The sequence below is a fragment of the Comamonas sp. A7-5 genome (assembly GCF_039581385.1).
In the GTDB taxonomy this organism is placed as follows: Bacteria; Pseudomonadota; Gammaproteobacteria; order Burkholderiales; family Burkholderiaceae_C; genus Comamonas; species Comamonas thiooxydans.
Genome location: NZ_JBCPWO010000014.1, coordinates 1 through 56467, shown reverse-complemented (window position 1 = coordinate 56467; position 56467 = coordinate 1). Strand labels below are relative to the sequence as shown.

Genomic DNA, 56467 nt, shown 5'->3' with positions numbered 1-56467 from the left:
GAGAGTGATGATGCGTCATTCCCGTGCAAGCTGCATCGATTGCAGGCAGCGAGTTACTGCTTGTTGCTTCAGGCTTTTTTCTCGCGCGGCACCCGGCCCATCAGATAGAACTCGGGATTGGGCTGCATGCCCGCGAAGCTGGCCATTCGGTTGGACAGTCCGAAGAAGGCGGTAATAGCCGCAATGTCCCAGATATCCTCGTCGCCAAAACCGTGAGGGTACAAGGCTTCGTAGTCGGCATCGTCGATTTCGGCGCTGTGCAGACAGACCTTCATGGCAAAGTCCAGTATGGCACGCTCGCGCGGGCTGATGTCGGCCTTGCGGTAGTTGACCGCCACCTGGTCGGCAATCAGCGGCTTTTTCTCATAGATGCGCAAGATGGCGCCATGAGCCACCACGCAATACAGGCACTGATTGGCAGCGCTGGTGGCGGTGACGATCATTTCGCGCTCGCCCTTGCTGAGACTGCCGTCCTCCTTGAGCATCAGCGCATCGTGGTAGGCAAAGAAGGCGCGCCACTCGGCCGGCCGGCGAGCAAAGGCCAGAAAAACATTGGGAATAAAGCCCGACTTTTGCTGTACCTCGGCGATGCGCTGCCTGATGTCTTCAGGCAGGCTGTTCAGATCGGGAAAGGGGTAGCGGCTTTTCATGGTGCCTGTCTCCTTTGGTGTTTTGCTGATATGTGCCAACCATGACAAGCATGGCACGGGTGGGCGCTCCAAAGCTGTCGTTTGCGTTGCAGATGCTGCTATTGCGGCCATTGGGCCTGTCAGGCTTTTCACATCAGATGCTGGCATCCATCAGATTCGAAGTGGCCGGTGTGCCGGTGGCGATCAGCAGCAGGCCCAGGACAAGCAGCACGCAGCCCAGACTGCGATCTACCCAGGGACGTATGGCTTGAACCTTGGGCTGGAGCACCGGAGCCGAGAAGAAACAGGCGACCAGCGCAAACCACAGCACGTGGGCCATGGCGACGAAAAGTCCATAGGCCAACTGGGTGGGCATGGGCACGGCAGGGCCGACGACTTGCATGAACAGGCTGAGGATAAAGAGCGCTGTCTTGGGATTGAGTGCATTGGTCAGAAAGCCCAGGACAAAAAGCGAGCGGCCTGGCACATGGCCTTTGCGTGCAGTGCGCTGGCCTGGTTCGGCGCTGGATCGGGAATCTGGCCGATCGTCATTTGCACGGCTGGCGCCGCGCCAGAGACAAATTCCGAGCCATACCAGATAGGCCGCGCCTGCATATTTGAGCAGATTGAAAAGCCAGGGCAGGCCTTGCAGGACCATGCCCAGTCCCAGCAGGGTGTAGGCCACATGGATCAGAACGCCACAGCCAATGCCCAGCGCCACCCAGAGACCCGCACGGCGCGATTCCATCAGGCTGGTGCGGGTGACCAGGGCGAAGTCGGCGCCGGGGCTGATGACGGCAAGAGAGGTGACAAGAAACACGGTAGGCCAGGCGTTCATGCTATGCGTTTTGTTGAGTTTAAATTGCTGTTTGTTCGATGGCTCTGCTGCAGGAGAATGGCAGGTATCGCTCTACAAGCCTGAACTCTAGGGCGGTCATAGCTTTTTGAATAACGATGATTTCTCAAGAAAATAGTGAATCTAGATCACAGATAGCCATGGCCGGTCCACAGCGCATGCCGTCGCTGGTGGCCTTGCGCTGCTTTGAAGCCGCAGCGCGGCTGGAGAGCTTCAGCCGCGCTGCCGATGAGCTGCATCTGACCCATGGCGCCATCAGCCGTGCGGTGCGCGCGGTGGAGCAGGAGCTGGGGGCGCCGCTGTTTGAGCGTCGCAATCGCCGCGTGTTTCTCAATGCCTCAGGCCGCTTGTTGTTCGATGGCGTGCATGCCGGGCTGGCGCAGATGGCGCGCGCGGCAGAAGCGGTGCGGCAGCAGGTGGCCGACAGGCCTTTGCTGCTGTCCTGCGAGCCCACGCTGCTCATGCGCTGGCTGATTCCGCGCTGGGGCGACTTCCAGGCGCGCCACCCGCAGCACACCGTGCATCTGGTTGCGGGCGGTGGCACCGTGGAATGGGGGCGCGGCATTGACCTGGCCATTCGGCGCAACGACTTTGACTGGGGTCGCAATGTCCAAATGCAGCCCCTATGCGCAGAGCGCATGGGGCCGGTCTGCCATCCGGACAGTCTGGCGCAGTTCTTTGCGTTGCAGTCCGATGGCGGTCTGGCGCTTCGTGGCGATGCAACGCGCTTGCACAGCAAGACGCGTCCCAAGGCCTGGGAGGATTGGTGGAAAACCCGGCCAGATCAGCCTCCCACCCGGATCCGGCAGGCGCAAGCAGCAGGTGATCTGGTGCTTGAGCATTTCTACCTGAGCTTGCAGGCGGCAGCAGCGGGCCTGGGTGTAGCCATGGGCCCGCAACTGCTGGTGAAGGACGATATCGCGGCCGGCCGGCTGGTGGCGCCGCTGGGCTTTGTACCCGATGGCTCGCAATACTGTCTGCTGGCCGTACAGAGTTGGGGGGCGGGCTCGGTGCAGCAGCTTCTGGTCGACTGGATTCAGCAGCAGATGAAGAGCTGAGCGCAGGCCGACGGGGACATAGGATTCCGGTTCCGGGCATGCCCGCTTCTTGCCTGACAATGCGGTCTGTTGAAAAGCAATGGATACGCGATGAGCAACGACGCACAAACCACCGACTGGGCCGCCTGGAGCCGTGAGGCCGTTGAAATGATGCAGGCCCGCAATGCAGAATGGCCGCTGGAATTTGGCTTGCAGGGCAGCCCCAGCTACCGCTGGGATCTGGATCGCGCCCTGCTGGCGCTGGAAGCTCCGCTACATGAAGTGATCGCTACGGTCTGCCTTGTGGGCACCAGCAGCGAGCAGGACGGCAGCTTTGTTTGGAGCTGGGCTAACGAAGCCATTCCCAAGCAGCATGGCGAAGCGCTGGAAGTCGTGCATGAGTTCGGCCGACAGAACCAGCTGGCATTGCTGACCACGGCCCGGATTCTCGGCGGCCGTCCCGAGGCCATGGAGTGCATGTGCATTGCCGCTCGCCTGCAGCGCGCCGTAGGTACCTTTATCGACCAGCAGGGCGATGTAACCCTGTATTTCACCTTGCTGCATCTGCAGGTGGCGGTCGAGCAGCAGCAGCCTGCCAATTGAAAGCCGCTACAGGATTGTTGACAGAATGCGGGCGGGGTCGCCTATAGACTGATACCCTCAAAAATCTGAAAAGATCACCCCATGAAAACGATGTTTGCTTTGGCCGCAGCCATGTTTGTGCTGAGCGGTTGTGCTGTCTATGACAGCCGTGGCGGATACTACGACGATGGCTACAAAAAGCCTCACCCCCACGGCTGCCCACCGGGCCAGGCCAAGAAAGGCAATTGCTGAAAATTGCCCGCTCAAAAACCCGCCAAAGGCGGGTTTTTCTTTGCGGTCTACAGCTCGTCCGGCTTGAGCCAGCCAATGCGGCCCTGACCGTTTTCATTGAGTGCGCTGACAAATTCGGCAGCGTCGGGTTCAGGCATCTGCAGCTTGAAGCTCACCAGACTGCTGTGATTGACCTCCAGCAGTTCGGCACCCGCTGCATCGGCCATGCGCCGCACCAGGCCCTCCAGCGGATAGGGGGCCGTGCATTGCAGGATCTGCATGCGCTGAATGGCGACTTTCTCGGCCTGCAGCAAGGCTTGGGCCACGGCATCGGTATAGGCGCGCACCAGTCCGCCGGCACCGAGCTTGACGCCGCCAAAATAGCGCACCACGGTGGCCAGCACGCCTTCCAGATCCTGGTGGCGCAGCACATCCAGCATGGGGCGACCGGCCGTGCCGCTGGGCTCGCCATCATCCACCGCCGCCGATTGTCCGCCCGCCAGCAAGGCCCAGCAGACATGGGCGGCGCCCGGGTGCTCGCGCCAGAGTGCATCCACCACGGCCTGCGCGCTGGAGCGGTCCGTCATCGGCTGAACGCAGCCGATGAAGCGGCTTTTCTTGATGATCAGTTCACTGGAGACGGGAGCACGAAGAGTCTGAGGCATAGCGGCGGCAGCATAACCGCAAAGTCGGGGCCGAGCAGCGTTGCGGTACATGGGCCGGGTAGCGGCAGTTGTGACCTATCCATGACATGACGACGCGGCTTGTGGGGGTTGCTCGACAGTGTCCTTAAGTCAATTCCTACAATTTCGGCAAGCCTCGAGCCTTAAGCTTTGAGCAAAGGAGGCCGTCATGAACAATCCGCATCCACAGTCCCTGAGCGAACATACTTTTGGCCGCGAGCATTTCACGCCGCCTCCGCTGGCGCAGGAGCTGGCAGAGCCCCAGGCTCTGCAGGCTGCGGCACCCGAAGATGAATGGGAGTTGCTGCAGCGCATACGCAATGTGGGCGAATGGTAGGCCCGGGCGCATTTTCTGTCTCAAGCCAGACCGGCCGCTCCTGAAAGGGAGAGCCGGTTTTTCCTGTCCGCGGCCACGATACAGCGGTGAGAATCGCAGCCATGACTGCTAGCTCTGCGCCGTTTCCCGATTCCTCGCACTGGATGCTGCTGCCGGCTGCCGCGCAGGCAGCGCAACTGCCCGTGGCCCTGGTCGATGTGACGGCCATGATGGAAAGAGTGGGGCGCAGCAGCAGCGATGCCGTGGCCGAGCAGATCCTGCAGCTGCTGGGGCGCCATGTGCCGCTGGCCCAGTGCACGATATTCTCCTTCCAGGGCATGGCCAGGCCGCGCGTGGTGGGCATGGGCGACAGGGCGCGCACGGGGGCGCTGCCCATGATCTCCCAGGATTACAGCGAGCGCTTTTATCCGCTCGATGGTTCGCAGCGCGTGATGCAGGCCGAGCTGGCGCGCCTTGCCAAGGACCCGCATGCCAGGCCGCGCGTCTGGCTGCATCGCCAGGGGCCGCACGATGTTCAGCACCCCGAGTACCGCCATGTCTGTTATGAGCTGCCGCGCATTGCCGAGCGGCTGTCGCTGCTGATGCTGCAGGAAAACGCGCGCTGGCTTTCTGTGAACCTGTATCGGGGCGAGGAGCATGGCTGCTTCGACGCCGCAGCCATTGCCCGGATCGAGGCCTTTGCGCCTCTGGTCATGCAGGCCATGCGTCTGCATTACGCGGGGCAGACGCTGCAGGACGACCTGGTCGGGCTGGTGCTGGCGCGTCTGGCGCGGCGCTTCGAGCAACTGACGCCGCGCGACCTCGACGTGGTGCGGGCACTGGCCCAGGGCCTGGATGCAGATGCGCTGGCGCAGCGCCTGGGCATTACCGTCAGCAGCGCGCGCACCTATGTCAAACGCGTCTGCGCCAAGCTGGGCGTGCAGGGGCAGCGCGAGCTGTTTGCGCTGCTGATGGAGCCCGCTGAAGCTGTCGATGGTCAACTTTGATAGCTGCTTGCGGTTGATCTGTAAAGGCTGGAGGCTGATTCGACTTGAATATCTGTTGCCGGTTGGTATTGTCTCCATCTGGTGACATCGGCCATGAGCTGCTTTTCTACACTGCATCTCAAGCCAGACCGCAAGGGGATGAAAGCGCACCGGTTTGACCACGACAGCGCCCCCAGGAGACAAGAACATGCATCAGCCATTTGCCGAGCCACGCCGCTCCATCTACTACCAGTACCAGGTTCATCAGCCCTGGCTTGCCTCCCGGAATCCGGGCGAGCAAAGCCACCCCATCGTCATCGTGGGCACCGGCCCCGTGGGCCTGACCACGGCGCTGGAGATTGCCCGTCACGGCCAGCGTTGCGTGGTGCTCGAATCCGAATTGCAGGTGTCCGAAGGCAGCCGTGCCATTGTGTTCACGCGGCGCTCCATGGAAATCCTGCAGCAGGTGGGCGTGGCCCAGCGCGTGACGGAGACCGGACTGCCCTGGTGCTACGGCAACAGCATCTACCGCGGTCAGCGCGTGTTTCGCATGGAAAACGCGCGGGCCGAAGACGACCGCTTCTTTCCCATGATCAATCTGCAGCAGCAGTACCTGGAGGAATATCTGGTCGATGCTGTGCAGGCCAACCCGCTGATCGAGCTGCGCTGGGGCAACCGCGTGAACAAGGTCGAGCAAAAGGGCGAGCAGGCTTTGGTGGAGGTGGATACCCCGGAAGGCAGCTACGAGCTGCAGGCCGACTGGCTGGTGGCCTGCGACGGCGCGCGTTCGGGGATTCGCACGGCCATGAATCTATTGATGGAGGGCGCTTCCTACGAGGGCCGCTTCGTAATTGCCGACATCCGCATCGACCTGCCTCTGCCCACCGAACGTCTCGCATTCTTCGATCCCACATGGAACCCGGGCAACACCATCCTCATGCACCGCGAGCCACACGGTATCTGGCGTGTGGACTACCAACTGCCTGCCGGGGAAGATCCCGAGGATGCGCTCAGGCCCGAGTCGCTGAAGGCGCGCATCGATGCGCAGCTGGAGATGATCGGCTTTGGCGGCACGCCTTGGGAGATGGACTGGAGCTCCGTGTACTCGGCCCGCGCGCTGACCCTGCCCAACTACGTGCATGGCCGTGTGATCTTTGCGGGCGATGCAGCCCATATGCTGCCCATCTTCGGCGTGCGCGGCGCCAACACCGGCTTTCAGGATGCTCAGGGCCTGGGCTGGCGTCTGGCACTCGTCGCCAAGGGCGCGGCCAGCGCAGCGCTGCTGCAAAGCTATAGCAGCGAGCGCGTGGGCGCGGCCCGCGAGATTGTGGAAGAGGCCGGCAAGAGCACACGCTTCATGGCGCCGCCAAGCAGGGGTTTCAGGCTGCTGCGCGACGCCGTGCTGTCTCTGTCGCTGAGCCAACCCTTTGTCGGCCCGCTCTATCACTGGCGCACCTCGCGCCCGCATGAGTACGGCAGCTCGCCGCTCAACAGCATGGGGGACGACAACCTGCTGTTCAAGGCCGGTCCCGGCCATGGCGCGCCGCCTCTCAACGTGCGCTTTGCGCCGGACAGCTATTTGCTCGACCATCTGGGCGGCGGCTTCGATCTGCTGTATTTCACGAGCGGCAAGGCGATTCCCGCCGAACTGCAGGCGGTCGCGGCCGGGGTCAGAGCTCGCGGTGTTGCCGTGCGCCTGATCGCCGTGAGCAGCCACGCTTCAGGCATTGTCGAAGGTTCCGATCTGGTACTTGATGACACCGAAGGCCGCTGCCGCGCCCGCTACGGCGTGATGGCCGACGGCGCCGCCTATCTGTTGCGCCCCGATCAGCATGTCTGTGCGCGCTGGATGGCGCTGGACGCCAATCGTCTGCAAGCCGCATTCAAAGCTGCCTTGCCAGCCTGAGGAGAGATTCAAATGACCCAAACCACTCTTGATATCGCCGGTCTGGAGACCGTGTACGACCAGCTGGCTGTCGCCATTGATGCCGTGGGCGCGGAAAAGTCAGAGCTGCTGCTGGTCAAGCTGGCGCTGCTGGCCGCCAATCAGCTCGGTGATGCCCGCCAGTTTGGCGAAATGATTGCGGCGGCCCAGCAAGATCTGTAAGCAAAAGGCTTGTCTGTGGCGGTCAGCCCGACCCGCCCAGGCTCGTTCCTGGCGGGTTTTCAGCGTGCTGACCCTCGGATTTCATAGCGGATAATTATTGCCTATCAATAGTTTGAGATGAATTTTCTACAAGTCGATATGGCTTGATCTCCGACAAGGCCGTGCCATGGAATCGAGGCAGACTGGAGCCATTGCCACTGTAGGAGGATTGGTCCATGAGATTGCGTCCCAGTACCTTGCTGCTATCTGCAGCCCTGAGCCTGAGTGGATTGAGTGCGACTCCGGCCCTGGCCAAGTCGGCTGCCGAATGGCTTGCCTTGACAGGTGCCGTGCAGATCGGCTTGAGTCAGGCTGTCGAAAAAGCCCAGGCCGTTGCTCCCGGAAAAGCGATCGATGTCGAGCTGGAAGAGGGTAAGAAAGGCGCTGCGCCTTATTACTCGGTCACCCTGATCTCGCCCGTGAATGAGGAAATCAAGCTGCGCGTGAATGCCAGCACGGGCGATGCCGCAGTGGAGGAAAACAAGGGCCGGGCCGAGGGCAAGCATGCCAAGCGCCTGGCCGATGCCCGGATCACGCTGGTACAGGCCGTCGATGCAGCTATTGCCGCCTTGCCCGGCAAGCCGCTGGAGGCCCAGCTGGATTCGGACTGGGGCAAGACCAGCTACAAGGTCAAGATGCTGCGCGCCGATCAGACGGTCATGAAGCTCAGGCTTGATCCTGCCACCGGCGCTGTGACGAGGCAGGAAAAGGACTGAGTCGGCGCGCTATCTGGATTCTGGTGCTATGAAGAAGTGAGTGTCTAGCGTTTGCATTTCAATGATTTAAGGTGTGTTATGCACTGAATTTCAATGAAGGCAAGCGCTGGATGCTATGAAGTTCAGAGTTCAACCCTGTTTCTGCAAGACCTTGCTCGTGCAAGGCTGAGGGCGGAAAAGTACACTGACGGGTTGTTTCTCCGAATAGGCCATGAGGCCATATAAAGCCCATCCACATGAACGCCCCGGTTGATGTTTCCTTTTTCCACCGCGATGCCAAGCCGCTGACCAGCTACAAGCCGTACTGGGCCAAGCGCTTCGGCCCGGCGCCGTTCCTGCCCATGAGCCGTGCGGAGATGGATCAGCTCGGCTGGGACAGCTGCGACATCATTCTGGTCACGGGCGATGCCTATGTGGATCACCCCAGCTTCGGCATGGCGGTCATCGGCCGCGTGCTGGAGGCGCAAGGCTTTCGCGTGGGCATCATCGCCCAACCCGACTGGACCAGCGCCGAGGCCTTCAAGGCCCTGGGCAAGCCCAATCTGTTCTGGGGCGTGACGGCCGGCAACATGGACTCGATGATCAACCGTTACACGGCTGATCGCAAGATTCGCAGCGACGATGCCTATACCCCCGGCGATGTGGCCGGCAAGCGCCCCGATCGCGCGGCCATCGTCTACTGCCAGCGCTGCCGCGAGGCCTACAAGGACGTGCCCATCGTGCTGGGCGGCATCGAGGGCTCGCTGCGTCGCATTGCCCACTACGACTACTGGAGCGACAAGGTGCGCCGCTCCATCGTGGTGGACAGCAAGTGCGACATCCTGCTCTACGGCAATGCAGAACGCGCCCTGGTCGAAGTGGCACACCGCATCGCGGCGCGCGAGCCGGTGGAGCAGATCACCGATGTGCGCGGCACTTCGTTCTTCCGCCGCGCTTCGGAGGAGGGCTGGTTCGAGGTCGATTCCACCACGGTGGACGAGCCCGGCGAGGTCGAGCCCCATATCAACCCCTATATGACGACCAGCGAGCAGGCCGAGGCCCAGGGCCAGAGCTGCTCCAAGGAAGATGCCGCGAAATCGGAAGCGGACGGCCCCAATGACGGCGCATCGGTAGCCAGGGTCCAGCCCATCCAGTTCGTGCCCAACCTCTCGCTGCGCAGCAAGTCCAAGTTGCCTCCGCGCGAGCGCACGGTGCTGCGCCTGCCCAGCTACGAAGAGGTCAAGAGCGATCAGATTCTCTATGCCCACGCCAATCGCGTGCTGCACCTGGAAACCAACCCCGGTAACGCCCGTGCGCTGGTACAGGCTCACGGCGAGGGGACCACGGCCCGCGATGTGTGGATGAATCCGCCGCCCATTCCTCTCACAACGGCCGAAATGGACTGGGTCTTCGGCCTGCCGTACGCGCGCAGCCCGCATCCCGCCTATGCCGACGAAAGTGGCAGCCATGAGGGCTCCACCAAGATTCCGGCCTGGGAGATGATTCGCACCTCGGTGAACATCATGCGCGGCTGTTTCGGCGGCTGCACCTTCTGCTCCATCACCGAGCACGAGGGCCGCATCATCCAGAGCCGTTCCGAAGACTCCATCATCCAGGAGCTCGAGGAGATCCGCGACAAGGTCAAGGGCTTTACCGGCACCATCTCCGACCTGGGCGGGCCCACGGCCAATATGTACCGCCTGGGCTGCAAGAGCCCGCAGATCGAGGCGGCCTGCCGCAAGCCCAGCTGTGTCTTCCCCGGCATCTGCCAGAACCTGCACACCGACCACGGCCCGCTGATCAAGATCTATCGCCGCGCGCGCAAGCTGCCCGGCATCAAGAAGATTCTGATCGGCTCCGGCCTGCGCTACGACCTGGCGGTGAAGTCGCCCGAGTACGTCAAGGAGCTGGTTCAGCACCATGTGGGCGGCTATCTCAAGATCGCCCCCGAGCACACCGAGCAAGGTCCGCTGACCAAGATGATGAAGCCGGGCATCGGCAGCTATGACAAGTTCAAGCAGCTGTTCGAGAAGTTCAGCGAAGAGGCCGGCAAGAAGCAGTTTCTGATTCCCTATTTCATCGCCGCCCACCCGGGCACCAGCGATGAGGACATGATGAATCTGGCCATCTGGCTCAAGAAGAACGGCTTCCGTGCCGATCAGGTGCAGACCTTCTACCCGAGCCCCATGGCCACGGCCACCGCCATGTACCACAGCGGTCGCAACACGCTGACCAAGGTGCGCCGCCAGATGCGCGACGAGGCCGAGGAACGCGTGGACATCGTGCGCGGTGAAAAGCGCCGCCGTCTGCACAAGGCTTTCCTGCGCTATCACGACCCGAACAACTGGCCGCTGCTGCGCGAGGCGCTCAAGACCATGGGGCGCGCCGATCTGATCGGCAACGGCAAGCAGCACCTGATCCCGACCTTCCAGCCCCTGGTCGACGGCAGCTATCAGAGTGCACGAAAGAAGAACAGCACCTCGTCCAAGGCGGGTGGCGGAATTGGTTACACCACCAACAAGGACGGCAAGGCCGTGGCCGTGCGACGCCGCAGCGAAGAGACGAGCCTGGAGCCCAAGGGCGATGTGCGCTTCCGCAGCAGCCAGCCTCAACCGGGCAAGCTGCTGACCCAGCATACCGGCCTGCCGCCGCGCGCGGGTGTGACTGGCAAGGCCAAGCCCGGTTTCAAAACTGCGGCAAGGCCCGCCAAGCCAGCGGGCCAGGGTTCGCGCAAGCCGCGCTGATGGCAGCAGCCTGACTGCCGCCGACAAGAAAACGACGCTTGAGGCGTCGTTTTCTTGTAGTGGCGTGCGCTGCTGTCAGCCCATGGCCAGAGCCCCGCACCACTGGGGCAGCTGGTTTTCCTGCGTGGGGGCAAAGTATTCGCTGGTCATGGGTTTGGGGCGGGCGATGGCGTAGCCCTGCACATAATCCACGCCCATGGTCATAAGTTCCTCGGCAATCTCGCGGCTCTCGACAAACTCGGCAATGGTCTTTTTGCCCAGTGTCTGGCCGATGCGATTGATCATCTCCACCATGGCGTGGTCTCCCTTGTCCTTGAGCATGTCACGCACAAAGCCGCCGTCGATCTTGAGATAGTCGACGGGCAACTGCTTCAGATAGGTCAGCGACGACATGCCGACGCCGAAGTCGTCCAGGGCAAAACGGCAACCCAGGGCGCGCAGCGACTGAATCAGCCGTGTGGCATTGCTGAGGTTGCCAATGGCGCTGGTTTCGGTGATTTCGAAACATAGCTTTTGGGGTGCAATTGCGTGTTGCTGCAACTGCTCCTTCACAAATTCCAGCAGGCCGTCGTCATCCAGGCTGGGACCGGAGAGGTTGATGGCGCAGGTTTCCACCAGCTTGGCGTGTCCGGGCTGCTGCGCCAGTGTCTGCAGGGCCCTGGTGATCACCCAGCGGTCAAGCGATGGCATCAGGCCGTAGCGCTCGGCGGCGGGTATGAAATGTCCGGGGGCCAGGATCTGGCCGTTTTCATCGCGCAGGCGCAGCAGGACTTCGAAGTGCATGCCGCTGTGGCGGCGGTGCTTGCGGGCCTGCAGCGGTGCAATGCTCTGGGCATAGAGGCAGAAGCGGTCTTCGTCCAGTGCGGTACGAATGCGTGTGGCCCATTCCATCTCGCTGACATAGCGGCTGTAGATTCCGTCCTCGGCTTTGTAGAAAAAGACCTTGTTGCGCCCGCGCTCCTTGGCCTGATAGCAGGCCATATCGACCATGCGCAGCAGATCGGAGGCATTGACCGCATCACCGGGAACATGCACGGCACCGATCGAAAAGCCGGTGCGCAATATCTTCTCTCCCCAGGTGGTTTGCAATTGCTGGGCTGCCAGGCGCAGCTTCTCGGCAATGCTCGCGACGTTGGAAGGAGGGCAGTTCTCCAGCAGCACGGCAAACTCGTCGCCGCCCATGCGCGCTAGGCAATCGGTTTCGCGCAGATTGGCCTGCAACATGCGAGAGACTTCACACAGCACCTCATCACCGGCGGCATGGCCGCTGGTTTCGTTGATGAGCTTGAACTGGTCCAGGTCGATGTAGAGAAGAGCGTAGGGCTTGACCTGGTGCAGACCCTGGGTCAGCATTTTTTGCAGCCGCCGCTCGAATTCCCCGCGATTTTCCAGCCCCGTCAGCGTGTCATGGCGTGCATTCCAGGAAATTTGGTCCATGTACTGCTGCTCGCGTGACACATCGCGCAGCACGAAGACTGCCCCCGATGCCTGAGCATCGCGCTGCATGGCGGAGCCCAGCACCTTGACCGGCACGATGCTGTGGTCGGTGCGGCGAACCCAGTGCGTTTGCTCGTCGCGCACGACGGTGGTCTCCTTGGTGTCATTGACAAGCTGTGCGAGCAGGCCTTCGCTGGTGATGGAGGCGTCCATGGTGTAGAACTGCAACACCTGCTTGATGGGCCTGTCCAGATAGCTTTGCTTTTGCAGACCCAGCAGGCCTATGGCAGCGGGGTTGACATAGTTGACCATGCCCTTGGCATTGGTGGTGATGACCGCATCGCTGAGCGCTGCCAGCGTGGTCTCCGCGCGCTCTTTTTCGCTGTTGAGGCCGTCTTGAACCTGCTCTCGCAGCAGGATCAGGCGCCAGGTATTCCAGACCCACAGGCTCACCAGGCCAATGGCCAGGGCGCCGTTGAGGGCGAGCAGCAGCCAGACGATATTGCGCGAGCTTTGGCCCAGAGAGTCGCTGAAGACCCTGGTCAGGGCTGTCACGCCCTGGTTGATCAGGTCGATCTCGCGCTTCCAGGTGGCAATGTTTTCGCGGCTGATGTTGCCGACTTCGTATCCATGTCGGATTTCCTGGGCCAGTGTATCGAGCTGATTCAGGTACTCGTCACCCATCTTCCAGTACGCGACGGGCTCCTGCACCCAGCTGAAATAGCGGAATGTGCGCAGCAGCCAGATGAGGGAGCTGACATCATCGGGGTGGTTCTGGCCTTGCTCTATGCCTTTGCGCGCCAAGTCCAGGCGCAGAGGCTTGTCGTAGAGGGCAATACGTGCCTCGGCATCGCCACGCGGCACCTGCAAGGCCCGCTGATAATGGGCGAAGTCGATCGGGTTGCCTTCATCCGCGTAGCGGGAAAGCGAGTAAATCGCATCTTTCTGGGCCTTGGACCAGAGACTTTCTCCGTTGACAAAAGCTCGCACGGCGGAGAGCAGGTAAAGGCTGCAGCTGGCGCTGAGCATCAGGATCAGTGCCAGGAGCGCAAAAGCCCAGACGCGCTGCAGCAATTGTTGAGACTTCAGTGTGGGGCTCAAAGATGCCTTCATGACGCCTCATCCAGTAAATTGACTGTAAATGCATGAGTCAGGGCATCGACAAGGCAGACTGGTATGAAACAGCCAGAAGGCAATGTGCCTGCTGACGATCAGAACGCCGTCACGATGCCCGCTCTCATGGCTTGACCTTTCACGGTATTGCGTAGGAGGTATGTCAGATCACACGCAATTTGTATTCATTGGTAATTTTTGGCCTGTAGAAGTGAGCCTGGCGTCGGACAACTTCCTCTGTACCCCCAAGACAGAGCGGTGTTTTCTGTGAGAAAGTGGGTAACCAATCTGGCCGATTCAGAGCAGGTCTATGCAGTGCACCTGCGGCTGCTCCAGCACGCCGGCCCTGCGGTCGGCAAAGAAGCGTTCCAGGGTGAGCTTGACGGTGCGAAACGCGATTTCTTCCCAGGGGATGTCTGCCTCGGCGAACAACTGGGCCTCCATGGTCTCGGGCCCGGGGTAGAACTGCGTACTTCTGAGGCGGGCCAGATAGAAGAGATGGACCTGTCCTACCTGGGGCACGTTGATGAGACTGAACAGCCTGCCCAGCTCGATGTCGGCTCCGGCTTCCTCGTCGGTTTCGCGCTGGGCTCCGCGGCTGGTGGTTTCGGCCAGCTCCATGAAGCCTGCAGGCAGCGTCCATTTGCCGCGGCGCGGCTCGATGTTGCGCTTGCACAGCAGCACGCGCCCGTCGTCCATCACGGGCAGGGTGCCAACCACATTGAGCGGGTTTTCATAGTGAATGGTGTGGCAGGCCGGGCAAACGGCACGCTCGCGCGTATCCCCATCGTCAGGAACGCGGTAGGTGACTGCGGTGCCGCAATTGCGGCAGAACTTGATGGGGCTGCGAAAAATCATTCCGCAACTATAAGCAAATCAGGCCGCTAGCGCAGGTACAACATGTGCAAACAGCTATGAAAAAGGGAGTCACACCTTGCGGTGCGACTCCCGGAGTACCTGGTCGGCGCAAACTGCCTGTGCGCCAGGGATTCTTAAGCGATCTGGATCTTGATGGATTCAAGTCCGGTGACTGCGCCTTCCAGCACATCGCCCTTGACCACGGCGGCCACGCCCTCGGGGGTGCCGGTCATGATCAGGTCGCCGGGCTGCAGCTCCCAGGCGCTGGAGAGATGCTCAATGGTTTCGGCGATATTCCAGATCAGCTTGTGGATGTGGCTGCGCTGGCGATAGTCACCATTGACCTGCAGCGAAATCTCGGCGTTGACGATGTCTCCCGCCCGATCGGCTGGCGTGATGGGGCCTATGGGCGCGGATTGCTCGAAAGCCTTGCCGATACACCAGGGGCGGCCTTGCTTCTTCATGTCGTTTTGTAGGTCGCGACGTGTCATGTCCAGACCCACGGCATAGCCGTAGATGTACTGCAGTGCATCGGCTGCCTTGATGTGCTTGCCGGCCTTGCCGATGGCAACGACCAGTTCGATCTCATGGTGCAGATTCTGGGTCAGCGTGGGATAGGCCACGGTGGTCGTGCCGCCGACTTCCACTGCCACGGTCGCGTCCGCAGGCTTCATGAAGAAGAACGGCGGCTCGCGGCCGGTAAAGCCCATTTCCTTGGCGTGATCCTCATAGTTGCGGCCCACGCAGTAGATGCGGTGAATGGGAAAGCGCTCGCCGCGGCCCACAACAGGCAGGCTGGCAACGGCAGGGGGATTGAACACGTAACTCATGAAGTCCTCGGCAAGAACACGCGCTGAAATCAGCAATGGTTGATGTGGCAAGCAGTGTGCCACGATGCAGGCCTGGAGACGGCGTGGCATATGACGGCTTTTACGTATTCCGGCCCTAGGGAAAATGCCAGTCCGTGCGGCTCGCGCTATGCTGCTCGCATCATGAAGCTGCATACCTATTTCCGTTCTTCCGCCTCTTACCGTGTGCGCATTGCGCTGCAACTCAAGGGGCTGTCCTATGACTCCGTGCCCGTGCATCTGGTGCGCGGCGAACAAAAGGCTGCGGCCTATGCCTCCCATGTGGGTGACGCGCTGGTGCCCGCACTGGTGACGGACGAGGGGCACTGGCTCACGCAGTCCATGGCCATCATCGAATATCTCGATGAGACCCATGCTGAAACACCATTGCTGCCCAGGGATGCACTGGGCCGTGCCCATGTGCGCGCATTGGCGCAGATGGTGGCTTGCGAGATCCATCCGCTCAACAATCTGCGCGTGCTCAAGTACCTGGTGCACCAAATGGGGGCCAGCGACGAGGCCAAGAATGGCTGGTATGCGCACTGGGTGCGCTCCGGTCTGGAAGCGTTCGAGCGTCAGCTGGCGCTGCTGGATGCCGAACGCAAGGCCATGGGCCTGGCGCCGTCGACGTTTTGCTGGGGTGACGCGCCCACGCTGGCCGAATGCTGCCTGGTCCCGCAGATCTACAACGCCCAGCGCTTCAATGTGAATCTCGAGGCTCTGCCGCGCCTGATGGACGTGGTCGAGCGATGCAACGCCTTGCCGGCTTTCCAGCAGGCCCATCCTTCGGCCTGTCCGGATGCTGAGTGAAGAGGGCGTCATGAGCGAGACCTATAGGCCGGGTCCACCGGACCTCTGGCCCGACTCCTGGCTGGTCCCGGACTGGCCGGCCCTGCCCGGTGTGCATGCCATCTGCACCTCGCGTGAGGGCGGCGTCAGTCAGGCACCCTGGGGCAGCATGAACCTGGGAGACCACGTGAGCGACAATCCCGCTCACGTGCGCCGCAACCGTGAACTGTTCAATGCGGCGCTGCAGGCACGCACCCCTGGTGCCTGCACGGCGTTCCTGCAGCAGGTGCATGGCGTGGACGTGCTGACGCTGGATGCAGGCAACGTGGTCGAGTCCAATGGTGCAGCCTTCGATGCCTGCGTGACCGGCGATGCAGGCGTGGTCTGCACCATCATGGTGGCGGACTGTCTGCCCGTGTTGCTGGCCCATGATTCGGGGCTGGTCGTGGGTGCGGCCCATGCTGGCTGGCGCGGTCTGGCCGGCATGCCGCCCGGAAGACAGCAGTGCGAGGGACCGTTGCCCGGCGGTGTGCTGGAGATGCTTTTCGAGTCTTTTTCCCGGAAAGTGCAGGCGCAGCAATCGCTTTCGGCGGCCGACACGAAGCCGTCCCGGATTGCCGCCCGCACTCAGGCCTGGCTGGGCCCATGCATAGGTTCCGAGTCCTTTGAAGTGGGGGCCGAAGTGCGCGATATCTTCGTGGCGCATGACGCCGATGCGGCACGACACTTTGTGCCTGTACCGGGCAGCAGCATCAAATATCTGGCCGATCTGGCGCAACTGGCACGCCAGAGGCTTGCTGCATTGGGCATTGCTGCAATCTTCGGCAACGATGGCAGCCGGCCCTGGTGCACGGTCAGCAATGCATCACGTTTCTTCTCGCACCGGCGCGACGCCGCTCGTCTGGGCGGCAGCGGGCGGCTGGCTGCCAGCATCTGGCGCGATGCCTGAGCCGGGGCTGGGAGGCACGTGTTCTGCAGCTAGCGCTTCCTGTTCCTGCCGGGCTTTGAGGCGGCGCTTTCTGGCCGGCGTGCCCAGTATGTAGAGCACGATGGAAAGCGGCAGCAGACCGTAGAGCACGAAGGTGAAAAATGCACCCAGCAGGGTGCCGCCGGGGCTGGCTGCCTCGGCGATCGTCATCATCACGACAACGTACATCCAGGCGATGGCAATGAGGTACATGGTGTTTCTGTAGTGAGCCAGAAAGCATGCTGGCTTCGGGTTGTTTTGTGTCAAAACAGCTTCATAACGGCAAAATGAGGCCGCTTCTTGTCGGAACTGCCTGGCACATAGGTGACAATGCCGCCGTGTGAGCCGTATTGCAGATTCCGCAAGCGTCCCCAGACCCTGAGATCGCCGGTCGCTTGCCTTGACTAGGATGTAAGCATGAATTTTGACCCGAGCTGGGGCCAGGCTGGCCAATCCATTCAACAATTCTGGCAGGAGCAGTGGAGCAAGAGCCTCCAGACGCTTCAGCAGATGCAGTCCGGTGCTCCCATGGGGCTCAGCGCCATGCCAGGTCTGGGGTCCGCACCCAACCCTTGGGCTGGAATCATGGATGCCATGCAATCGGCCATGCCCCAGATGGCAACGGGGTCGGCTCAAGCGGTGCAGTTCGATGCGGCCAAACTGCAGGGGCTGCAGCAGGAATACCTGCAGTCGGTGCAGTCGTTGGCAGATGGAAAACAGATTCAGGCCCTGCTGTCCAAGGACAAGCGCTTTGCCAAGCCAGAGTGGAGCGCCAATCCCGTTGCATCGATGGCCGCAGCCAACTACCTGCTGGGCAGTCGCATGCTGACCGGTATGGCCGAAGCGGTGCAGGGCGATGAAAAAACACGCAATCGCGTGCGTTTTGCGGTCGAGCAATGGGTGGCAGCCATGGCGCCCAGCAATTTTCTGGCACTGAACGCCGATGCGCTCAACAAGGTTGTTGAAACCAAGGGCGAGAGCCTGGCTCAGGGTATTGCCAATCTGCTGGCCGACATGCGCCAGGGCCATGTCTCCATGACCGACGAAAGCCTGTTCACCGTGGGAAAGAACGTGGCGACCACCGAAGGCGCGGTGGTTTTCGAGAACGAGCTGTTCCAGCTCATCGAATACAAGCCACTGACTGCCAAGGTATTCGAGAAGCCTTTTCTGATGGTGCCGCCCTGCATCAACAAGTTCTACATTCTGGACTTGCAGCCGGACAACTCCGTGATTCGCTATGCCGTCAGCCAGGGGCATCGCACCTTTGTGGTCAGTTGGCGCAATCCCGACGAAAGCCAGGCGCACAAGAGCTGGGATGACTACATCGAAGATGGCGTGCTCAAGGCTGTGAGCACGGTTCAGGATATCTGCGAGGCGCCGCAGATCAATGTGCTGGGTTTCTGTGTGGGCGGCACCATGCTCTCCACTGCCATGGCAGTGCTGGCTGCACGCCATGCCCGCGAGCATGGACAGCCGCAGGCGGCCAAGCCCCGCAGCCGTGCCGCGGCTGCAAAGACAGGCAGCAAAACTGCTGCGGCCAAGGTGGAGGCCCATGCTTTTCCCGTAGCCAGCATGACGCTGCTGACCACGCTGATCGACTTCCGCGACACAGGCATTCTGGACATCTTCATTGATGAAAACATGGTGCGCCTGCGTGAGATGCAAATGGGTAAAGGCGGGCTGATGAAGGGCCAGGACATGGCATCCACCTTCAGCTTTCTGCGCCCGAATGATCTGGTCTGGAACTATGTGGTGGGCAACTACCTCAAGGGCGAGACACCGCCGCCATTCGATCTGCTTTACTGGAACAGCGACTCCACCAATCTTCCCGGCCCCTTCTACGCCTGGTATCTGCGCAATCTCTACCTGGAGAACAACCTGATCAAGCCCGGCGTGCTGACCGTGTGCGGCGAGAAGATCGACATGAGCCAGCTCAAGATGCCGGTCTATATCTACGGCTCGCGCGAGGACCACATCGTTCCTGTCGCTGCGGCCTATGCCTCGTCGCAGGTACTGGGCGGTGAGCGTCGTTTCGTGATGGGTGCCTCCGGCCATATCGCCGGCGTCATCAACCCGCCGGCCAAGAACAAGCGCAGCCACTGGCTGCGTGAGGATGGCGAGTTTCCTGAGGCGTTCAACGATTGGCTGGCGGAGGCCACGGAGTATCCGGGCAGCTGGTGGACGGACTGGAGTGCCTGGCTGGGCAGCCATGCAGGCAAGCAGCTCGCGGCTCCCAAGAGCTATGGCCGTGCACGTGCCTATGAAGCCATCGAAGATGCTCCGGGTCGCTACGTTCTGTCAAAAGCCTGAGCGAGGCCTGAGGCACAATCAGTTCCATATTGCGGTGCAGCAAACAAGGCTCGCACCGTGATAGGAAGCGGCGGGTGGCACGATGAACAGGATGCAACCCGCACGCATGCATCACTTGTAAGAAACCTAGAAAGGTTCGTCAGCAATGGAAGACATCGTTATCGTTTCCGCCGTGCGTACGGCGGTCGGCAAGTTCGGCGGCTCTCTGGCCAAGATTCCTGCAACCCAGCTGGGTGCGACCGTGATTTCCGAGGCTCTGGCTCGTGCCAAGGTGGGCAAGGACCAGGTCGGTGAAGTCATCATGGGTCAGGTGTTGACGGCGGCGGCCGGGCAGAATCCTGCGCGTCAGGCCATGATGGCGGCCGGCATTGCCAAGGAGACACCTGCGCTGACGATCAATGCCGTCTGCGGCTCCGGCCTTAAGGCCGTGATGCTGGCAGCTCAGGCCGTGGCAACGGGAGACAGCGAAATCGTGGTTGCCGGAGGCCAGGAAAACATGAGCCTGTCGCCCCATGCCGTGCCCAATTCGCGTGACGGCCAGCGTATGGGTGACTGGAAGATGGTGGACACCATGATCGTGGACGGTCTGTGGGATGTCTACAACCAATACCACATGGGCATCACTGCCGAGAACGTGGCCAAGGAAAAGAACGTCAGCCGCGCGCAGCAGGATGCGCTGGCGCTGGCCAGCCAGCAAAAGGCTGCGGCCGCGCAGGATGCTGGCAAGTTCAAGGACGAAATCGTTCCCGTGAGCATTCCCCAGCGCAAGGGTGACCCCATCGTGTTCGACAGTGACGAATACGTCAACCGCAAGACCAATGCCGATGTACTGGCCACCCTCAAGCCCGCTTTCGACAAGGCAGGTTCGGTGACGGCCGGCAATGCCTCGGGTCTGAACGACGGCGCTGCCGCCGTGGTGGTGATGACGGCGGCCAAGGCCAAGGCACTGGGCCTCAAGCCCCTGGCCAAGATCGTGTCTTATGCCACCAGCGGCCTGGCTCCAGAGGTCATGGGCCTGGGTCCTGTCTATGCCACGCGCAAGGCGCTGGATCGCGCCGGCTGGAAGGCTGCCGATGTGGACCTGTTCGAACTCAACGAAGCCTTTGCCGCACAGGCCTGCGCGGTGAATCAGGATCTGGGCATTGACACCGCCAAGGTCAACGTCAACGGCGGTGCCATCGCCATCGGTCACCCCATTGGTGCATCGGGCTGCCGCATTCTGGTGACGCTGCTGCATGAAATGCAGCGCAGCGGTGCCAAGAAGGGCCTGGCCGGCCTGTGCATCGGCGGTGGCATGGGTGTTGCTATGGCTGTGGAAGCCTGCTGAGGCTTCAGGATTGCAGACTGCTCCGGTGCTCCTGAAGGCCGGCGCAGTCTGGGAAGCCCGCTGATGCCAGCCTCCCATCGACCCTAGGGAAGATCACGAGGTAAACCACGGCGAAAGCGGGTTCATTCGGACCTACTCGATTGCATACTGGCATGGCCAGCGTGCAGGGTGTGTGGCGTTCAAAACGATAAGCAATTCCTCAGAATTCTTATCGTTGATAGTGTGATCGTGAAATAACCATTGATTGACAGGAGAGATGAATGGGTCAGAAAGTAGCGTACGTCACGGGGGGCATGGGCGGTATCGGTACCGCAATCTGCCAGCGTTTGCATAAGGATGGCTTCAAGGTGATCGCGGGTTGCGGACCATCGCGCGACTACCGCAAGTGGCTGGACGAGCAGGCGCAATTGGGTTACACGTTTTATGCCTCGGTTGGTAATGTGGGGGATTGGGAATCCACCGTCGAAGCCTTCAACCAGACCAAGGCAGAGCACGGCAACATCGATGTGCTGGTGAACAACGCGGGTATCACCCGCGACCGCATGTTCGTCAAGATGACGCCGGACGACTGGAAGTCGGTCATCGAAACCAACCTCAACTCCATGTTCAACGTCACCAAGCAGGTGGTGGCAGACATGGTGGAAAAGGGCTGGGGCCGAATCATCAACATCAGCTCGGTCAACGGCGCCAAGGGACAGGCCGGACAGACCAACTACTCGGCTGCCAAGGCCGGTATGCATGGCTTCACCATGGCGCTGGCTCAAGAGTTGGCTGCCAAGGGTGTGACCGTGAATACAGTCAGCCCTGGTTACATCGGCACCGATATGGTCAAGGCAATTCGTCCCGATGTGCTCGAAAAGATCGTGGCGGGCGTACCCGTCAAGCGTCTGGGCGAGCCTGCGGAGATCGCCTCCATCATCTCCTGGCTGGCTTCGGAAGAGGGCAGCTATTCCACAGGTGCGGACTTTGCGGTCAACGGCGGCCTGCATATGCACTAAGCCTTTTCAGGCATTCGGCAAAAAGGAGCTCAGGCTCCTTTTTTCATGTCGCTGCTGCTTTTCCCTGCAAGCCTGCGGGCAAAGAGCGGGACGATGCCCAAATGACAAAACCCGCAGAGATCATTCATGCGGGTCTTGGGTTTCTGTGCCGCTTTGCAAAGCGACTGGTTGAGCGCAGGGCAGCAAGGCTGATGCTTCTTTGGCCTATCAGTGCCGACTGCCCGGGCACCTGGCTGCAACACACTGCGCTTTGGTCTGCACAGTGTTGCGCGGCGAGCGCTTAGCGCTTGCGATCGCGCTCGTCTTCGGGCCAGATGGACATGATGTTCGTGGTTTGCATTGGAATCTCTCCTGTATGTCTGTTTAACGTCTGACGGATTCAGCTCGTTGACAGCTTTTTGGAAATTTTTTACCTGTTCTTTTATCCAGTGATAATCAGGCTGCAAAGGCGGGGGCACGCTTGCGATCACGTTCGTCCCAGGGCCAAGCCATCAGAGACATAGCTGCTGCGGCCTGTGCGGGCTGGGCTTTGGCGGTGTCGGTAACAGTGGTGGTCATTGCAGTTCACTCCTTTGAGTGGTTCAACGCCTGGCCTGAACTGCAGGTTGACAAGAAGCTGAATCAACAGCGCAAGAAAATGCAACTCGCGTTTGCTGATGTTTTCAGCAGCCGGCATGCATGTTCAAAATGAAGAGCGCCCTGCCAAAGCTGGTCAATGGCAGGGCTTTTCCTGGGCTTAGCAGGTTTCGGTGGTCAGGGCTTCGATCTGCTCCGAAAGCTCCAGCCAGCGCTCTTCCAGTTGATCGATTTCAGCGCTGACGGCACTCAGCTGCTTGCCCGCTTCCACGATATCGCCACCGGATAGTCCGGGCGTGGCCAGCTTTTCTTCCAGCGCGCCGCGCTGGGCATTGAGCTTGGGCAGCGTCTTGTCGATCTGTTCCAGCTCTTTCTTGAAGGGCTTGGTCTTTTCGGCCAGTTGCTGGCGAGCTGCAGCGGCGAGGCGACGGGCTTCCTTGGGGTCAGCCACGGTGTCAGGAAATGATTCTGCTTTCAGAGCGTCCAGCGCTTTTGTAGAAGGGGCTTCAGGCGTAACTGGCTTGAGTTCTACCGGAGTTTGCACCGCTGGCGTGCTGTTGGTCTGCTGTTCGGCATTGCGTGCTTCTTCACGCAAGCGCTTGGACTCCTCCAGCAGATAACGCTGGTAGTCGTCCAGGTCGCCGTCGAACGGGCCGACAACGCCGCGGCCCACCATCCAGAAGTCTTCGCATACGGCGCGAAGAAGGTGACGGTCGTGGGAGACCAGCATCACGGTGCCGTCGAAGTCGTTGAGCGCCATGGCCAGCGCTTCGCGCGTGGCCAGGTCCAGGTGGTTGGTAGGCTCGTCCAGCAGCAGCAGATTGGGGCGTTGCCAGACGATCATGGCCAGTACCAGACGGGCTTTTTCGCCACCGCTCATGCTGCCCACAGACTGCTTGACCATGTCGCCGCTGAAGTTGAAAGTGCCCAGCCAGTTGCGCAAGTCCTGTTCGCGGCTGGCGGCGGGTGCGGCAGCGCCGAGCTCCCTGGCCAGACGTGTCATGTGCTCCAGCGGGTTCTCACCGGGGCGCAGAACGTCCAGTTCCTGTTGGGCAAAGTAGCCGATATTGAGGCCCTTGCCTTCGGTGACGGTGCCGGCCAGCGCCTTCATCTCGCGGGCGATGGTCTTGACCAGGGTCGACTTGCCCTGGCCGTTGGCCCCGAGGATGCCGATGCGCTGGCCTGCCAGCACGGAGCGGTTGACGCCCCGCAAGATGGTGGTCTGCCTGCCGTCTTCGTCCTCATAGCCGAAGCTGGCATCGGTAATCGCCAGCATGGGGTTGGGCAGATTGGCGGGTTCCTTGAATTCGAAGGTGAACTCGGCTTCGGCCAGTACCGGCCCGACCTTTTCCATGCGCTCGAGCTGCTTGACCCGGCTTTGTGCCTGCTTGGCCTTGCTGGCCTTGGCCTTGAAGCGGTCGATGAACTTCTGCAGATGGGCCATTTTTTCCTGCTGCTTGGCGAAGCTGGCCGCCTGCAGCTCCAGCTGCTGGGCACGCAGTTCTTCAAAGCGCGAGTAATTGCCGCCGTAGCGGTTGATCTGCCCGCCCTGGATCTGCAGTGTGACGTTGGTGATGGCGTCCAGGAATTCGCGGTCGTGGCTGATGACGATCATCGTGCCGCTATAGCGCTTGAGCCAGGCCTCCAGCCAGACCAGGGCATCCAGGTCCAAGTGGTTGGTGGGTTCGTCCAGAAGTAGCAGATCGCTGGGAGCCATCAGTGCACGGGCCAGCTGCAGACGCATGCGCCAGCCGCCCGAGAAACTGTTGACGGGATGATCCAGCTCGGACACCTTGAAGCCCAGACCCAGAATCAGGGCTTGCGCGCGTGATTCAGCATCATGCGCACCTGCATCGGCCAGATCCACATAGGCCTGGGCGATTTCCATACCATCGCCTGAGGCTTCGGCGGCAGCCAACTGGGCGTTCAGTTCGGCCAGGCGCGTGTCGCCATCCAGAACAAACCGGGTGGCTGATTCGTCGGTTTCCGGCATGTGCTGGGCTACCTGTGCCATGCGCCACTGAGGAGGGATGAAGAAATCACCGCCGTCTTCGCTGATGCTGCCATTGAGCAGGGCGAACAGGCTGGACTTGCCTGCACCGTTACGGCCGACAAGGCCGACAGACTCTCCGGGGTTGATGGTGGTGCTGACTTGGTCGAGCAGGACTTTGGTGCCGCGGCGCAGCGTGATGTTCTTGAGACTGATCATGACTGGGGTCGATTATCCGCGAATGCCCTCAGGCTCAGGAGCTTGAGGGAATGAGCAGGGCGGTAGCGGTGCCCCGGTTGTGGCAGGTATGTCCGAGCTTTCATATGGCCTGAAGACCTATGCGCTCCATCATCGTTTCGGTGAATTTCAGCTCATGTTCACGCGCTTGGGGCCTGGGTGCAGACTCCCGCACGGTGATGAAATAGCGGAGTCCGCGAAGATCCATGATCGCAACTCAAAAAATCAGCTTGAAGGTCGCTATGAAAGCCTGTAGAAGGCTATTTGAAGAATTGTTAGTCTCCTGTAATGTCGGTGTAATCTGACATGGCGTAAGGGCCAAATGTCGACAAGATGGCATATCTCTAAGTCTGAAGTCCGACAGATTAAGTATGTCGGTCCTACAACTGATGCAGCAAAACGTGTCCCTCTCTTCACATTCAACCACCCCGAGCAGAAAAGGCTCTGCCCACTGGCGCATTGAAGACATTGACTTCTCTGCCATCGATCGCACTGCCATAGAGCACAACCAGGACCTGTTCTTCTTGCTGATGAGTGCCTCGTTCATCGAAACCGGCTCGGATACCTACGCGGCCAACTTGGCCGAGCATTACGCTGCCTGGCCCGAGATCGCGGTCTGGCTCAAGGATCAATGGGAGTCCGAAGAACTGCAGCACGGACGCGCGCTACGGGCCTATGTGGAAGCCGTGTGGCCGGAGTTTCCCTGGCAGCAAGCCTACGACAGCTTTTTTGCCGAATATTCGCAGCTGTGCACCATGGAGGAGCTCTACCCCGACCCGCGCCTGGAAATGGTGGCGCGCTGCGTGGTGGAGACAGGCACCACGGCCTACTATCACACCTTGCGCGAACTCAGCGATGAGCCGGTTCTGAGCGAGTTGCTGGGCAATATCCGCAACGACGAGGTCAACCACTTCAAGCATTTCCTCAAGTACTTCAAGGAGCTGCAGCAGCAGGCGCCTGTGGGCCGCACGCGCATTGCCAAGGCACTGTATGGTCGTCTCAAGGAGTTGAGAGAGAGCGATTCGGATATCGCGCTGCGTCATGTCTGGGCGCACAAGGGTCCTTATTTCTCCGATAGCAGCACTCGCTTCGAAGACATGGCCCAGCGCATTTACGAGCTGGTCAGCCGTCGCCTGCCTGCCGATCTGGCTGTGCGCATGCTGCTCAAGCCCATGCTGCTGCCAGCTCGCGTGGAGGGTATGGTGCGTACACCCATCTCCAAGCTGGCGACACGCATGATGTCGTACTGAGTCTTGCAGCAGCAAACGAGCCCGGCTGGCTCCAGTCGTTCGGGCATTCGATTTCCATGACAGGCACAGATCTCACGACCGGAGGAGTGGCGCAGCGTGCAGGCGAGAGCGTGCGCACCTTGTATTACTACGACAGCATTGGTCTGCTGAACCGTGGCATGCATTCAGCACGCCGCAGGGCATGGCAGAGCTGCTGGGCGCGGCGGGCTTCGAGATGGAAGAGGATCTGGGGCCTGCGCAGCTCAATGCCCGCTTCTTTGCAGGCAGGCGCGATGGTCTGCAGATTGCGGGCGGCGGTTTTCGCTATTCGAGTGCGGTCAAGCGTGCTTGAGCGCTTGTTCAAAGACCTGCATAGAGAAAAAGGCACAAGGCTTTGAGCAGCCTGTGCCTTGGATGCGGAACGAAGAACTTACAGCTGCAAGGCGGCGGTATTGCCCTCGGACCAGTGGCGCAGCGCCTCTTCGGTAATCAGCAGCACCTGCTCGTCACCCGAGCTGGTGTCGAGCCAGAACACGGGCAGATCGGGGAAGGCGGCCTCGAAGTACGGCTTTTCATTGCCGATCTCCAGCACCACCACTGCGTCCTTGTTCAGGCGCGCTGGCAAGTCCTCGAGCAGTCGGCGGATGAAGTCCATGCCGTCGGTACCGCCGGCCAGGGCCAGCTCGGGCTCGGCCTGGTACTCGGCAGGCAGCTTGCCCATGCTGTCGGAGTTCACGTAGGGCGGGTTGCAAAGTACGAGATCCCAGGGGCCGGGCACTTGGCTCATGCCGTTGCTTTCCAGCAGCGTCACGCGATCCTGCAGCCCGTGCTTGTCCACATTGATGCGGGCGACGGCGAGGGCATCGGTCGAGATATCGGCACCGGTCACCCGGACTTCAGGATAGGCCATGGCGGCAAGGCAGGCCAGGGAGCCGTTGCCGGTGCACAGGTCGAGCACCTGCACGGTCTTGTCGGACAGCCAGCCGTCGATGCTGCCGTCGGCCAGCAGCTCGGCGATAAAGCTGCGCGGCACGATGGAGCGTTCGTCGATGTAGAAGGGCACGCCCACCAGCCAGGCCTCGTTCGTCAGATAGGCTGCGGGCTTGCGGCTGCGGATACGTTCTTCAAAAAGAGTAGCTGTCTGCGCTTGTGCATCAAGAGATACAGGCTGATTTGCAACAGATTCCGGAGCGCCGGGCGTGAGTTCGCTGTCCAGGGGCAGGCCCAGCTTCCAGAGCACCAGCCAGGCCGCTTCGTCTTCGGCCGTGGCCGTGCCGTGGCCAAAAGCCACGCCGGCAGCGGTGAGCGCCTGGGTGCCGCTGGCAATCAGTTCGGCAACGGTGTTGCCGGAGATCAGGGTTGTGCTGGTAGTGCTCATGCGGTCTGGGGTGCGGTCTGCTGGCGCTGGAGTTGTTCCAGAGTCTTGCGGTAGATGTTTTTCAGGGGCTCGATATCGGCCACGGCGATGTGTTCGTCGATCTTGTGGATGCTGGCATTGGGCGGGCCCATCTCGATGACCTGAGGGCAGATCTGGGCGATGAAGCGGCCATCGCTGGTGCCGCCCGTGGTGGATAGCTCGGTATCCAGTCCGGTTTCATCCTTGATGGCGGCCTGCACGGCCTGCACCAGGGTGTCCGGTGTGGTCAGAAAAGGTTGTCCGCCCACGGTCCAGACCAGCGAGTATTCGACGCCATGGCGGTCCAGGATTTCATGTACGCGCTTTTGCAGGGAGTCGGAACTGGACTCGGTGCAGAAGCGGAAATTGAAGTCGATCACCACGTGACCGGGAATGACGTTGCTGGCGCCCGTGCCGCCATGGATATTGCTGATCTGCCAACTGGTGGGCGGGAAGAACGCATTGCCGCGGTCCCAGACCGTGGCCGCGAGTTCTGCGAGTGCGGGCAAGGCCTCGTGAATGGGGTTGCGTGCCAGTTGCGGGTAGGCGATATGACCTTGCACGCCGTTGACGGTGAGCTTGCCGCTCATGGTGCCGCGGCGACCGTTCTTGATCATGTCGCCGGTCTGTTTGACCGAGGTGGGCTCGCCCACGATGCACCAGTCCAGGCGCTCGCCACGCTGGCGCAGCTCTTCGACCACGACCTTGGTGCCGTCGATCGAGGGGCCTTCCTCGTCGCTGGTCAGCAGCAGGGCGATGTCGAAGGCAGGCTCGGGTGTGGTCTGCAAAAACTCCTCCAGCGCCACGACAAAGGCGGCGATGGAGGTCTTCATGTCGCTGGCACCACGGCCGTAGAGCTTGCCGTCGCGGTGCATGGGCACGAAAGGCGGGCTGGTCCATTCCTTGAGCGGGCCGGGTGGCACCACATCGGTATGGCCGGCAAAGACCAGCACAGGCCTATCTGAATTGATAGCACCTTGCGTAGACTGAGAAATCGCAGGAGCGCGCTTTGCCCACAGGTTTTGTACGCGGAAGTCTGCGGGGCCGCTGTCCAGCCGCTCGCAGGTAAATCCCATGGGTGTCAGGGCATCGGCGAGCAGCTCAAGGCAGCCAGCATCTTCGGGGGTGACGGAGGGCAGGCTGATGAGCTGCTCGGTCAGTTGCAGTGTCCGGGACATGGAGGGGGCTTCAAACTAAAACAATGCCTATGCCGCCTTGGCTGGCGGCTTCAGGCGGTTCTGACATCCAGGGTGATTTCCGTGAAGGACGGCATATCGTCATCGCCGGGCAGAGTCACATCGGTGACGGCCGGGGCGTTGGCAGCAGTGGCCGCGTGGCTGACGTCATTATCCATGCGCCACATCAGATTGGTGGGCGAGTCGGCATAGGCCAGCGCTTCACTGCGCTCAATTGTGCCACTGCGCACCAGGGCTGCCAGTGCGTCCTCGAAGGTCTGCGAGCCTTCGGCCATGGATTTTTCCATGGCCTCCTTCACGCCACCGAAGTCGCCCTTGACGATCATGTCGCTGATGAGCTTGGTATTGAGCATGACTTCCACGGCCGGCACGCGGGTGCCGGTAACGGTACGGACCAGGCGCTGAGAGATCACGGCCTTGAGCGAGGCGGCCAGCTCGCCCAGCATGCTGGGGCGTACCTCCTCGGGGAAGAAGGACAGGATGCGATTGAGCGTGTGATAGCTGTTGTTGGCATGCAGGGTTGCCAGGCACAGATGGCCGGACTGGGCATAGGCCAGTGCGGCCGACATGGTCTCGCGGTCGCGGATTTCGCCGATCAGAATCACATCGGGTGCCTGACGCAGCGCATTCTTGAGTGCGGTTGCGAGGGTACTGGTATCGGTGCCGACCTCACGCTGGTTGACGATGGATTTCTTGTTGCGAAACTGGTATTCGATGGGATCTTCCACCGTGAGGATATGGCCAGTGAGCGTGTCGTTGCGCTCGTCGATCATGGTCGCCAGTGTCGTGCTCTTGCCCGAGCCCGTGGCGCCAACGACAAGCACCAGGCCGCGCTTTTCCATGACCAGTTCGCTGACAATGGACGGCAGGTTCAGGCTGTCGCGCGAGGGCACCTGCTGCGAGATGAAGCGGACGACAACTGCGTAGGAGCCACGCTGGCGCATGGCGCTGATACGAAAACGTCCTATGCCGCTCATGGGAATGGCCATGTTCAGCTCGCCCGTCTGTTTGAGCTCCTCTATGGCTTCCGGCTTGACGACTTCGGAGAGCAAGGCCAGCGGAGCTTCGACCGGCAATTCCTGATTGTTGATGGGGATGCAGATACCGTTGATCTTGATCAGCGCCGGCGCACGGGCGGAGAGATAGACGTCCGAAGCCTTTTTTTCGGACATCAGACGCAGAATTTTTTCCATGGTGCTCATTTTTTCTTCATCCTTTTTCGCTCAGCCTCTCTGTGCACGCATGTTAGCGTGTGTCAACTCGGTGCAGGTCGCGCTTGATGCGCAAAGCTGATTTCCAGCATGAAAAAAGCCTGCACGCTCGGGAGCGGGCAGGCTTGTGAGCGGGGGCGGCCATGGCGGTGTCTGCATCAAGGCAGAGCAAGCGTGGCCAGGCGCCCATCAGTCACGCAGCAGGTCGTTGATGCTGGTCTTGGAGCGGGTCTGTGCATCCACGCGCTTGACGATGATGGCGGCATACATGGAGTAGTCCTTGCCATCCTTGGTCTGCTTGGGGATGTTGCCGCTGACCACCACCGAGCCGCTGGGCACGCGGCCGTAGGTGATTTCGCCGGTTTCGCGGTTGAACAAGGGCGTGGACTGGCCGATGTACACGCCCATGCCCAGAACGGAATTCTCTTCCACGATCACGCCTTCTACGACTTCGGAGCGGGCGCCGATGAAGCAGTTGTCTTCAATGATGGTGGGGTTGGCTTGCAGGGGCTCAAGCACGCCGCCCAGGCCCACGCCGCCCGACAGGTGCACGTTCTTGCCTACTTGAGCGCAGGAGCCCACGGTGGCCCAGGTGTCGACCATGGTGCCTTCGTCCACATAGGCGCCGATGTTCACATAGGAAGGCATCAGGATCGCGCCCTTGGCGATGAAGGAGCCGCGACGGGCCACGGCAGGAGGTACCACGCGCACGCCGGTGGCGGCGATCTCGGCTTCGCTCATGCCTTCGAACTTGGTGGGAACCTTGTCGAAGAAGTTCAGGGCGCCGCCGTTGATCAGGGCATTGTCCTTGAGACGGAAGGACAGCAGCACGGCCTTCTTGATCCACTGATGCACGGTCCACTGGCCCACGCCTTCGCGGCTGGCCACGCGCAGCTTGCCGTCATTGAGTTCGGCAATCACGTGCTCCACGGCATCCACCACTTCCTTGGGGGCGGCGGAAGGCGAAATAGTGGCACGGTTGTCCCAGGCGTTGTCGATGATGGATTGCAGTTGTTGCGTCATGATGTTTTCGGTCAAGGATCGAAAGTTGAGGTGAATCGTTAAGTCATAAAGGCCTGCACCGGGCAGGCGCTGGGGTGGAAATCAGCGTATGCGCGACTCGATGAACCGGGCAATGCGCTGAGCTGCTTCCAGGCATTCTGCCGTCTCGGCCACCAGAGCCATGCGAATGCGGTTGGCTCCGGGGTTGAAGCCATGGGCCTCACGTGCCAGATAGCTTCCCGGTAAAACTGTCACGCCTGTATGAATATACAGCTCCTTGGCGAATTGTGCATCATCCATGCCCAATTGCGGCGGAATGCCAGCCCAGAGGTAGAAGCTGGCATCGGGCAGCTTCACATCCATGACCCTGGACAGCACGGGTGTGACCTGGGCAAACTTCTCGCGGTAGAGACGGCGATTTTCCTGCACATGGGCCTCGTCGCCCCAGGCGGCAATCGATGCTGTCTGCACCACGGGGCTCATGGCGCCGCCGTGATAGGTACGGTAGAGCAGGAAGGACTTGAGCAGGGTCGCATCGCCTGCCACAAAGCCGCTGCGCAGTCCGGGCACATTGCTGCGTTTGGACAGGCTGGTGAACATCACCAGATTCTTGAAATCATGGCGACCGAGCTTTTGTGCCGCTTCCAGGCCGCCCAGCGGAGCTTCCTCCTGGAAGTAGATCTCGCTGTAGCACTCGTCGCTGGCAATCACAAAGCCATGCTTGTCGGACAGGGCGAACAGCTTCTCCCATTCGCCCAGCGGCATCACGGCGCCCGTGGGGTTGCCGGGAGAGCAGACAAAAATCATCTGCGTGTTCTGCCATACCTCCTCGGGCACGGCATCCCAGTTCACGGCGAAGTTGCGCGCGGCATCGCTGGCGGCGTAATAGGGGGTGGCCCCGGCCAGCAGCGTCGCACCTTCGTAGATTTGATAGAAGGGATTGGGGCAGATGACGCGCGCACCAGCTCGGGTGCTGTCCACCACCACCTGGGTAAAGGCAAACAGGGCTTCACGCGAGCCATTGACGGGCAGAACCTGGGTCGCTGCATCAAGCTCTATGCCGTAGCGCCGGTTGGCCCATTGCGCGCAGGCCTGGCGCAGCGCCGGCAGACCGGCTGTGGCGGGGTAAACGGACAGGCCCTGGAGTTCGCTGCTCAGTGCTTTTTCAATGAACGCCGGCGTGGCATGGCGCGGCTCTCCGATGCCCAGGCTGATGGGGCGCAGGCCCTCGGGCGGCTGGGCAGAGGCAAACAGTTGGCGAAGGCGTTCAAACGGATAAGGCTGTAAGCGCGAGAGCAGGGGATTCATAGTGACACATTATGGGCTGATGCCATTTTCGCATGAGAAAACAGTGCTCATGGTTTCGATTTTGCGAGTTTGCAGGCACCGTAAATTGCAATTTGTTACGTAAGCTGGATGACAGAGCAAAGGGCTACCGTGAGCAGGCTGCAAGCTCAGCAAACGAAGTCGACCACAAAAAACGAATGGAGACAGGCAATGCAAAAGCGCATCTTGCCCGACAAAAAAAACCGCGTACGAATGAGGAATTCCGGACTGCTGTGGTCGGGGCTGCCATGGCTGCTGGCCGGGCCTGTTTTGCCCTTGCTGGGCCTGAGCGGAACATGGCAGCTGGGCTGGTTGCTGCTGTGGATCATGGGAGTGCTGTTGTGGGTCGGTGCTCTTCACAAGAGCTGGCAGCAGCAGTGGCAGGACATGCAGCTGGCGCTGGAAAGAGTCGCTCATGGAGACCTGAGTCTTGGCGTTGCCGGAGAGCCGCAACAAGGACTTTCCGCATCAAGCCTTACCAAGTCCATGGTACATGCGCTGTCGGCAATGGTGGCCGATGTTCGCAGCAACGCGGCCCTGGTGGCCCAGGCTGGACAGGGCATGGTCAAGGACCATCAGGCCTTGTCTGAACGAACCGAGATGCAGGCGAGCAATCTCGCGCAGACGGTGGTCAGTGTCGAGCAGCTCACTTCTGCGGTTGAGCACAATGCGGAAGTGAGCAAGGCAGCACATTCCCGCGCTGACGGCGTGTGCGCCGCTGCCGATCAGGGCGCCCAAGCCATGCAGCATGCGGTGCAGTCGGTGGAGCTGATAGAGCACAATGCCGGGCGCATGCGGGAAATCATTGGCGTGATTGACGGCATTGCCTTCCAGACCAATATTCTTGCCTTGAACGCTGCGGTGGAGGCTGCCAGAGCCGGTGAACAGGGGCGTGGCTTTGCCGTGGTGGCCAGTGAGGTGCGGACGCTGGCGCAGCGCAGCGCCGAAGCGGCCAAGGAGATTCGGCAGTTGATCGGCGAGACCGTGCAGCAGGTTGCCCAGAGCACGCAGCAGTTACGCAGTGCAGGCGAGGAGATCCAGGGCGTGACGCGGGCCATTCACGATGTGGTTGCCCATATGGGGACGCTTGCGGACACGGCCAGCAGCCAGAGCTCGGGTCTTCAGGAAATCAGCAATGCCGTGCGTCAGATCGACGAAATCACCCAGCACAACGCCCAGATGGTAGGTCAGGCGCTGCAGCAGGCGCAGGAGTTACAGCTGCGCGCCCGGCATCTGTCGGATGCGGTGTCGCGCTTCAGGCTGCAGCAGGGGACAGCCGAGGAGGCGGTGGCCCTGGTGAATGCGACTATGCGGCAAGCCAAAAGCTCGTCCAGTGTTGCCAGCCTGCTGCAGACCGTGACCGATCCTGCGCAGCCATTCCACGACCGCGACATGTATGTGTTTGCCTTGTCTTCTGAGGGGGAGTACCGGGCCTTTGGCGGCAATCCGGCCAAAGTGGGGCTGCGCGTTCAGGATGTGCCCGGCATCGACGGAGATAGTCTGATGGCCGACATCATGGCCCAGGCCGAGCTTCGTCCGGGCTGGGTTGAATACGACTACATCAATCCCAGCAACCAGCAGGTGCAGACCAAGATGTCCTATGTCTGCAAGCATGCAGGCCTGTACTGGGGCTGCGGCGTCTACAAGAGCCTGGTCAGTGCCTAATGAAAGCCTGATGGGCACTTGTCGCCACTGATTTGTTGCGGCATTGAGAGCACAGACTTTTTTTCAAGCGCCAGAGGCTGATTGGGTATCAGGCTCCTGCGCGCTGGGCTTTGGCCTTGGCCAGAATGGCGGCAAGCGTGGCTTTTTTGTCTGTGGCGGGCGTTGACGGTGTGTCGGCTTGAGCGCCAGCTTGTTCAGCTGCGGTTTGTGCCGTGGTGCGCACCGGTGCATTGGCCTTGCGGCCCGTGCGCTGCCGATGCACACCATAGCGGTTACGGGCATGTTCGGCCTGGGCTGCGCTCCAGGCTGACCAGCCAGTGGCCTCGCCGCTGGCATTGACCAGCTCTATGCAATCAACCGGACAGACGGGAATGCACAGCTCGCAGCCCGTGCAATGCTCGGCAATCACGGTATGCATTCGCTTGTTGGCGCCGAGAATCGCATCGGTAGGGCAGGCCTTGATGCACAGCGTGCAGCCTATGCACCAGGCTTCATCTATCACAGCCAGGGTGCGCGGTGCTTCCAGGCCGTTTTCGGCGTTGAGCGACAACTCCGGCCTGCCAGTGATGGTCGCCAGACGGCGCACACCTTCCTGGCCGCCGGGCGGGCATTGATTGATGGCGGCTTCTCCGCTGGCAATGGCCTCGGCATAGGACGCGCAGTCGGGATAGCCGCAGCGCGTGCACTGTGTCTGGGGCAGGGCTGCATCGATGTTCGCAGCCAGTGCTTGAAGCGAAGAGGCTACGGACATGGATGAGTTCATTCTGGTCTGGCGAGCCTTTACGCCCTGGCGCGGTGGGAGTCGCGTCCTTTCAGGGCTGGGGCGCTATTTTGACCTGTTTTTACAGCCTTGGCAGACTTGTCTGCATGGGCCTCGTTGCTTTCCAGCTCTACTCCGTCGTCACTGACGCTGCTCAGATGGCCTGCGACGCTGGCGGCTGTCGCGCTCGCGGGCTGGTGGGACAGGATGAAGTCGCGCACCTGCGGGTAGACGGTCTTGCGCCAGCGGCTACCGCTGAAGATGCCGTAATGGCCTGCACCTTGGACTTCGATATGCTGGCGCGCCTCGGCAGCGATGCCGGCACACAGATCATGGGCGGCGCGGGTCTGGCCTGCGCCCGAGATATCGTCGAGCTCGCCTTCCACGGTCAGCAAGGCTGTGTGGCGGATATCCTGAGGACGCACCAGCTCGGGCTGGCCCTGCTCGTTTTTGACTTCCCAGGTGCCCTTGACCAGCTTGTACTCCTGAAACACGGTGGCGATGGTCTCCAGATAGTAGTCGGCATCCATGTCCAGCACGGCGTTGTACTCGTCATAGAACTTGCGGTGGTGCTCGGCGCTGGCCTCGTCACCCTTGATCAGGTCCTTGAAATAGTCGTAATGGCTGTTGGCGTGGCGGTCGGGGTTCATGGCCACAAAGCCAGAGTACTGCAAAAAGCCGGGGTAGACGCGGCGGCCGGCACCAGGGTAATTGTTCGGCACTTCGTAGATGACGTTGTTCTCGAACCATTCATAGCTGCGGGTTTCGGCCAGGTTGTTGACGGCTGTCGGCGAGCGGCGTGCATCGATGGGGCCGCCCATCATGGTCATGGACAGCGGCGTCACCTCGCCACGGCTGGCCATCAGCGAGACGGCCGCCAGCACGGGCACCGTGGGCTGGCAGACGCTGACTACATGACACTGACCATAGCGCCCTTGCAGATAGCGAATGAATTCCTGCACATAGTTCACATAGTCGTCCAGATGGAACTCGCCCTCGGACAGCGGCACGGTGCGGGCATTCTTCCAGTCGGTGATATAGACCTTGTGGCCTCCGAGCATGCTTTGCACGGTGTCGCGCAGCAAGGTGGCATAGTGGCCCGAGAGCGGTGCAACGATCAGCACCACAGGCTGGCCGAGCATGAGATCCAGTGTTTCTGGATCGTCGGAAAAGCGCTTGAAGCGGCGCAGCTCACAAAACGGCTTGTCGACCTCCACCCGCTCGCGGATGGTGACATCCACGCCGTTGACTTCGACGTTATGCAGATCGAATTCGGGCTTTTCGTAGTCCTTGCCCAAGCGATACATGAGGTTAAAGCCCGCAGCCATGCGCTGGGCCAGGGGCACCTGGCTGAAGACCGAGTGGGGGTTGTTGTAGAACTTGGAGGCGGCCTGGGCAAAGTCTGCAAAGGGCTCAACCATTGCGCGCTGCATTTCGTAGATCTGATAGAGCATGGGACGCACTTCTGCTGGTTATGTTGCAGTGCAATATAACAGCAGAGTTTGACATGCGAAGTAGTGAATTCCCTTCAAACTGCGCAACTGCGGGGATTGCGCAACGCATGCCGGACTTGGCCGCGCTTGAAAGTAAAAAAGCTGACCGAAGCCAGCTTTTCATGCAAGGTCAAAGCATCTGCTCCGCGGGTTCCGGCTGGATCTCGTTCGGCTTGGTGCGGGCCAGCTTCATAACCTCGTGCGCAGGCAGGGTCTTGAGACGGTGGTCGCTCCAGACCTGGCGCCAGCGGCGCGCACCGGCGAGGCCGTTGCGCAGCCCCAGCATATGCCGGGCAATCGAATACCAGTGCGTGCCATGCTCGCGTGCTTCGCGTTCCATATACAGCACCATCTGCTCTTCGATCTGTTCGCGCGTACGCTCTCTGCTCTCATCCTGATAGTAAAGAGCATCCCAGGACGCCATCCACCAGGGGTTGTGGTAGGCCTCGCGGCCCACCATGACGCCATCGACCTGCTGCAACTGCTGCTGCACTATGTCGTTGGTCTTGATGCCGCCGTTGACCGCGATGGTCAGGCCCGGAAAGTCATGCTTGAGTTGTGCCACGACTTCGTAGCGCAGCGGCGGGATTTCACGGTTTTCCTTGGGGGAGAGGCCTTTGAGCCAGGCGTTGCGAGCATGAACCACAAACACCTGGCAGCCTGCATCGGCAACGGTGCCGACGAAGTCGCGCACAAAATCGTAGCTTTCGATCTTGTCGATGCCGATTCGGTGCTTGACAGTGACGGGAACGGACACCACGTCGGCCATGGCCTTGACGCAATCGGCTACCAGTGCGGCCTCGTTCATCAGGCAGGCGCCGAAAGCCCCACGCTGAACGCGCTCGCTGGGGCAGCCGCAGTTGAGATTGATCTCGTCATAGCCCCATTGCTCGCCCAGGCGTGCACTGTGCGCCAGATCTGCTGGCTCCGAGCCACCCAATTGCAATGCCACGGGGTGCTCTTCGGCCCCAAACCGCAGATGACGAGCCACGTCGCCATGCACCAGAGCTCCGGTTGTCACCATTTCGGTGTAGAGCAGAGTGTGCTGGCTGAGCAGGCGGTGGAAATAGCGGCAATGCTTGTCGGTCCAGTCCATCATAGGGGCCACCGACATGCGCCACATGCTGCTATCTATTTGTTTTTTAACGGTTTTTTCGGTGCTCATACTATGAAAAGTGCCTTGTGGTGCACTGAAAATTGACCCTGTTTTACCCGTCCTACCGGGTTTTTTGATGCTAATGCTGCATTGGTGCGCCACGAATTTCATGGAGCACTGATTGGGACCATCGCCCAGAGAAGGAATGCCGATGGCGTCATATTGTTCCGGGCTCAGATCCGCCTGAAGGAAGGCGGAGAACTGACTCTTTCCGAGTCCAAGACATTCACCCGGCGCGCTCTTGCCCAGGAATGGCAGCGGAGACGTGCAGCAGAAATCGAGGAGGTCCAAGCGACAGGCCTGCCTGTTCACGGTCTCGTCACCCTTAAGCAGATACTGCAGGATTATGTCAGCGATGCAAAAGGCATCGTGGCATGGGGGCGGTCCAAGACGGCTGACATCACGTGCTTACAGAAGGCCTAGTTAGCGCACCGAAGAGGGGATAGGCTTGGCCAAGGTACTCAATGACATTGTCTGGTTGCACCGGGCTTGCCTGGGCGCGTGGCACGCACAAGCTGGTGCAGGAGCTGCAGAGACTGTAGATCATTTGCCGTTTGAGAGGTGATCTTGCAAGGTGAGACGACGAATTAGAGCAGCTTAGCCTGCAGGTGCAGATCAAGCGGTCTATGAATATCGATTGATTTATCGAGAGCTGCTAAGTTCAAGAGCGGTAGAAGATTCCTGGCGGTCATGTAAGCTGGCTTTTGGAGGACAGTAGTGAGCCTCTATTGATGACTTCCAAGAGTATGTGTAGCGGGTTCAATTCTCTCAAGTTAGCGCTATTGAAGCGCAAGTCCGTCACGCCAGAGCTAACTCTTACCAAGGGAGTACCTGTGATGTCAGTGCTCAAATCACTCATATGGGTTTTCAGTTGCGTCTTGGCGATGCCGGTTACGGCGCAGATGCCTCAAGGTGAGTATCTTGACGGAAAGGACTCCAAGGTGGGAGTTGTCCTGGCTCACGGCAGAGGGAACTCTCCAGACGGTAACGTAGTCGGGCCATTGAGGCGTGCTATTCACAAAGACTTAGGCTTCCATACCTTCTCTTTGCGGATGCCGGATCCTGGCGCAGACTCGCCTGATTCGCCCGAGCTTGCCGCCTCGTTTCCGGAGGCCTATCAGCGAATTCAATCTGCAATTGAATATCTGAAAATGCAGAAAGGAGTGGAGCGCATCTACTTGATGGGGCACAGCATGGGTGGGCGTATGGCAACTGGCTTCCTAGCAAACAATCCCACTGCGCCGATTGTAGGTTTCATCGGGGTCGGATTGACTGCGGGAGGCAAGGAACCTGTTAACACCAATCTAAATCTGCGAAAAGTGAAGCTTCCAGTTGTCGATGTGTACGGTGACAACGAAATGGATGCGAGAGCAGCGTCTTTTCGCAAGTCCCTCGTTTCCGAGAACTTTACGCAAGTGGAGGTTTCCGGAGCAAAGCATGATTACCGTGGCTATGAGAAGCCGGTGTCAGACATCGTCATCGAATGGCTGAAGAAGAGAGAAGGTCGGTGAATATGAAGTTAGTAACGGAATCAGAAGTTGATTGCAAGGCATCTTGCCCATGTCTGAGATTAATAGAAATATTTAATGTAACTTACATGAAATTCTCTAGGGCTCCTTACACCCTGTCTCGATCAATTACTGAGCCTTTGTCTTCCAGCTGTCAATGGGTTTGACGTACATCTGCTCGATAGCGTCTTTGTAGTGAGCCATCAGGTTCTTTCGCTTGAGCTTGAGGGTAGGGGTCATCAAGCCGTTGTCAATGTTCCAACTATCCCTGACCAGGTGGATGGCTCTGGGCACTGCATAACGGGCAAAGCTGCGTGTCTGCTTTTCGATTCGGGTAAGCGCTTCTCTCTCTGCCGCTGCATGCTGCAGACTGGATCCATCATTCGGGTTTAGGCCAATACTCCTGGAAAGGATTTCCCACTCCACTTGACTAACAACCGCAATACAGGCGATGAACGGACGATCCTCGCCAACGACAAACACTTGCTCAAACAGGGGATCGACGAGGATGGCCTGTTCCACATCATTGGGAGGCACTTTCTCACCCGTCGATGTAACAATGATTTCCTTGATGCGACCTTTAATTCGGATACGGCCATTTTCGATTGAAGCTTGGTCGCCGGTTCTCAGCCATCCGTCGGCAGTAAAGGCTTTGGCAGTGTCTTCCGGACGGTTCCAATAACCGCGCATCACTACCGGGCCAGACACCTGCAACTCCTGATCCTCGCCAATTCGAACCTCAATTCCCGGCAGTACGCGGCCAACGGTATCGGGCCAGTTATCGTCGAGCCCGTTGGCGCTGACGACAGGAGAGGTTTCGGTCATGCCATAGCCTTGCACCATGGGCAGGCCCAGACCTAGAAAAGTGCGCGCAATTGTCGGAGACAGTGGAGCTCCGCCACTCACAGCCACGCGAAGCCGGCCTCCAAACTGCGCAAGTAGGGGCTGGGCGACAAGTTTGCGCAAAAGCCAGCCGGGCAAGGCAGAAGCCCAGCTCGCCTTGGCTTCCAGTTGCTCGCCCAAGGGCATGCCTTGATGAGCGCAGAAGCTCTTCCAGCCTTTGTTGACTGCAGCGTCGAACAGCTTGTGCTTAAAAGGGCCGGAAGCAAGCGACTCCTGAATCTTGGCATAAACACGTTCATAGATGCGAGGCACCGAGATCAGTACGGTCGGCTTGACCTGTTTCATATCCTGTGCGAGTTGTGCAACAGAGCGTGCGTAGGCGACGCAGGAACCGGTAGCAACAGCCAGGTAGTAGCCTGCAGTTCGCTCGAAAGTGTGAGAGAGCGGCAGGAACGAGAGAAAGACGTCCTCAGGGAAGGCCTTCACACGCTGCATCACCGCGTGTAAATCACTGACCACGTTGTCGTGAGTGAGCATGACGCCCTTGGGCTTTCCCGTCGTACCGGAGGTGTAGACAATGCCCGCCAGCTCCGTTTTCTTTGGTGGCAGGGGGAGGGCAGAGGTATGCTGCTGACCAGCCTGAAGCCAGGCAGACAAAACAATGACCGGCTTACGCTGCAAGGCCTTGACTGAGTCCTGCTCTGCTTGCTCGACAGGTACGACGTAGGCATTCGATGAATCGATTGGACGGCCTTGCTGTGCGTGAATGACCGCCTGGAGTTCAGGCAGGTCCTGGCCTGTCGCGCAAATTCTCTGCCAGGCCTTGGCGTCGGCCACGACCAGCAAGGAAGCCCCCGAGTCGGCCAGGATGTAAGCAATGCTTCCGGCATTGTCGATGGCATGCAGAGGAACTGGTACGTAACCACAGCGCAGACAGGCCTGGTCGATGGTCATTGCATCAAAACCATTGGGCAGCAAGATTGCAACCCTTGCGCCTGGAGGAAGATTCGAGGCACATAAGGCGTGGCTCCACAGAGCGACACGTTCGGCTGTTTCGGCCCAGCTCAGGCTTTTCCAGGCATTTGTGCTTTCATCGAACTCTCGGTAAGCCTCGCCTGATGGCGTGCAGCGAACCCGCATGGCCAGAAGCTCTGGCAAGGTTTGCACTTGCTCGATAGTCAAATGCTGTTTCTCTGCTTGGAGACCCAGTACATCAGTTTCACTTGCTTGGTTCATGCGCTTGCCTTCAGGAAGCGGGCAATTTCCCGCTACGCGAATGATAGCGCCAGAGACATCCAGGCTGGTATAGGGCTCAGATTGTGGCTCCAAGCGGGATATCGATGCTTTGATAGCAGACCGCGATGTAATGGTGCAGGCGATGCTGCTCGTCGCGCACTGCCGTCAGGGAAATCTGATGTCGGTTCCTGTCATGGTGCATGACACGCAGGCCTTGCCAGTGCCCTTTTTTACCGATTTCGGTCCAGATCTGCGACCACTGGACTGCCGTGTTGTCATCGTCGTGGATGAAAAGACTGGAGAACTCCTTGTTCTTCGCTCCCTGGCGGTTCAAGCCGCTGATACGCGCAAAGGCCGGATTGATATCTACAATTTTCCGGTTCGCATCAAGGACCACCATGCCTTCGAAGGAATGATTGAATACCGTGGCAGCTATATGTAGTTGCCGTTCGGTTCGCTTGCGGTCTGAGAGATCGGTCAGAAGGCCTACATACATGCGCTGACCCCGAGCCTCGGCCTGGCTCAAGGCCAGGCGCATGGGAATCAGCGTACCGTCCTTGTGCTGGCCGAGCACCTCTGAAATCTTGTTCTTCAGAGGTGGCGCGTTGTTTCGCTGGCCGGCTTCATGCTGTTCCAGATAATGATCATGCTGGTTGAACAGCGCTGCGGGCATGAGCATTTTCACGTTCTGGCCCAATACTTCATCTGGGCTCCAGCCGAATATGACCTCAGCTGCAGGGTTGTAATCCGTTACGCATCCCCGATTATCGATGCAGATAATTCCATCTGCTGCCATATTCACCAACGCTTGCAGTCGGGCTTCATTCATATCCACTTTCTGCCAGCGACTGCGGTACTGAATCAAGGCATTGGCCTGTGCGATCAGTCCGCCAAATAGCAGAGTAATCACGGCAATGGTCAGCGCCAGAATCAAACGATCGTTCGATGATGCCGCGTCATGCGTTTCATGCTCGGCCGTGACTCGCAGCGCCAGCATGGCTGTGTAATGCATGCCTGAGATCGCGGCGCCCATGATGATGGCTGCCAGCGTTTTGCGCCAGTGGTCTTGTTTGAGGTTGAAGCGTGCCAGCCCGAAACGAATCCAGAGCGCCAAGGTGGCCAGCGCTACGCCAACAATGAGAGAAATGGCAAACCAGAGTGGTGAATACTGGTGCGTGGCAGGCATGCGCATTGCTGCCATGCCGCTGTAATGCATTGCAGCAATGCCGATACCAACCGTCAAGCCGCCTAATGCCAATTGCCTGAGATTGAGTTCATTGTGAGCCAGCAAGGCAAGGGCCACTGCTGATGCCGCGATACCTGGAATGATCGAGAAGACGGTGACCGGCAAATCATACTGAACTGCAGCATGCATCGAATAAGCGAGCATGCCGATGAAATGCATGGCCCAGATGCCTATGCCCAGTGCCAGCGAGCCGCTCACAATAGACCAGTTGCGCAACTGCCTTGATGTGGCCAGTCTGGCAAAAGCAGCATGGCGCAAAGCTTGACCAGAGGCAATCCAACAAACTGCCAGCGATAAGGTCACGAGGAAGGGGTCATATTCACCCTTTAGCACGTGAGCGTCGGCAGACGGGCTCCAGAAAAATTGCGCCAGCATGAATCATGGTCCTGTAACACTGAAAGCACATTCAGTTACCTGACAAGCATCGCATGAAGTGGGTAATCCAATATTTCAAATATTTAGGATAAATACTAGAACGGATCGAACATGGATCTTTTAGATCGCAGCGTCGAGTCCATTTGAGAAATGCTGCTGCACTGCGCTCATGGCAATTTTCGGATCGCGCTTCAGCAGTGCTTGCATGATGGCTTCGTGCTCTGCCAAGGAATCTTCAATACGGCCTTGTTTGAACAGTGATTTGTGACGGTTCAGCTTCATGACCTTGCGCAAATCGGCCACCAGTTGGTTACGCCAGCGGTTATCGGCAATATCGAGAATCTGCATGTGAAAGCTCTCGTTGAGCGCAAAAAACCGCTCGGCGTCGGCTGTGTTCCGCTTCAACTCCTCGTGGGTCTGCTGCAGACACTGCAATTGCTCGTCCGTGGCCTTGCCGGCAACCTCGGCCGCAGCATCTGCCTCCAGCAGACTCAGCAATCGATAGACGTCGGAGATGTCCTTGCGCGATACCTCGGTCACGTAAGCGCCTCGACGCAGCTTCATGGTCACCAGGCCTTCAGCGGCCAATACTTTCAGTGCCTCGCGCAGGGGGGTGCGGCTGATGCCGTATTCCTCGGCAATCTTGAGTTCGTCGATCCAGGCTCCTGGCTCAAGCTCTCGCCGGAAGATGCGTTGACGCAACTGCTCGGCGACCTGCTCATATAGCGCAAGAGGAGTAAGTGTTTTGCTTGTCATTACGCGAGATTATATGCTGCAAGTATTTTGAATTCATAATTATGAATCATGTACACTAGGCGCATCTAGGTAGTTCACCGCAATTCCAAACTTCACTGCGCGCACCGCATACGAGAGACAACATGAGCCAAGAGAATCCGGCACAGGACCCACAAGAATTTGCACCCGCTGATCTGCAAGCCTGGAACAAGGCCGCCAACAAGGCGGCCCCCGGTGGCGACATCAACAACCTGAACTGGGTCACGCCGGACGGCATCACCGTCAAGCCGCTGTATACGGCTGAAGACACTGCCGATCTGCCCTTTACCAACACGCTGCCGGGATTCGCACCTTATATCCGCGGCCCCCAGGCCACCATGTATGCAGGCCGGCCCTGGACCATTCGCCAGTACGCCGGATTCTCCACCGCCGAAGAATCCAACGCCTTCTATCGCAAGGCCCTGGCTGCCGGCGGTCAAGGCGTTTCCGTCGCTTTTGACCTGGCTACGCACCGTGGCTACGACTCTGACCATCCACGCGTGACGGGGGATGTGGGCAAGGCCGGTGTGGCGATTGACTCCGTCGAGGACATGAAGATCCTCTTCAACGAGATCCCCCTGGACAAGGTGTCCGTTTCCATGACCATGAACGGCGCCGTGCTGCCCGTGCTGGCCGGCTATGTGGTAGCCGCCGAAGAGCAGGGTGTCTCGCAGGACCAGCTCGCCGGAACGATTCAGAATGACATTCTGAAAGAGTTCATGGTGCGCAACACCTATATCTATCCGCCCAAGCCGTCGATGAAGATCATTGGTGACATCATCGAGTACACGAGCCAGAACATGCCAAAGTTCAACTCGATCTCGATCTCGGGCTACCACATGCAGGAAGCCGGTGCCAACCAGGCGCTGGAAATGGCTTTCACGCTGGCCGACGGCAAGGAATATGTGAAGACAGCCATTGCCAAGGGCATGGACGTGGACGCTTTTGCGGGCCGTCTGTCCTTCTTCTGGGCCGTGGGCATGAATTTCTACCTGGAAGTGGCCAAGATGCGTGCTGCGCGCCTGCTGTGGTGCCGCATCATGAAAGGCTTTGACGCCAAGAACCCCAAGAGCCTGATGCTGCGCACCCATAGCCAGACTTCGGGTTGGTCGCTGACCGAACAGGACCCCTACAACAACGTGGTTCGTACCACCATCGAAGCCATGGCGGCCGTATTTGGCGGCACCCAATCCCTGCACACCAATGCGCTGGACGAAGCCATTGCCCTGCCCACAGAGTTCTCTGCCCGTATTGCCCGCAACACGCAGCTGATCATTCAGGAAGAGACCCATATCACCAATGTGATCGACCCCTGGGCCGGCTCCTACATGATGGAAAAACTGACCCAGGAAATGGCCGACAAGGCCTGGGCCATCATCGAGGAGGTCGATGCCATGGGCGGCATGACTGCCGCGGTGGATAGCGGCTGGGCCAAGCTCAAGATCGAGGCTGCCGCCGCCGAGAAGCAGGCGCGTATCGACTCGGGCAAGGAAGTCATCGTCGGCGTCAACAAGTACAAGCTGGCCAAGGAAGACCCGGTCGACATTTTGGAAGTGGACAATGTCAAGGTGCGTGACAGCCAGATTGCGCGGCTCAAGAATATCAAGGCTAAGCGCGATGCAGCCCTGGTCGAAGCCGCGCTGGCTGCCATCACGGCAGCGGCAGAGTCCGGCGAGGGCAATCTGCTGGACCTGTCCATCAAGGCCGTGCGCCTGCGTGCTACTGTAGGTGAAGTTTCCGACGCGATGGAAAAGGCTTTCGGCCGCCACCGCGCCGATACCCAGAAGGTGACCGGTGTGTACGCTGCCGCTTATGACTCCGCCGAAGGCTGGGACAAGCTCAAGGAAGAAATCAACACCGCTTCGCAGGCCATGGGCCGGCGCCCCCGAGTGATGATCGCCAAGCTGGGTCAGGATGGCCATGACCGTGGAGCCAAGGTGGTCGCAACCGCCTTTGCCGACCTGGGCTTTGACGTGGACATGGGGCCGCTGTTCCAGACACCCGAAGAATGCGCTCGCCAGGCCATCGAGAACGATGTGCACGCTGTGGGTGTCTCCACTCTGGCCGCCGGGCACAAGACTTTGGTGCCGGCCATCATTGCCGAGCTCAAGAAGCAGGGTGCGGACGACATCATCGTCTTTGTGGGCGGTGTGATTCCCGCCCAGGACTATGATTTCCTCTACAACGCGGGCGTCAAGGGCGTATACGGACCCGGCACTCCCATTCCTGCCAGCGCCAAGGATGTGCTGGAGCAGATCAAGAAGGCCAACGGTCTCTGATCGGCCGGCAAGCATTGATAGCAAAGGCGATCGCAACGTGACCCCTGAGCAAATGCAAGACGGCATCCTGCGCGGCGACCCTGCCGTGCAGCGCCGGGCCATGGCCAAGGCCATTACCTTGCTTGAATCCTCCCGGGCCGACCACCGTGAACAGGCTGACGGTCTGCTCACCGCTCTGTTGCCGCACACGGGCAAGGCATTTCGCCTTGGCATTAGCGGCGTGCCGGGCGTCGGCAAATCCACCTTCATCGAAGCCCTGGGCCTGTTCCTGATAGAGAAGGGTCTGCGTGTCGCCGTGCTGGCGATTGATCCGTCCAGTACCGTCTCGGGCGGCTCCATCCTCGGCGACAAGACACGCATGGAGCAGCTGTCCATGCGGCTGGAGGCCTATATCCGCCCCAGCCCCAGCAGCGGCACGCTGGGCGGCGTGGCTGAAAAGACGCGCGAGGCCATGCTGGTCTGCGAAGCCGCCGGTTACGACGTGGTCATCGTCGAGACCGTTGGCGTGGGTCAGAGCGAGATCGCCGTGCACGGCATGACGGACATGTTCTGCGTGCTGCAGCTGCCCAATGCGGGTGACGACCTGCAGGCCATCAAGAAGGGCGTGATGGAGCTGGCCGATCTGGTGGTCATCAACAAGGCCGACATCGACCCCCATGCCGCCACGCGTGCCCAGGCCCAGATCACATCGAGCCTGCGCCTGCTGGGCATGCACGGCAACCCCGACCACGCCAACACCGGCGCGCTGTGGCAGCCGCGTGTGCTGCAGATCAGTGCCTTGCTGGGGCAGGGGGTGGAGGGCTTCTGGGCTGCAGTCAGCAGCTTCAGGGAGCTGCAGACCGTCAACGGCCGCCTGGCCCTGCGCCGCGAGAAGCAAGCCCTGTCCTGGATGTGGGAGCGCATCGACTTCGGCCTCAAGCAGGCGTTTCGCCAGCATCCGCAGGTCAAGGCCATGCTCCCCGTCCTTCAGGACGATGTGGCAGCAGGTCGTATCGCTGCCAGTACCGCAGCAAGAAATTTGCTTCTAGCCCAAATGCAGTAGGCGCTAGCAGCTCTTATTACCATAGCATCGCAGCATCACCATTGCGAGACAAGCAACCCAAATCACGTTAGAGGACAAGCATGCAAGACGATATCCTGAAGCAGCTGGAAGCCAAGCGAGAACTCGCTCGGTTGGGTGGGGGACAAAAGCGCATCGATGCGCAGCACAAGAAAGGCAAGCTGACGGCGCGTGAGCGTATCGAGCTGCTGCTGGACGACGGCACTTTTGAAGAGTGGGACATGTTCGTGGAGCACCGTTGCACGGACTTCGGCATGGAAAACACCAAGATCCCGGGCGATGGCGTGGTCACCGGCTACGGCATGATCAACGGCCGTCTGGTCTTTGTGTTTAGCCAGGACTTCACTGTGTTCGGCGGCGCGCTGTCCGAAACCCATGCAGAGAAGATCTGCAAGGTGATGGACCAGGCCATGAAGGTCGGCGCTCCCGTCATCGGCCTCAACGATTCGGGCGGCGCGCGTATCCAGGAAGGCGTTGCCTCTCTGGGCGGTTATGCCGATGTATTCCAGAAGAATGTGCTGGCCTCGGGTGTGGTGCCCCAGATCTCCATGATCATGGGCCCTAGTGCCGGCGGCGCCGTGTACTCGCCGGCCATGACCGACTTCATCTTCATGGTCAAGGACAGCTCCTATATGTTCGTGACCGGGCCCGAAGTCGTAAAGACGGTGACTCACGAGGAAGTCACGGCCGAAGAGCTGGGCGGAGCCATCACCCACACCACCAAGAGCGGCGTGGCCGACATGGCTTTCGACAATGACGTGGAAGCACTGATGATGCTGCGTCGCCTCTATAACTATCTGCCCTTGAACAACAAGGAAAAGGCTCCTGTGCGCGAAACCACAGACCCCGTGGGCCGCGCCGACATGTCGCTGGATACGCTGGTGCCTGAAAACGCCAACAAGCCCTACGACATGAAGGAGTTGATTCTCAAGACCGTGGACGATGGCGATTTCTTCGAGCTGCAGCCCGAGTACGCCAAGAACATCATCATCGGTTTTGCCCGGATGGCCGGCCAGACCGTGGGCGTCGTAGCCAATCAGCCTCTGGTGCTGGCTGGCTGCCTGGACATCAAATCCTCCATCAAGGCGGCGCGCTTCGTGCGCTTTTGCGATGCCTTCAACATCCCCGTGGTCACCTTTGTCGACGTGCCCGGTTTCATGCCCGGTACCTCTCAGGAATACGGCGGCATCATCAAGCACGGCGCCAAGTTGCTGTACGCGTATGCCGAAGCCACAGTGCCGAAGATCACCGTCATCACCCGCAAGGCCTATGGCGGCGCGTACGACGTGATGGCTTCCAAGCATTTGCGTGGCGACGTGAACCTGGCCTGGCCCCATGCGGAAATCGCCGTGATGGGTGCCAAGGGCGCGGTGGAGATCATCTTCCGCGAAGACAAGAACGATCCGGTGAAGCTGGCCGCGCGCGAAGCGGAATACAAGGAACGCTTTGCCAACCCCTTTGTGGCCGGTGCCCGTGGCTTTATCGACGATGTGATCCAGCCGCATGAAACGCGCAAGCGCATCTGCCGCTCGCTGGAGATGCTCAAGAACAAGCAGCTGGACAACCCCTGGCGCAAGCACGGGAACATTCCTCTGTAAGAACAAGAAGAACCAGGAGATATATCCATGTTTACCAAGATTCTGATCGCCAACCGTGGCGAGATCGCCTGCCGAGTCATCGCCACCGCGCGCAAGATGGGCATCCAGACCGTGGCGGTCTATTCCGACGCCGACAAGGACGCGCGCCATGTCAAGCTGGCCGACGAGGCCGTGCGCCTGGGCCCTGCACCCAGTCGCGAGTCCTATCTGCTGGGCGAGAAAATCATTGAAGCCTGCAAGCAGACCGGCGCACAGGCAGTGCACCCCGGCTACGGTTTTCTCTCGGAAAATGAGGGCTTTGCCAAGCGCTGCGAAGAAGAGGGCATTTCCTTCATCGGCCCCAAGTCGCATTCCATTGCTGCCATGGGCGACAAGATTGCCTCCAAGAAGCTGGCCGGCGAAGCCCAAGTCAACACTATCCCTGGCTACAACGACGCCATCGCAGGCCCCGAGCAGGCAGTGGAAATCGCCAAGGGCATAGGCTACCCCGTGATGATCAAGGCTTCGGCCGGTGGCGGCGGCAAGGGTCTGCGCGTGGCCTTCAACGACAAGGAAGCCTTTGAAGGTTTTGCCTCCTGCCAGAACGAGGCTCGCAACAGCTTTGGCGATGACCGTATCTTCATCGAGAAATTTGTTCAGGAGCCCCGCCATATCGAAATCCAGATTCTGGGCGATAGCCACGGCAATGTGGTTTACCTGAACGAGCGCGAATGCTCGATCCAGCGCCGTCACCAGAAGGTGATCGAGGAAGCGCCTTCGCCCTTCATCAGTGACAAAACCCGCAAGGCCATGGGCGAGCAGGCCGTGGCCCTGGCCAAGGCCGTCAAATACCAGAGCGCCGGCACCGTGGAGTTCGTGGTCGGCAAGGACCAGGACTTCTACTTCCTGGAGATGAACACCCGTCTGCAGGTGGAGCACCCGGTGACCGAATGCATCACCGGCCTCGATCTGGTCGAGCAGATGATCCGCGTGGCCGCCGGCGAAAAGCTGTCTTTCACCCAAGCCGATGTGAAGCGCGACGGCTGGGCCATCGAGTGCCGTATCAACGCCGAAGACCCGTTCCGCAATTTCCTGCCTTCGACTGGCCGCCTGGTGCGATTTGCGCCGCCCGAGCAGACTATGTGGCAGTCCGACACCGAGCACCTGAACGGCGTGCGTGTGGATACCGGCGTCTATGACGGTGGCGAGATCCCCATGTACTACGATTCGATGATTGCCAAGCTCATCGTGCATGGCAAGGATCGCAACGACGCCATCGTCAAGGCCCGCGAAGCACTCAACGGCTTTGCCATCCGCGGCATCAGCTCAAACATCCCGTTCCAGGCGGCCCTGCTGGCGCACCCGGACTTTGTCTCGGGCAAGTTCAACACCGGTTTCATCGCCCAGCACTATGCCGACGGCTTCCATGCCGAGGACGTGCCCCACGATGATCCCGACTTCCTGGTGGCTCTGGCCCTGTTCCGCAATCGCCGCTACCGTGCGCGTGCATCGACCATCACCGGCCAGATGCAAGGCCACCAGGTGCAGGTGGGCGAGAAGTACACCGCCGTGGTTCTGGGGGCTGAAGGCAAGAACCAGTATGTGACTGGCGAGGTGACCGACTTTGATGCCCAGGCCCGCGTCTGCAAGGTTGTGATCGACGACAAGGCCTACGAATTCCGCAGCAATGCCGATATTCGCGATCTGGTGGTGCGCGGCGTCTGCAACGGCAAGGCGTTCACCTGCCAGATCGAGCGCGGCAATGGCAAGAACCCGCTGGCTCTGCGCGTCATCCACAACGGCACGCAAGCCGATGTGCTGGTGCTCTCGCCAAAGGGCGCCGAGATGCACAAGCTCATGCCTTACAAGGCTCCGCCAGATCTGTCCAAGTTCCTGCTCTCGCCCATGCCCGGCCTGCTGGTTGACGTGGCAGTGCAGCCCGGCCAGAAGGTGCAGGCCGGCGAGAAGCTGGCCGTCATCGAAGCCATGAAGATGGAGAACATCCTGTTCGCAGCCCAGGACGGTGTGGTCAGCAAGATCAGCGCCGCCAAGGGAGATTCGCTGGCGGTGGACGACATCATTCTGGAATTCGAGTGATGAGAGCTTTTCGGGGCCTCAGTTCAGAACCGATATGGTCTGAGCAAAAGGCCCCGAAACAAAAGCCCGCACGGCTTTGGCTCTGCGGGCTTTCCAATTTTCAATAAGATCGGCTCTATCCTTTATCCAGCCTCAGCTAGTAGCTATGACATTGAAAGCAGATACAACGATTTTCCGCCCTGCCAGATTCGCGCGTACGCTGCTGGCTCTGGTGGGGACACTGCTGCTTGTCGATGCTCTGGTGCTGATGGGCATGGGGCATTTCAATGTCGGCGTGGTGTTGCCCGCCATGCTGGGTACCGCGGCCTTATGGCTGAACTGGAAATGGCGGTCGGTGCAGCACTGGCGTTCGATCAGGCCCTTGCATAAAAGGCTCTGGTCGCTGGCCTGGGCCGGCTTGGTGCTGTGGCTGATCAGCCTTTTCTGGTTCTGGAGCCGCCTGTCCGGCCTGGGTCTGGAGCCACAGCAAGTGCCGCCCGTGCAATCCATCGTGGTGTTGGGTAGCGGCACGCTCGATGGTCACCCCAGGCCGGTGCTGGCCGCGCGGCTGGATGCGGCCGCGGAACTGGCCAAGCTGCAGCCCCAGGCCTTGATCGCCGTTTGCGGCGGTGTGGACTGGGGTGAAAAAGAGTCGGAGGCCGAGGTCATGGCTCGCTATCTGCAGCAGCGTCACGGTATTGCTGCACAGCGGCTGGTGCTGGAAAAGCTCAGCACCAGTACCGAGCTGAATCTGAAGCTCAGCCGGCCCTTGCTGGCCGAGCGCGGCGTGGCTGCGGATGCGCCCATGGCCATGGTCAGCAGCGACTTTCATCTGATGCGCGCCATGGACATTGCAAAGCGCCAGGATCTGCCCGAGGTCTATCCTGTGGCGGCGCCCACGCCCTTGGCCACACGTTTCAATGCCTGGCTGCGCGAATACTTTGCCATGGTCAGCAGCTGGTTGCTGGGCGAGGTCTGATATTTTATTAAATAACGGCTCTAGCGCATACCAGTATTGCGATTTAAGCTATCAATCAAGGAGTCATTCATGAGCAATCGTCCTTTCAAGGTTCTGGGCATTCAGCAAGTCGCCATCGGTGGCACCGACAAGCAGCGCATGAAAAAGCTGTGGGTGGACATGCTGGGTCTGGAGCAGACCGGCAGCTTCCAGAGCGAGCGCGAAAACGTGGACGAGGACATCCTGGCCATGGGGCGGGGCGCGATGAAGGTGGAGGTGGACATCATGCAGCCCATGGACATCGAGAAAAAGCCCGCCGTGCACGCCACGCCGCTGAACCACATCGGCCTGTGGATCGACGACCTGCCCAAGGCCGTGGAATGGCTGACGGCCAATGGCGTGCGATTTGCTCCCGGCGGTATCCGCAAGGGAGCGGCAGGCTATGACATCACTTTTCTGCATCCCAAGAGCAATGACGAGTTTCCGATTGCCGGCGAGGGCGTGCTGATCGAGCTGGTGCAGGCTCCGGCCGACGTGATTGCGGCGCTGGGTTGAGCGCTTCGGGCATCGGCTGTCAGATTGCAGCAGCGTGAACGCTGCGACTGCTCTCAGAACTGATAGCCGAGCCTGATCCCGAAAGCTGTGGCGGACTCGGCATCAAAAGCCGCCAGGGTCGTGCCGCCGCTGGAAATATCTATCGAGCCCAGACGTTGGTAGCTCAGCCAGGGCGTGAGCTTGAACTGGCCTTGCTGATAGCTCACCCCTACGGTGTAGCCAAGGCGGCCGTCGGTGGGGCGCAATGGCGACAGCGCGGCCTTGTCGCTGCGCTTGTCATAAGCTACGGCGACAAAGCCGGACCAGTTCGCAGCCAGCCTCTGCCCAAGACCCAGCGTGTAGGTGGTGGTGTCCTCCATGTCTGCCAAGCTGTGGCCTGGGAGTACCGCCGCCAAGGTCTGCGGATACAGCCTGAATTGTGACCAGTTGGTCCAGCGGATCTGTCCAAAGAGCATAGTGCCTGGCGTGATGCCTGTCTGGATATCCAGGTTCAAGCTTTGCGGGGCAGTCGATGCCGTCCTTGTTTCGCCCGGCCATAGGTTTTCACGGGTAGCGATCTTGTGCTTGATGGCAGAGTAATAGGTTGCAGCGACGCGCAAAGCCATATCCGGGCGCTCATAGCTCATGCCTAGCAAGTAGCCAGGCTCAGTACTGGGTCTGAAGTCCACCCGGTATCCATTGAGTGCTCCAAACACCATCCCCCCCAGAGCGACATGCCCTTCGGTGCGCTGCAGACGCAGCCCGCCATGTACAGCCCAGTGCTCATCCCAGCGGTAGCGCAGGGCTCCCATGAGCTCGTGGCTGCTCACACGGGCCTGCGTGCCGCCAAAAAGAGGCGATTGCAGAGGGCTGTAAGCGATGTCGAGGCCAAAAGGCTTGCTCAGCATGAGCAGCACCGAGGTGCGTGGGTTCACATCCTGCTTGTATGCAAAGCCCCATTGGGTGTAATCGTCGGCGACCTGTCCGGTGGACTTGCCCAAGGCATCCGTGCCCTGGATCCGGGGCCGAACCGTATAGGTCTCTACGGAAAGATAGCTGCCGTTCTCAAATAGAGGTCCGAGATCCTGGCCTGTTCTATCAAGGCCGCCGGCCTGGGCGCAGAGCCCCCACATCATGGCTGCACAGCTAGCCCCCGCTTTTGCTTTTCTCAACACCTGCTCCAACGCTCTGATTCCAGTTGCATGAATGTAATTTAATGTGTCTAAGTGACAGGCGCATAGGTCTAATTGGAGGATGCAGGCTCGTGCAATTGACGCTTTCGGGGCTCCAGAGAGCTACCAGCGTGGCTTATGCTGTGCGTTGCGAGTGATCGCCGCCCGACGACCAAAGCCGCGCAGAAAAATGACTCCCATCTCGACCGTCCTCACGACTGCTTACTACGACCGCCAATACAACGCCCGCGCCAGCGTGCAGGATCCGCTTGCGTATCTGGCGCGCTACACGCAGGAAAGCCAGGCCGCGTTTGCATTGCCTGGCACAGTTCGCAACCAGCGCTACAGCCCCAGGGCTATGGATGTTCTGGATATCTATCTGCCCACAACTCAGGCAGCGAAAGCACAAGCTGCGCCTGTTTTCATCTTCATTCACGGCGGCTACTGGAAGGCCTTGAGCAAGGATGATTCGGCATTCATGGCACCCGTGCTGACGCGGGAGGGTGCTATCGTCGTGGTGCCTGACTACGATCTGGCTCCGGCTGTCACGCTGGAGCATATCGTCGATCAGATGCGCCAGGCCTATGCCTGGGTGGTGCGCAATATCGCCATCTATGGTGGTGATGCCCGCAATATCTGTGTCTGCGGAAGCTCGGCCGGTGGACATCTGGCAGCCATGTTGCTGGTCAAGGGGTGGCTGCAAGACTATGACTTGCCAGCGCAGGCCGTGCCTCGATCGGTATTGACCTTGAGCGGTCTGTTCGACCTGCAGCCGCTGCTGACAACCCATATCAACGGCTGGATGAAGCTAGACGATGCTGCCGCGATACGCAACAGCCCGCGCTTTCTGCTGCCCGATGCGAGTACTTATGGCCAGTGCCAGCTGCGCGTGAGCTGTGGCGAGTTTGAAAGCCATGAATTCAAGCGCCAGTCGCGCGAATATCTGGCTGCCTGGCAGGCGCGTTGTCTGCCGGGGCAATGGGTGGAGGCGCCGGCCACCAACCACTTTGATTTGCCGCTGCAACTGGCCGATCCACAATCCGCCGTTCATCAGACTGCGCTGCAGCTGATGGGGCTTGATCAGTCCTCGTCCAGCATGCGCGCGGCCTGATTGTTGAGTGCCGAGTCGGCGCGGAAGTAACCGAGTACGGTGTTCACGCTATGGTGCCCGGTCAATGCCATGGTGTCAGCCAGCGGCAGATTGCGTCTGCCGGCCTCGGTCACAAATCCCGAGCGCAGCGAGTGTGCCGAAAAGTCTCCTTCCACACCAGCCAACGCACAGCGTTCTTTGACGATGTTGCGCACAGCAGCGGGAGTCAGTGGCTCGGCCACATGGCCCCCTTTGCGGATGCGCCTGAAGATAGGACCTTCGGTGATCCGTGCAGCGTCCAGCCATCCTTTCAAGGCAATGGCTGCACGGCCGGTAACGGGCTTGTGATTCTCGGGGGCATCGGTGCCGCTCTGGTTGGTCTTGCTATGACTCAAGGTGTAGATGAACTCCCCATTAGCCACAGTGCGCAGGAAACGCATATCGGCGCCAGCCACTTCGGAACGGCGACGCCCGCCACTTGCCCAGGCAAACAGCAGTAGCGCCCGATCGCGCAGGCCGCGCAAGCTGTCATCGCAGCTTGCCAGCAACTCCTCCAGCACATCGCGCGTCAGCGCCTCTTTCTTCTGCGGCAACTCGCCACGCCTTGCATAGGCCTTGCGCGTGCGCGACATCAGCTCCTTGACTGCCCCGTCCTGACAGGGATTGGGCATGGCATGCACCTGATGCGCCTTGGACATCACGGCCATGCGATGCACCATCGTGCTGTGTGAAGGCGCCCCTTTTTTGCCCTTGTAGCCGGCTGCAACCAGGGCTTCATCGATTTCGGGCGGCATCTCATGAAGCAGGCCGGCACCGCTCTGCCTCTGGGCATGGTCGATGATGAATTGCAGCACCGTGGAAACCTGCAGCGGCAGTTGCATGGGCTGGCCAAGGCGCAGCAGGTGCCAGGCTGCCCAATAACGCATGGCGCTTTGATAGCTGCTGCGCGTATTGCTGGATTCGCCTTCATGCATCAGTTCCTTGATGGCTTCATGCGCTTTGGGGGCAAGAGCGGACTCCAGCACATCCTGTATCTGCAGGCGGTTGGCATCAAAAGTCACAGGAGCAGGGAAGGGCGAGGGCTTGCTTGAATCCATGGCGCTATTTTCGCCCGGACTTCCTCTGCCAGACGCTGTTGATTGGCGCCAGCCTGTCAAGAAGTCTGTAGAAGCCGGGCGGCTTTGAGCGGCAATTTCCAGAAGCGATTAGCAAGACCTGGCACGGCATGCCGAAGGTGAAACGCAGGAGCGTCGCAAGCAGCTGCGCCAGCGATACGGCGGCGAGTATGTAGACGAATCAAAGAAATCTCTCTCGCTCAATGGAAAACTCCCTCTATTAACAAATTCAGATGCTGAAAACGCGGTAATGTATGTTGTCATCTGTATGAAAATTTCATACGTAATATTTAATACATAAAATGTATTGTGTATTACGTGATTAAAGTATAAGTCACGATAACAATCACTTATCGTTAGTTATTTGAAGAATAGATATGAATACAAGCAAAACTACGTCAAGAGGTGTTCAGGAGTCCGATGTCTGGGCTGCAGCGGATGCTTTGATTGCCCAGGGGCTGCGTCCGACCATAGAGCGGGTGCGTCAGCAGATAGGGCGAGGCTCTCCCAATACGGTCAGTCCCATGCTGGAGACCTGGTTTGCAACGCTGGGCCGTCGTCTGGGCGTGGCGGGAGAGCAGGACCCTTCTGTGTTGCAATCGGTGCCGGACCCTGTGCAGCGTCTAGCGGAAGAGCTCTGGAATACGGCACAGGAAGAGGCGAAAGCCGCAGCCAGCAAGGCTTTGGATCTTCGTGAACAGGCTTTGAAAGCTGCAGAGCAGGCATTTGTGGCGCAACAGGAGCAACTCGCGCAGCGCCAGGCCACCATGGAAGCGCAAAAAGATGCGCTGAATCAAGCCCTGCAGGCAGCTCAAAATCACGCCCAAGACTTGGCCCGGCGTCTTGACGAAATGCAGCAAACGCTACAGGAACGCGATCAGCGCCTGGAAGAACTACGTGATGAGCTGAGCAATGCAGTACGCCAGCGCGAGTTGCAGCAGCAAAAGCACAGCGAGGAAATTCAGTCGGCCGCCGCCGAGCGCCAGCGCATGGCCGAACAGTACGCGGGCAACGAGCGCCATATGCTCAACGAGGTTGATCGTGCGCGGCAGGAACTCACGGCAGCAAGAAAAAGCCTGCAGGACCAGGAGCGCAAGGCGGACTCTCGCTATCAAGAGCTGCAAACTCGCTTTGAACAATCCGAGCAGGAGATCCTGAATCTGCATGCCCAGTTGCAGACCGCACAGAACACGGCAGCATTGGCACAGGAGCGTGCTGCCGATCTCAAGGGCTTGCTGGAGGCGCAGCAAAGACTGGCGGCTGCAGCCAATGTAGCGGATCCAAATGTGGCCCAACCCCTGACGCGTCGAAGCAATCTGGCGGCAACCCGGCGCTCCATTAACCGAAGAACCTTGCGCTAACCGGATCCAGCAACTTAGGCTGCAGCTGAACTCAGCTCAGTCTCGGCGCCACAGACTTGACCGCCGGCTTCTGCCGGTGGCTTGTCAATATTGGCGATCAATGCCAAGCCTAACTGTAGAGTCCTGAGTATTTTGGTGCGTTCATTGAAATTCATAGATCGCCCGGTTGCCGACAGCCGCGCTGTTGTCTTGAACCACACGGCCGGGCTGTCCACGCCACAGCAGGTGCAAATGGCCTTGTTCTCGCTGTTTGCGCTGCTGGATGAGGCAGACGAGTACAAGCACACGCTCAAGCAACTGATACGACGTCGTGAAGCAACGCTGTATCGTGAGTTGGGAACACCTCCGCAAAGAGATGAAAATGCGGTCGATTACTACACCTTGATTGGGGTGAGGGCGATCTGATCTATTGGCTGATAATGCATGTCTGAGGCGCGCAAACGAGAGTGGCTTGCTATTAGGCCAGCGTGTACA

At 59.9% G+C, this 56467-nt stretch carries 49 protein-coding genes and 1 pseudogene; 28 read left to right on the top strand and 22 right to left on the bottom strand.

What is annotated here, in order from left to right:
• Positions 1-68: 68 nt before the first annotated feature.
• Positions 69-650 carry a peroxidase-related enzyme gene (locus AAIL67_RS19690; protein WP_343484633.1) on the bottom strand — a complete coding sequence of 194 codons (582 nt, stop codon included), beginning with the start codon at positions 648-650 and terminating at the stop codon, positions 69-71.
• Between the two features lie 133 nt (positions 651-783).
• Positions 784-1467, bottom strand: a complete 684-nt coding sequence (locus tag AAIL67_RS19685) for a LysE family transporter (protein ID WP_343484632.1) — start codon at positions 1465-1467, stop codon at positions 784-786.
• Between the two features lie 116 nt (positions 1468-1583).
• Here AAIL67_RS19685 and AAIL67_RS19680 point away from each other — a divergent pair, with 116 nt between their 5' ends.
• From AAIL67_RS19680 to AAIL67_RS19670, 3 genes are all read left to right on the top strand, one after another.
• On the top strand, positions 1584-2543 hold the full coding sequence (locus tag AAIL67_RS19680) for a LysR substrate-binding domain-containing protein (RefSeq protein ID WP_343484631.1): 960 nt from the start codon (positions 1584-1586) through the stop codon (positions 2541-2543).
• A 90-nt stretch (positions 2544-2633) separates the two neighbouring features.
• On the top strand, positions 2634-3125 hold the full coding sequence (locus AAIL67_RS19675; RefSeq protein ID WP_343484630.1) for a DUF6882 domain-containing protein: 492 nt from the start codon (positions 2634-2636) through the stop codon (positions 3123-3125).
• Positions 3126-3206: 81 nt separating this feature from the next.
• On the top strand, positions 3207-3356 hold the full coding sequence (locus AAIL67_RS19670; RefSeq protein WP_003064948.1) for a hypothetical protein: 150 nt from the start codon (positions 3207-3209) through the stop codon (positions 3354-3356).
• 47 nt (positions 3357-3403) lie between these two features.
• Here the strand turns inward: AAIL67_RS19670 and AAIL67_RS19665 are convergent, their stop codons facing one another.
• Positions 3404-4000 carry a YigZ family protein gene (locus AAIL67_RS19665; RefSeq protein ID WP_343484629.1) on the bottom strand — a complete coding sequence of 199 codons (597 nt, stop codon included), beginning with the start codon at positions 3998-4000 and terminating at the stop codon, positions 3404-3406.
• Between the two features lie 187 nt (positions 4001-4187).
• Between AAIL67_RS19665 and AAIL67_RS19660 the strand changes: the two genes are divergently transcribed.
• The 6 genes from AAIL67_RS19660 to AAIL67_RS19635 all read left to right on the top strand — a co-directional run bounded on the left by AAIL67_RS19660 (position 4188) and on the right by AAIL67_RS19635 (position 10905).
• Positions 4188-4355, top strand: coding sequence for a hypothetical protein (locus AAIL67_RS19660; protein ID WP_003064951.1), 168 nt, complete (start codon positions 4188-4190; stop codon positions 4353-4355).
• Positions 4356-4456: 101 nt separating this feature from the next.
• A complete protein-coding gene (locus AAIL67_RS19655; protein WP_343484628.1) occupies positions 4457-5341 on the top strand; it encodes a helix-turn-helix transcriptional regulator in 885 nt (294 codons plus the stop codon).
• Positions 5342-5528: 187 nt separating this feature from the next.
• Entirely contained in the window at positions 5529-7226 is a 1698-nt protein-coding gene (locus AAIL67_RS19650) for an FAD-dependent monooxygenase (RefSeq protein WP_343484627.1), read from the top strand.
• A 12-nt stretch (positions 7227-7238) separates the two neighbouring features.
• A complete protein-coding gene (locus AAIL67_RS19645; RefSeq protein ID WP_034355478.1) occupies positions 7239-7427 on the top strand; it encodes a DUF2783 domain-containing protein in 189 nt (62 codons plus the stop codon).
• A gap of 215 nt (positions 7428-7642) precedes the next feature.
• Positions 7643-8182 carry a PepSY domain-containing protein gene (locus AAIL67_RS19640; protein ID WP_343484626.1) on the top strand — a complete coding sequence of 180 codons (540 nt, stop codon included), beginning with the start codon at positions 7643-7645 and terminating at the stop codon, positions 8180-8182.
• Between the two features lie 236 nt (positions 8183-8418).
• Positions 8419-10905, top strand: a complete 2487-nt coding sequence (locus tag AAIL67_RS19635; protein WP_343484625.1) for a YgiQ family radical SAM protein — start codon at positions 8419-8421, stop codon at positions 10903-10905.
• A gap of 75 nt (positions 10906-10980) precedes the next feature.
• Here AAIL67_RS19635 and AAIL67_RS19630 read toward each other — a convergent pair whose 3' ends face one another.
• The 3 genes from AAIL67_RS19630 to AAIL67_RS19620 form a co-directional block, all read right to left on the bottom strand.
• Positions 10981-13455, bottom strand: a complete 2475-nt coding sequence (locus tag AAIL67_RS19630; protein WP_343484624.1) for an EAL domain-containing protein — start codon at positions 13453-13455, stop codon at positions 10981-10983.
• 297 nt (positions 13456-13752) lie between these two features.
• On the bottom strand, positions 13753-14313 hold the full coding sequence (locus AAIL67_RS19625; protein WP_003064965.1) for an NUDIX hydrolase: 561 nt from the start codon (positions 14311-14313) through the stop codon (positions 13753-13755).
• 134 nt (positions 14314-14447) lie between these two features.
• Positions 14448-15143: a fumarylacetoacetate hydrolase family protein gene (locus AAIL67_RS19620; RefSeq protein ID WP_063661391.1), complete on the bottom strand. Its 696-nt coding sequence runs from the start codon at positions 15141-15143 to the stop codon at positions 14448-14450.
• A gap of 162 nt (positions 15144-15305) precedes the next feature.
• Here AAIL67_RS19620 and maiA point away from each other — a divergent pair, with 162 nt between their 5' ends.
• Entirely contained in the window at positions 15306-15971 is a 666-nt protein-coding gene (maiA, locus tag AAIL67_RS19615) for a maleylacetoacetate isomerase (protein ID WP_034355595.1), read from the top strand.
• 10 nt (positions 15972-15981) lie between these two features.
• Positions 15982-16899 (top strand): laccase domain-containing protein, encoded by a 918-nt coding sequence (locus AAIL67_RS19610; protein WP_063661389.1) that lies wholly within the window; start codon positions 15982-15984, stop codon positions 16897-16899.
• On the opposite strand, the gene AAIL67_RS19605 is transcribed toward AAIL67_RS19610, so the two are convergent.
• Entirely contained in the window at positions 16816-17130 is a 315-nt protein-coding gene (locus tag AAIL67_RS19605) for a hypothetical protein (RefSeq protein ID WP_034385059.1), read from the bottom strand. The genes AAIL67_RS19610 and AAIL67_RS19605 overlap by 84 nt on opposite strands.
• A 204-nt stretch (positions 17131-17334) precedes the next feature.
• Between AAIL67_RS19605 and AAIL67_RS19600 the strand changes: the two genes are divergently transcribed.
• The 3 genes from AAIL67_RS19600 (at position 17335) to phbB (ending at position 21552) form a co-directional block, all read left to right on the top strand.
• Positions 17335-19227: an alpha/beta fold hydrolase gene (locus AAIL67_RS19600; protein ID WP_343484623.1), complete on the top strand. Its 1893-nt coding sequence runs from the start codon at positions 17335-17337 to the stop codon at positions 19225-19227.
• A gap of 145 nt (positions 19228-19372) precedes the next feature.
• Entirely contained in the window at positions 19373-20554 is a 1182-nt protein-coding gene (locus AAIL67_RS19595; RefSeq protein WP_003064978.1) for an acetyl-CoA C-acetyltransferase, read from the top strand.
• A 260-nt stretch (positions 20555-20814) separates the two neighbouring features.
• Complete coding sequence (gene phbB, locus AAIL67_RS19590) at positions 20815-21552, top strand: acetoacetyl-CoA reductase (protein ID WP_003064980.1); 738 nt, start codon at positions 20815-20817, stop codon at positions 21550-21552.
• A gap of 435 nt (positions 21553-21987) precedes the next feature.
• Here the strand turns inward: phbB and AAIL67_RS19585 are convergent, their stop codons facing one another.
• Both AAIL67_RS19585 and AAIL67_RS19580 read right to left on the bottom strand, forming a co-directional pair.
• Positions 21988-22110, bottom strand: coding sequence for a hypothetical protein (locus tag AAIL67_RS19585; protein ID WP_003064982.1), 123 nt, complete (start codon positions 22108-22110; stop codon positions 21988-21990).
• A gap of 178 nt (positions 22111-22288) precedes the next feature.
• On the bottom strand, positions 22289-24337 hold the full coding sequence (locus AAIL67_RS19580; RefSeq protein WP_343484622.1) for an ATP-binding cassette domain-containing protein: 2049 nt from the start codon (positions 24335-24337) through the stop codon (positions 22289-22291).
• A gap of 407 nt (positions 24338-24744) precedes the next feature.
• Between AAIL67_RS19580 and AAIL67_RS19575 the strand changes: the two genes are divergently transcribed.
• Positions 24745-25605, top strand: a complete 861-nt coding sequence (locus AAIL67_RS19575) for a ferritin-like domain-containing protein (RefSeq protein WP_034355459.1) — start codon at positions 24745-24747, stop codon at positions 25603-25605.
• Between the two features lie 181 nt (positions 25606-25786).
• Positions 25787-25936 (top strand): hypothetical protein, encoded by a 150-nt coding sequence (locus AAIL67_RS19570; protein WP_224648158.1) that lies wholly within the window; start codon positions 25787-25789, stop codon positions 25934-25936.
• Between the two features lie 78 nt (positions 25937-26014).
• Here the strand turns inward: AAIL67_RS19570 and prmB are convergent, their stop codons facing one another.
• The 5 genes from prmB to dapC all read right to left on the bottom strand — a co-directional run bounded on the left by prmB (position 26015) and on the right by dapC (position 31697).
• The gene (prmB, locus tag AAIL67_RS19565; protein WP_034355453.1) at positions 26015-26962 is read right to left on the bottom strand and encodes a 50S ribosomal protein L3 N(5)-glutamine methyltransferase; all 948 of its coding nucleotides are present in this window, start codon (positions 26960-26962) and stop codon (positions 26015-26017) included.
• On the bottom strand, positions 26959-28158 hold the full coding sequence (dapE, locus tag AAIL67_RS19560; protein WP_224648156.1) for a succinyl-diaminopimelate desuccinylase: 1200 nt from the start codon (positions 28156-28158) through the stop codon (positions 26959-26961). Before dapE ends, prmB begins: the two co-directional genes overlap by 4 nt.
• A 50-nt stretch (positions 28159-28208) precedes the next feature.
• On the bottom strand, positions 28209-29378 hold the full coding sequence (locus tag AAIL67_RS19555; protein WP_034355447.1) for a PilT/PilU family type 4a pilus ATPase: 1170 nt from the start codon (positions 29376-29378) through the stop codon (positions 28209-28211).
• Between the two features lie 198 nt (positions 29379-29576).
• Positions 29577-30410, bottom strand: a complete 834-nt coding sequence (gene dapD / locus AAIL67_RS19550) for a 2,3,4,5-tetrahydropyridine-2,6-dicarboxylate N-succinyltransferase (RefSeq protein ID WP_003065004.1) — start codon at positions 30408-30410, stop codon at positions 29577-29579.
• Between the two features lie 81 nt (positions 30411-30491).
• Positions 30492-31697 carry a succinyldiaminopimelate transaminase gene (gene dapC, locus AAIL67_RS19545; RefSeq protein ID WP_063661244.1) on the bottom strand — a complete coding sequence of 402 codons (1206 nt, stop codon included), beginning with the start codon at positions 31695-31697 and terminating at the stop codon, positions 30492-30494.
• Between the two features lie 189 nt (positions 31698-31886).
• On the opposite strand from dapC, the gene AAIL67_RS19540 reads away from it, so the two are divergent.
• Positions 31887-33380 (top strand): methyl-accepting chemotaxis protein, encoded by a 1494-nt coding sequence (locus AAIL67_RS19540; protein WP_052703401.1) that lies wholly within the window; start codon positions 31887-31889, stop codon positions 33378-33380.
• 88 nt (positions 33381-33468) lie between these two features.
• On the opposite strand, the gene rsxB is transcribed toward AAIL67_RS19540, so the two are convergent.
• From rsxB to dusA, 3 genes are all read right to left on the bottom strand, one after another.
• Positions 33469-34131 (bottom strand): electron transport complex subunit RsxB, encoded by a 663-nt coding sequence (gene rsxB, locus AAIL67_RS19535; RefSeq protein ID WP_197483903.1) that lies wholly within the window; start codon positions 34129-34131, stop codon positions 33469-33471.
• Positions 34132-34160: 29 nt separating this feature from the next.
• Positions 34161-35594 carry a polyhydroxyalkanoate depolymerase gene (phaZ, locus tag AAIL67_RS19530; RefSeq protein WP_063661237.1) on the bottom strand — a complete coding sequence of 478 codons (1434 nt, stop codon included), beginning with the start codon at positions 35592-35594 and terminating at the stop codon, positions 34161-34163.
• 169 nt (positions 35595-35763) lie between these two features.
• Complete coding sequence (gene dusA, locus AAIL67_RS19525; RefSeq protein WP_224648154.1) at positions 35764-36798, bottom strand: tRNA dihydrouridine(20/20a) synthase DusA; 1035 nt, start codon at positions 36796-36798, stop codon at positions 35764-35766.
• Positions 36799-36882: 84 nt separating this feature from the next.
• Here dusA and AAIL67_RS19520 point away from each other — a divergent pair, with 84 nt between their 5' ends.
• Positions 36883-37212, top strand: coding sequence for a hypothetical protein (locus AAIL67_RS19520; RefSeq protein WP_156507037.1), 330 nt, complete (start codon positions 36883-36885; stop codon positions 37210-37212).
• Positions 37213-37625: 413 nt separating this feature from the next.
• Positions 37626-38300 (top strand): alpha/beta fold hydrolase, encoded by a 675-nt coding sequence (locus AAIL67_RS19515; protein ID WP_034355583.1) that lies wholly within the window; start codon positions 37626-37628, stop codon positions 38298-38300.
• Positions 38301-38426: 126 nt separating this feature from the next.
• Here AAIL67_RS19515 and AAIL67_RS19510 read toward each other — a convergent pair whose 3' ends face one another.
• The 3 genes from AAIL67_RS19510 to AAIL67_RS19500 form a co-directional block, all read right to left on the bottom strand.
• Complete coding sequence (locus tag AAIL67_RS19510; protein ID WP_343484621.1) at positions 38427-40376, bottom strand: long-chain fatty acid--CoA ligase; 1950 nt, start codon at positions 40374-40376, stop codon at positions 38427-38429.
• Between the two features lie 76 nt (positions 40377-40452).
• On the bottom strand, positions 40453-41997 hold the full coding sequence (locus AAIL67_RS19505) for an MHYT domain-containing protein (protein WP_034355430.1): 1545 nt from the start codon (positions 41995-41997) through the stop codon (positions 40453-40455).
• A gap of 120 nt (positions 41998-42117) precedes the next feature.
• Positions 42118-42753, bottom strand: coding sequence for a GntR family transcriptional regulator (locus tag AAIL67_RS19500; RefSeq protein ID WP_343484620.1), 636 nt, complete (start codon positions 42751-42753; stop codon positions 42118-42120).
• Positions 42754-42875: 122 nt separating this feature from the next.
• On the opposite strand from AAIL67_RS19500, the gene scpA reads away from it, so the two are divergent.
• From scpA to AAIL67_RS19470, 6 genes are all read left to right on the top strand, one after another.
• On the top strand, positions 42876-45050 hold the full coding sequence (scpA, locus tag AAIL67_RS19495) for a methylmalonyl-CoA mutase (protein ID WP_034381153.1): 2175 nt from the start codon (positions 42876-42878) through the stop codon (positions 45048-45050).
• A gap of 37 nt (positions 45051-45087) precedes the next feature.
• On the top strand, positions 45088-46092 hold the full coding sequence (gene meaB / locus AAIL67_RS19490; RefSeq protein WP_197483902.1) for a methylmalonyl Co-A mutase-associated GTPase MeaB: 1005 nt from the start codon (positions 45088-45090) through the stop codon (positions 46090-46092).
• An 80-nt stretch (positions 46093-46172) separates the two neighbouring features.
• Positions 46173-47708, top strand: coding sequence for an acyl-CoA carboxylase subunit beta (locus AAIL67_RS19485; protein ID WP_003065036.1), 1536 nt, complete (start codon positions 46173-46175; stop codon positions 47706-47708).
• A 27-nt stretch (positions 47709-47735) separates the two neighbouring features.
• Positions 47736-49784: an acetyl/propionyl/methylcrotonyl-CoA carboxylase subunit alpha gene (locus tag AAIL67_RS19480; RefSeq protein ID WP_224648149.1), complete on the top strand. Its 2049-nt coding sequence runs from the start codon at positions 47736-47738 to the stop codon at positions 49782-49784.
• A gap of 145 nt (positions 49785-49929) precedes the next feature.
• On the top strand, positions 49930-50742 hold the full coding sequence (locus tag AAIL67_RS19475; RefSeq protein ID WP_343484619.1) for a YdcF family protein: 813 nt from the start codon (positions 49930-49932) through the stop codon (positions 50740-50742).
• Between the two features lie 69 nt (positions 50743-50811).
• Complete coding sequence (locus AAIL67_RS19470; RefSeq protein WP_046462848.1) at positions 50812-51276, top strand: VOC family protein; 465 nt, start codon at positions 50812-50814, stop codon at positions 51274-51276.
• 53 nt (positions 51277-51329) lie between these two features.
• On the opposite strand, the gene AAIL67_RS19465 is transcribed toward AAIL67_RS19470, so the two are convergent.
• The gene (locus tag AAIL67_RS19465; RefSeq protein ID WP_063661223.1) at positions 51330-52391 is read right to left on the bottom strand and encodes an outer membrane protein transport protein; all 1062 of its coding nucleotides are present in this window, start codon (positions 52389-52391) and stop codon (positions 51330-51332) included.
• Between the two features lie 226 nt (positions 52392-52617).
• On the opposite strand from AAIL67_RS19465, the gene AAIL67_RS19460 reads away from it, so the two are divergent.
• Positions 52618-53538, top strand: a complete 921-nt coding sequence (locus tag AAIL67_RS19460) for an alpha/beta hydrolase (protein WP_063661221.1) — start codon at positions 52618-52620, stop codon at positions 53536-53538.
• Here AAIL67_RS19460 and AAIL67_RS19455 read toward each other — a convergent pair.
• On the bottom strand, positions 53508-54614 hold the full coding sequence (locus AAIL67_RS19455) for a site-specific integrase (protein WP_063661220.1): 1107 nt from the start codon (positions 54612-54614) through the stop codon (positions 53508-53510). The two genes, AAIL67_RS19460 and AAIL67_RS19455, sit on opposite strands and share 31 nt — an antisense overlap.
• A gap of 395 nt (positions 54615-55009) precedes the next feature.
• Between AAIL67_RS19455 and AAIL67_RS19450 the strand changes: the two genes are divergently transcribed.
• Positions 55010-55993 (top strand): DNA-binding protein, encoded by a 984-nt coding sequence (locus AAIL67_RS19450; protein WP_063661218.1) that lies wholly within the window; start codon positions 55010-55012, stop codon positions 55991-55993.
• A gap of 126 nt (positions 55994-56119) precedes the next feature.
• A pseudogene (locus tag AAIL67_RS19445) lies at positions 56120-56395 on the top strand (bifunctional aspartate transaminase/aspartate 4-decarboxylase); the annotation flags it as partial.
• Positions 56396-56467 lie beyond the last annotated feature (72 nt).

Coding starts and splice junctions, on each gene's coding strand:
- AAIL67_RS19690 (WP_343484633.1), bottom strand. CDS start 650: ATGAAAAGCCGCTACCCCTTTCCCGATCTGAACAGCCTGCCTGAAGAC.
- AAIL67_RS19685 (WP_343484632.1), bottom strand. CDS start 1,467: ATGAACGCCTGGCCTACCGTGTTTCTTGTCACCTCTCTTGCCGTCATC.
- AAIL67_RS19680 (WP_343484631.1), top strand. CDS start 1,584: ATGATTTCTCAAGAAAATAGTGAATCTAGATCACAGATAGCCATGGCC.
- AAIL67_RS19675 (WP_343484630.1), top strand. CDS start 2,634: ATGAGCAACGACGCACAAACCACCGACTGGGCCGCCTGGAGCCGTGAG.
- AAIL67_RS19670 (WP_003064948.1), top strand. CDS start 3,207: ATGAAAACGATGTTTGCTTTGGCCGCAGCCATGTTTGTGCTGAGCGGT.
- AAIL67_RS19665 (WP_343484629.1), bottom strand. CDS start 4,000: ATGCCTCAGACTCTTCGTGCTCCCGTCTCCAGTGAACTGATCATCAAG.
- AAIL67_RS19660 (WP_003064951.1), top strand. CDS start 4,188: ATGAACAATCCGCATCCACAGTCCCTGAGCGAACATACTTTTGGCCGC.
- AAIL67_RS19655 (WP_343484628.1), top strand. CDS start 4,457: ATGACTGCTAGCTCTGCGCCGTTTCCCGATTCCTCGCACTGGATGCTG.
- AAIL67_RS19650 (WP_343484627.1), top strand. CDS start 5,529: ATGCATCAGCCATTTGCCGAGCCACGCCGCTCCATCTACTACCAGTAC.
- AAIL67_RS19645 (WP_034355478.1), top strand. CDS start 7,239: ATGACCCAAACCACTCTTGATATCGCCGGTCTGGAGACCGTGTACGAC.
- AAIL67_RS19640 (WP_343484626.1), top strand. CDS start 7,643: ATGAGATTGCGTCCCAGTACCTTGCTGCTATCTGCAGCCCTGAGCCTG.
- AAIL67_RS19635 (WP_343484625.1), top strand. CDS start 8,419: ATGAACGCCCCGGTTGATGTTTCCTTTTTCCACCGCGATGCCAAGCCG.
- AAIL67_RS19630 (WP_343484624.1), bottom strand. CDS start 13,455: ATGAAGGCATCTTTGAGCCCCACACTGAAGTCTCAACAATTGCTGCAG.
- AAIL67_RS19625 (WP_003064965.1), bottom strand. CDS start 14,313: ATGATTTTTCGCAGCCCCATCAAGTTCTGCCGCAATTGCGGCACCGCA.
- AAIL67_RS19620 (WP_063661391.1), bottom strand. CDS start 15,143: ATGAGTTACGTGTTCAATCCCCCTGCCGTTGCCAGCCTGCCTGTTGTG.
- maiA (WP_034355595.1), top strand. CDS start 15,306: ATGAAGCTGCATACCTATTTCCGTTCTTCCGCCTCTTACCGTGTGCGC.
- AAIL67_RS19610 (WP_063661389.1), top strand. CDS start 15,982: ATGAGCGAGACCTATAGGCCGGGTCCACCGGACCTCTGGCCCGACTCC.
- AAIL67_RS19605 (WP_034385059.1), bottom strand. CDS start 17,130: ATGTACCTCATTGCCATCGCCTGGATGTACGTTGTCGTGATGATGACG.
- AAIL67_RS19600 (WP_343484623.1), top strand. CDS start 17,335: ATGAATTTTGACCCGAGCTGGGGCCAGGCTGGCCAATCCATTCAACAA.
- AAIL67_RS19595 (WP_003064978.1), top strand. CDS start 19,373: ATGGAAGACATCGTTATCGTTTCCGCCGTGCGTACGGCGGTCGGCAAG.
- phbB (WP_003064980.1), top strand. CDS start 20,815: ATGGGTCAGAAAGTAGCGTACGTCACGGGGGGCATGGGCGGTATCGGT.
- AAIL67_RS19585 (WP_003064982.1), bottom strand. CDS start 22,110: ATGACCACCACTGTTACCGACACCGCCAAAGCCCAGCCCGCACAGGCC.
- AAIL67_RS19580 (WP_343484622.1), bottom strand. CDS start 24,337: ATGATCAGTCTCAAGAACATCACGCTGCGCCGCGGCACCAAAGTCCTG.
- AAIL67_RS19575 (WP_034355459.1), top strand. CDS start 24,745: ATGCAGCAAAACGTGTCCCTCTCTTCACATTCAACCACCCCGAGCAGA.
- AAIL67_RS19570 (WP_224648158.1), top strand. CDS start 25,787: ATGGCAGAGCTGCTGGGCGCGGCGGGCTTCGAGATGGAAGAGGATCTG.
- prmB (WP_034355453.1), bottom strand. CDS start 26,962: ATGAGCACTACCAGCACAACCCTGATCTCCGGCAACACCGTTGCCGAA.
- dapE (WP_224648156.1), bottom strand. CDS start 28,158: ATGTCCCGGACACTGCAACTGACCGAGCAGCTCATCAGCCTGCCCTCC.
- AAIL67_RS19555 (WP_034355447.1), bottom strand. CDS start 29,378: ATGAGCACCATGGAAAAAATTCTGCGTCTGATGTCCGAAAAAAAGGCT.
- dapD (WP_003065004.1), bottom strand. CDS start 30,410: ATGACGCAACAACTGCAATCCATCATCGACAACGCCTGGGACAACCGT.
- dapC (WP_063661244.1), bottom strand. CDS start 31,697: ATGAATCCCCTGCTCTCGCGCTTACAGCCTTATCCGTTTGAACGCCTT.
- AAIL67_RS19540 (WP_052703401.1), top strand. CDS start 31,887: ATGCAAAAGCGCATCTTGCCCGACAAAAAAAACCGCGTACGAATGAGG.
- rsxB (WP_197483903.1), bottom strand. CDS start 34,131: ATGTCCGTAGCCTCTTCGCTTCAAGCACTGGCTGCGAACATCGATGCA.
- phaZ (WP_063661237.1), bottom strand. CDS start 35,594: ATGCTCTATCAGATCTACGAAATGCAGCGCGCAATGGTTGAGCCCTTT.
- dusA (WP_224648154.1), bottom strand. CDS start 36,798: ATGAGCACCGAAAAAACCGTTAAAAAACAAATAGATAGCAGCATGTGG.
- AAIL67_RS19515 (WP_034355583.1), top strand. CDS start 37,626: ATGTCAGTGCTCAAATCACTCATATGGGTTTTCAGTTGCGTCTTGGCG.
- AAIL67_RS19510 (WP_343484621.1), bottom strand. CDS start 40,376: ATGAACCAAGCAAGTGAAACTGATGTACTGGGTCTCCAAGCAGAGAAA.
- AAIL67_RS19505 (WP_034355430.1), bottom strand. CDS start 41,997: ATGCTGGCGCAATTTTTCTGGAGCCCGTCTGCCGACGCTCACGTGCTA.
- AAIL67_RS19500 (WP_343484620.1), bottom strand. CDS start 42,753: ATGACAAGCAAAACACTTACTCCTCTTGCGCTATATGAGCAGGTCGCC.
- scpA (WP_034381153.1), top strand. CDS start 42,876: ATGAGCCAAGAGAATCCGGCACAGGACCCACAAGAATTTGCACCCGCT.
- AAIL67_RS19485 (WP_003065036.1), top strand. CDS start 46,173: ATGCAAGACGATATCCTGAAGCAGCTGGAAGCCAAGCGAGAACTCGCT.
- AAIL67_RS19480 (WP_224648149.1), top strand. CDS start 47,736: ATGTTTACCAAGATTCTGATCGCCAACCGTGGCGAGATCGCCTGCCGA.
- AAIL67_RS19475 (WP_343484619.1), top strand. CDS start 49,930: ATGACATTGAAAGCAGATACAACGATTTTCCGCCCTGCCAGATTCGCG.
- AAIL67_RS19470 (WP_046462848.1), top strand. CDS start 50,812: ATGAGCAATCGTCCTTTCAAGGTTCTGGGCATTCAGCAAGTCGCCATC.
- AAIL67_RS19465 (WP_063661223.1), bottom strand. CDS start 52,391: ATGATGTGGGGGCTCTGCGCCCAGGCCGGCGGCCTTGATAGAACAGGC.
- AAIL67_RS19460 (WP_063661221.1), top strand. CDS start 52,618: ATGACTCCCATCTCGACCGTCCTCACGACTGCTTACTACGACCGCCAA.
- AAIL67_RS19455 (WP_063661220.1), bottom strand. CDS start 54,614: ATGGATTCAAGCAAGCCCTCGCCCTTCCCTGCTCCTGTGACTTTTGAT.
- AAIL67_RS19450 (WP_063661218.1), top strand. CDS start 55,010: ATGAATACAAGCAAAACTACGTCAAGAGGTGTTCAGGAGTCCGATGTC.